Here is a 57,671-nt window from a genome sequence, read left to right on the forward strand (position 1 = left end):
GAATAAATACAAACAAAAAATTGCCTATATCATTTTACGGATACAGACAATTTTATTAAGTGAAAAACTTAAAGCCGCTTTTTAAGGGGTGACTACTTAGTATCGGCAAGTACCACAACAGATAGGGAGTATCGGCCTGGATGGAAAAGAAGAGCTTCCCTTCGTAACGTACACTCAGTAGGTAGGTATAAGCCTTGACAAACTGCAGCTCTTCCGCCAATGTAACAAGCTCCTTTTTGTTGCTCTGAAGGATGTATCTGAAGACGTTCGATAACTCGTCGAGGTAGGTCAAGGTCTGCTCCTGCTCGCCGCTGCGGATCAGAGCGTTCAGTCCGTTCAGCGAATTAAAGAAGAAGTGTGGATTGATCTGCCCCATTAGTGCGTTGTAGGAAGTTTGAAGCTTTTCTGTCTTCAGTTGTTCATACTCTAGTGCAATCTGCTGCTTGCTACTAAGTAGGCGCATCAGGATCACCGAAAGTATAACCGTAAGTAAGACAAACAGATGTTCAGTCACTAGCGGGCGCGGAAAAGGGCGAAGATCCAAGGGCCAAAAGAATGGAATGGAGGCATCCGGAGCCTTATGCATGTCCGGAAAAATGTATTCGGAGGGTACTCCTCCCCGTCTTTCGGGAAAGGGATCTGTTTTCTGTCTGGGATTGGTACGATCTGGCTTCTGCGGAAACTTCGGGTCTTCACTCTGCAGGATATCTTCGGTAACAACCTGTTGAGCCAAGGGATAAAACTGTATCATGGCGAACGCCAATAATATATCGACAGTAATAACAAGCAACATAGCCTTGTATCCTTTCTGTCTGAAGATTCGGTCGCCCAACTTATACAGTTGAATCGTTACGACGAAGAGAATAAGTGCAAAAAGAAAGAACCACGCCAACGAAAAGTAAAGGTAGGCACCTACAAAGTGAGGCGCAAAAGGTATGGTGTCGATCCCCTTGATCAGCTTTTCGTACGTGCGCATAATGAGCGTGAAGTTCACGAAAAGACTTAAAAGGATAGACACAACAAAACCAATCAATATGACTCGTTTTCCCGATAGTAACATCTTTAGTTCAGTTTCTTCATGCAAATATAAATAATCAAACCACTACTGAATCATAGAATCGGTGAAACGGCAGAAATAAACGATGAATCGTTTTATAAACGTAATGGACTCAATGGAGATATCTTCCCATTGAGTCCATTCTATTTATTGTATCAATTAAGTCTACAGTCTATTGATCTTTACCAGAAGTAGAGATAGAAAGACAGTGTGATACCTATGATGATGATGGAGTGGATCACATCCCAGTGATTCCAGCTTGCGCGGGTAGCTGCCCGTTGCTCCGGAGTAGCCGTGCCGAATACGAGGCCTTGTATCTTCTCCGCTGAAGGTGCTTTGGTAAACAAGCTGACTAACACTACAACAAGAATACATGCCAGGAACATCCAGCCACAGAAGAACAGCCAGTTGGTATCATAGAAGACCGTCTTGAATAAGGAGTCGGCGGCATCTGTCACATTGCTATAATACACATTGGCGCCCAAACGAACAAGACCGATGGCCATTCCTGAGATCAGTCCCCACATACCGCCTTGCGCAGAGGTACGTTTCCAGGTAATACCCAGTAAGAAGGCAGCTGCAATACCCGGAGACAATACAGACTGCACGTCCTGCAGGTAAGCATACAACACATCACCAATACTGCGCATAATAGGAATCCATAAGATACCCAGGATCACGATGATTACAGTAGCCATCTGTCCGATGTTTACCAATTTCTTTTCAGGGGTCTCCGGCTTGAACCTCTTGTAGAAGTCAATCGTGAAAAGCATAGCCGAAGAGTTAAACAGAGAAGCCAACGAACTCATCAGAGCAGCCAGAATACCACAAACTACCAGTCCTTTCATTCCGGCAGGGAGCAGCTTGGCAACCAATGTTGGGAAAGCAGCGTCAGCGTTATGCATACCATTAGACAACAAAGGCAGGAAGCCACCGTCGGCTAAGTTTTTCTGATGCAAAGCAAAGGCAATCATTCCCGGGATAAGGAACAAGAATACAGGAAGTAGCTTCAAGTAAGCTCCGAAGATTGTACCACGGCGAGCTTGTTGTTCATTCTTTCCCGACAGCACGCGCTGTACAATATATTGGTCGGTACACCAGTACCAGAAACCGATAATAGACGAACCGATCAGTGCACCCAGCCAAGGGAAGTTCGGATCCCTGTTACTACGAATCAGATTGGTCATAGTGTCGCCATATTCGTTCACTGAAACGCCTCCGCAGATACGGATCATCTCGTCCCAGCCGCCCAGTTCTTTCAAACCAAGAACTAAGATAACAATAGAGCCTAACAACAGAATAGGTGTTTGAAGCACGGAGGTGTAAAGAACAGACTTCATACCTCCCACAATCGTATAGACAGCGGTAAGCAGTACCAAGCCGATAGCCGCAATCCAGAAGAAATCAATTCCCCAAAGTTCCTGAATTCCGAATACCTGCTGGAAGACAAGTCCACCGGCGTATACCGTAACAGCTACCTTGGTTAATACATAACTAACTAATGAGATCACCGAAAGAATAGTTCTGGACTGCGGGTTATAGCGCCGTTCCAGAAACTCCGGCATTGTATACACCATACTTCGGGAATAAAAGGGTACGAATACCCAGCCAAGAATAAGAATCATCCAGCCCTGTATTTCCCAGTGCGCCATAGCCATCCCACTGGAGGCTCCGGCTCCGGCAAGGCCGATAAGGTGTTCCGAACCGATGTTCGAGGCAAAGATCGAGGCTCCGATAGCGATCCACGTCGCATCGCGTCCTCCCAAAAAGTAGTCAGCAGAGTTGTCCTGCTTTTGTTTCAGTACCCATACAATGATACCTATAAGGGCTATAGCAAACAGCCCAATCACGATAAAGTCTAATACTTGCATTTGTAGTGTTTTTACATGTCCTTTGTCTTCACAAAGGTATTTTCTCTATTCTCTTTTTATGTCGTCCGCCTTCAAAAGGGGTTTCAAGAAAGGCGTCGATTGTTTTAGTAGTTTCCTCTTTATTGATAAATCTTCCGGGTAACACCAAGATATTTGCATCATTATGGGCTCGGGACAATTGCGCTATTTCCGCATTCCAGCAGAGAGCTGCCCGTATCTCCTGATGCTTATTTAAGGTGATAGCTATCCCGTTCCCTGTACCGCAAACGGCAATTCCGGGATATACTTCGCCCGCCTCAACAGCCGAGGCCAAGGGGTGGGCAAAGTCGGGATAGTCACAGCTATCAGATGTATTAGTTCCGAAATCTTTATATGCCAGCCCTTTTGAGTCGAGAAGCTTCTTCACATCTTCCTTTAACTCAAAACCTGCATGGTCACTGCATAAACCGATTATCTTCATCAGAGGTTAAGCCAAAAGTTCTTTTACTTGCTTGTAAACATTCTTACCTGTAAAGCCAAGCTTTTCATCCAACACTTTGTAGGGTGCAGAGAATCCGAAGGACTCCAGTCCCCATACTTTTCCGTTGGCACCTACCAAGCCTTGCAGGTTGACAGGCAATCCGGCTGTTAGTCCGAACACCTTGCTTCCCGAAGGGATTACAGATTCCTGGTATGCTACAGGCTGATTGCGGAATAAGCCTTCCGAAGGTACAGATACGATACGAACTTTGACACCATCGGCACGAAGCAATGCAGCACCTTCCACCAAGGTAGACACCTCAGAGCCGGAAGCAACCATTACTACATCAGGATTCGCATCGCCTTCTACGATATACGCACCCTTCTCTGCTTGAAGCGCTTCTTTGTAGCGGCTTTCTTTTGCGGGTAAGTCTACAATATTCTGACGGGAAAGGATTAAAGCTGTCGGGGTAGTTGTATTCTCCATCGCCATCTTCCAGGCTACGGTTGTTTCAACAACATCCGCCGGACGAAGCACCAAGGTAGAGTTGTGTCCTTTATGGTTTTTCAGTTTTTCCATTAAGCGGATCTGAGCTTCTTGCTCTACCGGCTCATGGGTTGGGCCGTCTTCTCCTACACGGAAAGCATCATGCGACCAGATAAATTTCACCGGTTGCTCCATGATTGCAGCCATACGCACGGCCGGTTTCATATAGTCGGAGAATACAAAGAAGGTTCCACAAGCGGCAATGACTCCTCCGTGCAATGACATACCGATACAGATACAAGCCATTGATAGCTCGGCGACACCTGCCTGGAAGAAAGAACCGCTGAAATCGCCTTTGACGAACGCATGTGTTTTCTTCAGGAAACCATCGGTCTTGTCCGAGTTGGAAAGGTCGGCTGAAGCACAAATCATGTTTTCAACCTGAGTAGCCAAAACGCCTAATACCGTAGCTGATGCGGCGCGGGTAGCTTGTCCCGGTTTTTGTTCAATAGACTCCCAGTCAATCACAGGAGCAGCGCCGGAGAACCATTTCTCCATCTTAGCTGCCAGTTCCGGATTAGCTTTACTCCATGCTTCTTTTTCGGCATAGCGCTTGGCTACAATGCCGTCCAATTCCTTCGCGCGCTCAGCATATAGCTTCTCTACTTCCGGGAATATACGGAATGGGTCAGCCGGATCGCCTCCCAAGGTCTTGATGGTTTCTTCAAAGGAAGCACCTGCGGCAGACAATGGCTGTCCGTGGGTAGACACCTTGTTTTCATACGAGCTGTGATCAGCTCCTACAGCACCTTTACCCATAACGGTTGTTCCAATGATAAGAGTAGGCTTGCTTGTTTCGGCTTTCGCTTCCGTCAATGCTTTCCTGATCTCATTCACATCGTTGCCGTTTATTGAAATGACTTTCCATCCCCACGCCTCGTATTTCTTCGCTACGTTTTCGCAGGAAACTTCTTCTACCTTCGTAGAAAGTTGTATGTTATTGGAGTCATAGAACATAACAAGGTTGTCGAGTCCTAAAGAACCGGCGATTCTGCCAGCACCCTGCGAGATCTCTTCCTGGATACCTCCGTCGGAGATATAGGCGTAGATCGTCTGGTTCATTTGGTCGCCCAAACGTGCTTTCAGGAATTTAGCGGCAATAGCTGCTCCTACAGCAAAGGTATGTCCCTGCCCTAACGGACCGGAAGTATTCTCGATGCCGCGCATAATGTCCCTTTCCGGATGTCCGGGCGTAGGGCTTCCCCACTGACGGAATTCGGATAGTTCCTGCATGCTGAACTTCCCCCAAAAGGCCAACGCAGCATAAAGCATCGTAGACATGTGTCCGGGATCAAGGAAGAAGCGATCTCTTCCCTCCCATTTGGGGTTTTTAGGATCGAAAACCAAGAACTCTGAATACAGAACGTTCATAAAGTCGGCACCACCCATTGCACCACCCGGATGACCGGAATTAGCTTTTTCTACCATTGATGCAGCCAAAATGCGGATGTTATCGGCCGCTTTATTCATTAATTTAATGTCGTTCATCTTTATATCTTTTTTAAGTTCCGCTACAAAGTTAATGATTAATGGTTAAAGACAACTCGTTCTCGGTAAATTTGCCCAATTTACTGTACTTTTCATAAAGCGCCAGATACGCCTGATGATTGTCGTGGTTCGGATGGTATTCTTTGGCAAAGCCAAGTCCCATCGCTTTCTGAGCGTCTTCTACTTTACCATACACTCCGGCAGCTACAGCCGCGAACATGGAAGCACCAAAGGCACAAGCCTGTTCGGCTTTGGCTACTTTGATCGGCATACCCAATACGTCGGCCATCGTCTGCATCACAAAAGGAGACTTCAACGAGATACCTCCAATACCAATGACGCTTTCGATCTTGATATTGTTTGACAGGAAGCGATCTACAATCGCTTTCGAGCCAAAGGCTGTTGCCTCAACCAAAGCACGGAAGATCAGCGGAGCAGAACTTCCCAGGTTCAGACCTGTAATCGTACCTTTTACCAGCTGGCTGGCATCGGGCGTGCGGCGGCCGTTCATCCAGTCTACTGCCAGAATGCTGCTCTCTGCCACGGGCACTTTAGCAGCCTCTTCCGAAAGTAAAGGGATAATCTTGTCTGCCGTTTCCTCTATCAGCTTTTGCTTTGTTTCTTCATCTATCAAAGAACTCTTGCTCAGGATATTTTCCAAGGGCCAGGAGAGTACCCGTTTGAACCAGGCGTAGATATCTCCGAAGCCGGATTGTCCGGCCTCCAGTCCTATCATACCGGGGATTACCGAGCCGTCTACTTGTCCGCAGATACCGGGGATTAGTTTGTCTTTCATTTCCTCGTGCGAAGCTACCATAATGTCGCAGGTAGACGTTCCGATTACACGCACGAAAGTACGAGGGGTAATTTCCGCCCCTACGGCTCCCATGTGGCAATCGAAAGCGCCTACGGCTACGGCTACATTAGTGGTCAGCCCCAAGCGTCCGGCCCATTCTTCCGTCAGGTTACCTACCTTGGTGTCGCTAGTATATGTCTTTTCAAACAGATGGCTCCGAAAACCAGCCAGTAGAGGCTCTAATGTGGTAAAGAAGTCTTCGGGAGGAAGTCCGCCCCATTCTTCCAGCCACATGGCCTTGTGTCCAGCTGCGCAACGGCTGCGGTATACCTCTTCCGGTTTCGTTTTGCCGGTAATAAGTGCCGGTAGCCAGTCGCAATGTTCAATCCAGGAATAAGCGGCCTTGCGGATAGACTCATCCTCACGCAATACGTGTGTCATCTTCGCCCATACCCATTCCGAAGAGTAGATACCGCCTTCGTAAGCCGTATAGTCAATGCCCCAGCGGCGTGCCAGTTCATTGATTTCGGCTGCTTCCTTGATGGCTGTGTGGTCTTTCCAGAGAACAAACATCGCGTTCGGATTCTCGGCATACTCGGCCAACAAAGCCAAAGGAGTTCCTTCTTTATCTATCAGTACCGGGGTACTTCCCGTTGTATCAAAAGCCACACCTACTACCTGCTCAGCTGTTCCTGCCGGACATTTAGCCAATGCTTCCTTTACAGTGTACTCCAGTGTTTCAATATAGTCCAGCGGATGCTGGCGATAGCGGTTTTTCTTTTCGTCGCAGTATTTGCCTTCCATCCAACGGGGATAGTATTTAACGGCAGAAGCCATTTCTTTTCCCGTTGAGGCATCGACAACTACGGCGCGACAAGAGTCGCTGCCGTAGTCTAAACCAATTACATAGTTGTTTTTGCTCATGGTCTGTCTTTCATTATTAAGCCTGTAGTGCGCGGTTTAACATATAGTATATATCGTTATACTGAAGTTCTTTCTTGAATCCGTTGATGGTTGTATCCTTGTCGATAGTTACCAGTTCGATACCTGCGATATCGGCATAGTCTTCCATGTATTCATTGGTCAAGGCATACGAGAATGCGGTATGGTGCGTACCTCCTGCCAGAATCCAGGCAGCGGCTCCCACTTCCAAGTTAGGCTGAGGAATCCACAAGGCACTTGCTACCGGAAGCTTAGGCATCGGAGCCGGTTGCTTCACCACATCTACATTGTTTACGATCATACGGAAACGGTTGCCCATATCTACTACCGTAGCAGCTACTCCGGCGCCTTCGTGAGCGGTGAATACCAAACGGGCAGGGTCTGCCTTGCCACCAATTCCCAGCGGATGTACTTCGAGGCGGGGCTTGCTTTCTGCAATCAACGGGCAGATTTCAAGCATGTGTGCCTGTAGGATCGCGCTCTTTTCTCCGTCAAAATGGTAGGTGTAATCTTCCAGGAAGGAGCAACCACCGGGAAGTCCCTGAGACATCACCCAGAAAGTACGGTAAAGGGCAGCCGTTTTCCAGTCGCCTTCCGCTCCAAATCCATAGCCTTCCGCCATCAGACGCTGAGAAGCCAAACCGGGTAATTGGTTCAAGCCGTGAAGCGCATCAAAGTTTGTTGTAAACGCTTTCGCGTTTTTGTCTTTCAGGAAGCGGCGGAGCGCAATCTCTTCGCGGGCTGCTTCACGCACCTGGTTGTGATCTTTGGCACCTTTCTTGCAGTTGTCGGCAAAGGTGTACGCCTTCTCGTATTCGGCAACCATTTCGTCGATATCCTTCTCTGTTACCTTATCCTGATAGGCCACCAGGTCGCCAATCGGGAAGTAGTCTACGTGATAGCCCAAACGTAATTCGGCCTCCACTTTGTCACCATCCGTAACGGCTACATTGTTCATCTGATCGCCCAGGCGAACGATGCGCATATCCTGAGCGTCGGCCCATGCGGCAGCTACACGCATCCATACAGCAATACGTTGCTGTGCTTTTTCGTCCGACCAATGTCCTACTACTACTTTGCGGTTTTTGCGCATCCGGCTCACAATATACCCGAACTCGCGGTCGCCATGCGCACTCTGGTTCAGGTTCATGAAGTCCATGTCGATCTCACTCCATGGAATTTCTTTGTTGAACTGTGTGTGAAAATGCAGCAGGGGTTTCTTATAATCTTTCAGCCCGTGTATCCACATCTTGGCCGGAGAGAAGGTATGCATCCAGGTAATTACACCAATACACTTGGTATCGTTATTAGCCGCACGGAAAATGGCTGCTACTTCCGGATCAGAGTTTGCCGTTCCTTTGTAAACTACCTTCACGGGCAATTTACCGGAATCGTTCAAACCTTTAACAATTTCATTTGAGTGACCGTCTACTTTTACAACGGCATCACCGCCGTACAGAAGCTGAGCCCCTGTTACGAACCATACTTCAAGTTCTTTAAAATTCATGTCAGATTATATAATTAGAGTTATCTATAATTCATTACATCCTTACTGCCCGTAATAGGAGTTCGGGCCGTGCTTACGGTTAAAGTGCTTCGTAATAAGATGCTCATTCATGGTAAGCTGTGGGTTGATACCTAAAGAGATATAAGCCATTTTGGCCACCTGTTCCATCACTACGGCATTATGAACGGCATCTGACGCATCTTTTCCCCAGGAAAACGGACCGTGATTCTCTACCAACACACCCGGAATATGGACAGGATTAAGATTCTTAAAGCGCTCTACAATTACATTTCCGGTCTCTTTCTCGTACTCACCTTCTATCTCTTCTTTCGTCATTGCACGGGTGCAAAGGATAGCGTCACTGAAGTAATCGGCATGTGTCGTACCTATATTAGGAATATCGCAGCCAGCCTGTGCCCAGGCAGTTGCAAAGGTAGAATGCGTATGCACAATGCCACCGATTTCGGGAAACGCCCGGTATAAAACCAAATGCGTAGGCGTGTCGGACGAAGGCTTCAGATTACCTTCTACGATGTTACCCTCCAGGTCGAGTACCACCATGTGTTCTGCTTTCATTGTATCGTAAGAAACACCGGAAGGTTTGATAATAACCAAGCCTTTTTCGCGATCAATTGCACTTACATTTCCCCACGTAAATAGCACCAAGCCATGTTTTACCAGGTCTAAATTCGCTTCAAATACCTTGTCTTTTAATTCGTTAAGCATAGTTTTTGATAATTTCTTTAGTGTATACTATACCTCTTTTTCTAATTTGGTGTAAAAATAACACCTTAACGAATTAAAAATACAAAACGCGCTATGTTATACAACATAACGTACCTTTATTAATACCTAAGGTATTTTTATTCGTTTCACAACTGTAGAATGTTTTTTCCACAAGTGTGAAGCGAATTTTTCACAGCTGTGAAAAGGTTATTTTACAGCTGTGAAAAGCACAAATATATAGGTACAAAACAGTCGTTACTGCTTATCTAAGCAGCAAAAAACAGAGAGGAAAGAAAGTAGGTATTAAAGTGAAAAATAGAAACCGTCTTCCAGCAATTTATCGTACTTCTCTTTATTAAATGTATAATAGAAGGCGCCTCTTTTGGAGCTTTTCTTGTCTTTTTCGTCCAGTTTCTCCAGGATATCCATAGAGTTCAGTTTTTTTCTGAAATTCCGCTTATCCAGAGGTGTCTGGTAGATGGCTTCATACAGGTTCTGTAGCTGAGGCAAGGTGAATTTGTCCGGAAGCAGGTTAAATCCGACCGGACGTGTGGCGGCTTTACGCTTCAGGCGCGCGAGCGTGTCCTTTATCATTAAGGTATGGTCAAAAATCAGATTGGGTAGATCGCTCACCCTTGTCCATTGGGCATTGTATTCCTTTAAAAGGTCTGTGTTAAAATCGTTCAGATTAACCAGTGCATAGTAGGCTACGGAGACAACCCGCTCGCCCAGGTCGCGGGTAACATCTCCGTAGGCTCCTACCTGCTCCATAAACAAGTCATGGATGCCTGTACACTCTGTCAACACGCGGGATGCTGCGTCGTTTATACTTTCACCGGACCTGACAAATCCTCCCATAAGTGACCATTCACCTTTCATAGGTTCAAATTTACGCTTATAGAGTAATACATTCAGTTCCTTATCATTAAATCCTAAAATGATACAATCGACTGCAACAAAGAATTTGACTTCTTTTTGATAAAAAGCGGCTGACATAATATTTCTGACTTTATATTTATACTTTAATAGAGTTTGCGTGCTCCGTCGCTGATAACTACATTATACAACTTAGGTTCGCGTCCGAATTTTTCTTTATAGGCACGGAAGGCTTCCTTTACAAAGTCGTCATACAATTCATCCTTTACCAGATTGATCGTACAGCCGCCAAAGCCACCACCCATTACGCGTGATCCGGTTACACCGCATTTCTTTGCTACATCATTCAGGAAGTCGAGCTCTTCGCAACTTACTTCATATAGCTTGCTCATACCGTGATGTGTGCCGTACATGCGGTCGCCTACGGTCTCGTAATCGCCTTTTTCCAATGCTGCGCAAACATCCATCACACGCTGTACTTCTTCAATTACATACTCGGCGCGCATGTAATCTTCGGCACTTACGTCTGCTTTTACTTCATTCAGCATTTCCATGGTAGCGTCACGCAGGAATTCTACTTCCGGATGATTCCGGCGGATAGCAGCCGCAACGGTTTCGCAAGACTGGCGACGTTTGTTATAAGCCGACGATGCCAATTCATGCTTCACTACCGTATCAAGCAATACCAGCTTATATCCTTTCGGATTAAACGGATAGTATTTATGTTCCAACGAACGGCAATCAAGCAGCATCAAACTTCCTTCTTTCCCGAAGATAGAAGCAAACTGGTCCATAATACCGCAGTTTACGCCTACGTAGTTATGTTCGGTAGCTTGTCCGATCTTTGCCAGTTCAAACTTGTCAATACCCAGGGAAAACAAGTCATTCAGTGCGAAAGCATAGGTACTTTCCAAAGCTGCCGACGACGACATACCGGCTCCCAGAGGAACGTCTCCTGAGAAAGCTGTATCAAAACCGGAGATTTGACCTCCTCTTTTTATGATCTCACGGCATACACCGTATATATATTTAGCCCAACCTTGAGCAGGCAGGTCATTTTCATTCAATCCGAACTCTGCTGTTTCATTCAAATCCAAAGCAACAGCACGTACCTTACCGGTACCATTTAGTTTTATTTCAGCTACCATACCTTTGTCGATAGCGCCAGGGAATACGAATCCGCCGTTATAGTCTGTGTGTTCTCCGATTAAGTTGATACGTCCGGGAGAGGCATATACAGCGCCCGTTTCGCCGTTGAAGTGATTAGTGAAGCCTTTTCTTACTCTTTCTACATCCATGATAATTAGATTTTACATTTGAAACAGAAACAAAATTATAAAAAAAACGAAGACACAGTAGAAATGAACTCATAAAAAGAATTCACTTCTCTGTGTCTTCGTGTTTTATCTTATAAAAAATTAATCAACAGGAATATCCTTGTTTACATTCTTGCTTCCGATTAAAGCATAATACAGCAGGTAAGCCAAGCCTAAGAAGGGCACCCAATAAGAAGTCAGGTAACCGGCAGCATCAGCTACTGCATTCTGAATTAATGGAAGGATACCTCCACCACAAACCATCATCATAAAGATTCCGGAAGCAGCAGCGATATATTTACCCAAACCTTCAACAGCCAGATTGAAGATACCTCCCCACATAATAGAAGTACACAATCCGCACAAGATAAGGAACAATACGTTAATTGGAACCTCGGTCATTGCAACAGAAATAGAAGGAACTGTTTGGATAACAGGAATAGAAACACGTATGGAAGTAGGCAAGAAGATTGCTAAAGTAACCAAGATAATACCAACACCTGACGCAAAGGTAAGCATCGACTTACTGGAAACTCTAGAAGCAACAGAAGCCCCAACGAAACGACCTACAAGCATCAGCAGCCAGTACATACCGGCAACTACACCAGCAGAAGCTGCACCATTAGCAACGCCTGTAGCAGGGTCGGCAATGAACAACATCATTGTTCCCGGGATACCTACTTCAATACCCACATATACACCAATAGCGATAGCTCCCAATACGAAATGACGGAAAGACCAAGCGCTGTATTTAGACTTCTCAAGTGAAGCGTCTGCCTTTGCAGCATGAGGCTCAGGTATAGAAACAAAGTATAATACAATACCTACCAAGGCAAAGATACCCATTGCCATAAACATCACCGGGTAAACGTCTGTAATCTGAGCTTTCGTAGCTTCACCTACCAAGGCACCTACTAAAATCGGCACTAATGTACCCATCAGCGAGTTAAAAGACCCACCAATCTGGATTAACTGGTTACCTTTGTTTCCACCGCCACCTAATGTATTCAACATAGGATTAACAACGGTATTCAACATACACATAGAGAAACCGGCAACGAATGCACCTAACAGATAAACGGCAAAACTTCCAGCCGTACCGGAAAGCACCTGGATACCAACGCCTACGAATCCAACTACAATAGCTATCAAGGCTGTTTTTTTGTAACCAACTCTCTCAAGCAACTTACCGGCTGGTATACCCATCACGGCATAAGCAATAAAATTGGCAAAGTTACCCAACATACCCATGAAGTTGGATACGCCGAATTGGTTTTTCAGAACAACACCCATAGGTGCCGCCAGATTAGTAACAAAGGAAATCATACCGAATAGCAGAATCATCATGATAATCGGCAAAGTGTAATTTTTTTGTTGTGTTGAACTCATAGCTTAAATTCTTTTTTTAGTTATGTATTGTTTATTGTATTATTAAGAATTGATATATCGTTTTACTGTCAAAGCTTTCCCCCGGACGAAGAGTCGTTGTCGGGTATTCCGGCTTGTTCGGGCTATCGGGGAAGTGATGTGTTTCCAGGCAAAGGGCTGCCCTTGCCGGATATCGTTGTCCGTTCTTGCCTACAAAGTTGCCTGTCATCCAGTTGCCTGTATATAGCTGTACGCCCGGTTCCGAAGTATATGTTTCCATCACTATTCCGGTTTTGGGTGAAACACAACGGGCGCAGAATGCCATCTCTCCTTCTTTTTTGTTCAGTACATACGTATGGTCGTAGCCGTTTCCGAACACCAACTGCTCAAAGTCAGCTTCAATGCGCGAACCAACGGCAAAGGGAGTACGGAAGTCCATAGGCGTACCTTCTACCGCTTCCTTCGGTCCGTAAGGAATTGCTGTGTTATCTGTAGGGAGATAGTAATCGGCATTGATGGTAAGCAAATGATCTCCGATTGACGGATCACCTGCTCCGGACAGATTGAAGTATGAATGATTGGTCAGGTTTACAACTGTTGGCTTATCAGTTGTAGCATGATAGCCGATCACTACTTCGTTTTTATCAGACAAATGATAGGTTATTTCAACAGATAAGTTTCCCGGAAAACCTTCCTCACCATCTGCTGAAGTATATGCTAAAGTAACTGTATCTTTATTGATTTCTTTTATATCCCATACTACGGCATTAAAGCCCTTGATACCGCCGTGTAGATTGTTGGGACCATTATTAATTGCCAACTTATCGTACACCACACCGTCTATCTCAAAACGACCTTTGGCGATACGGTTTCCGAAACGTCCGCAAACAGCACCAAAGTAAGGCTCTTCCGACACAAGATACTCATCTATTGAGTTATGTCCTGTAACAACATCTGTCATTTTTCCATTTTTGTCGGGAACCATCAGTGATACGATTTTTGCCCCATAGTTGGTTACAGTCAATTCTGCTCCAATACTATTGGTCAGGATGCAGAGTTTTGTTGTTTTGCCATCAATTAGCTTTTCGAAGTGTTCAGGTGTCAATCCGGAAAGCGTTTTTTCGTTCTTCATGTATATAATTCGTCTAATAATGCGTGTAAAAGTACGTGCTTATTCCCACATACGAGTTTGCAAAAAAGATGTTTTAAAACAGGATGTGGCTTTTTCAAGGGAACTTTTAACAGTTCTGCTTGAAATTGTAAAATTCATTTATTTATGCCAGATATCCCAAGCTGCGAATGCTTGCAGCAAAAGCATTTCCAAGCCGTTTTTCACAATTGCTCCTTTTTCCTTTCCTTTTTTCATAAAAAGGGTTTCATCCGGATTGTATAACAAATCGTATAACAAGTGATTAGGCGTTAGTAAGTCATAAGGAATGTCCGGGCAGTCGTCTATATTCGGAAACATACCTACCGGAGTTGTATTTACAATAACGGTATATTGCTCCATTGTTTTAGGGTTTATCTCGGCATACGTAATACAAAACTCTTTGGGTGTGCGAGATACTAATGTAGAAGCAATACCCAACTGCTTTAATCCGTGGAAGACTGCTTTGGAAGCTCCGCCTGTTCCCAGAATCAAGGCTTTTCGATGTGATTCGTTCAACAAAGGGTCAATCGACTTCTTAAAACCGATAATATCCGAATTGTAACCCTTCAGTTTCAGCTTTCCGAAATGTCCTTTTCCGAATTTAATGACATTAACCGCTCCTATCAAACGGGCATCCTCATCCAGTTCGTCCAGGAGGGGGATTACCTGTGTTTTATAAGGTAAGGTCACGTTTAATCCACACAGATCGGGATTGTCTTTCAATACTTTTCTTAACTCCTTAATGTCTGCAATTTCAAAGTTAACATATTCGGCGTTTATGTTTTCCGCAGCAAACTTTTGGTTGAAAAACGTTTTTGAAAATGAATGGCCCAGCGGATACCCTATTAATCCATACTTTCTCATATTAAAACTATTTATCCTTTTTTACCTGTATATAGCGAACAAATACCGAATGTAAAAGTCCGTACTTTTACATCTATGAAACCCTGCCTTCTGAGTATTCCTACCATTTCCTCTCCCTGAGGAACTACTTTAATGGAGGCTGGCAAGTAATCATAAGCGGCTTTTTCTTTTGAAAACCAACGTCCCACATTCGGTATCACTATTTTTGAATAGATTTTGTAGAGTTGTTTCATGGGAAACTTTTCCGGCGACGACAGTTCCAGTATCATGACATGCCCGTTGGGCTTCAATACCCGGTACATCTCAGATATGCCCTTGTCTATATCCTCAAAGTTACGTATCCCAAAGGCGGCTGTAACAGCGTCAAATCGATTGTTTTCATACGAAAGCGACAGACAGTCCTGCTGCTCATACGATATGTGTCCGGAGTATCCGGCAACTTCTACCTTTTGGCGCCCTATCTCCATCATGCCTTCGGATATATCGATACCAATAACCTGGCTAGGTTTTAATGTTTCATACAAAGAAATAGCCAGGTCACCAGTTCCGGTAGCCACATCCAGAATGGTCTCAGGAGAGAAGGGCTTCAGAAAAGCAATCCCTTTCCGTCGCCACCCCTTGTCAAAACCCAATGAAAGCGTATGGTTCAGCAGATCATATTTACCTGCAATAGCATCAAACATACGTTCTACCTGAGTAGCTTTCTGTTCGCTATCATTATAAGGCAATATATTCTCCGAACCGTACTTCACTTGACTTTTATTTATTGTTTGTTTTCAGATAATCAGAAACATTCTTCTCTATCCGTGAGAGCAACTGAGCTGTATCGCCCTTTACGAATGCTTCACCCGTTATATGCTCAAAAAGCTCAATGTAGCGTTCGCTGATACTTTGTACAATAGCCGGAGTCATCTCCGGAACGGTTTGGCCTGCTTTGCCCTGAAAACCGTTCTCCATCAACCACTCACGCACAAACTCTTTGGAAAGTTGCTTCTGAGGTTCACCTTTCTCAAAGCGTTCCTGATAGCCTTCCGTGTAGAAGTAACGGGAGGAGTCTGGAGTATGTATCTCATCTATCAGGTAGATCTTGCCGTCACGATGTCCAAATTCATACTTGGTGTCTACCAGGATCAGTCCGCGCTGAGCCGCTATCTCCGTCCCTCTCTTGAATAAAGCCAGGGTGTATTTCTCCAACAAAGCATAGTCGGCTTCCGACACAAGCCCCTGCTTCAGTATTTCTTCCTTAGAAATATCCTCATCATGCAAGCCTTGCTCAGCTTTTGTTGTAGGAGTGATGATGGGCTCCGGGAAACGTTCGTTTTCACGCATACCGTCGGGAATCTTCACACCACATATCTCACGAATGCCACTTTTATAAGCTCTCCAGGCGCTCCCGCACAGGTATCCACGTACAATCATTTCTACTGGAAAACCTTGACACTGAACACCTACAGTCACCATCGGATCAGGCGATGCCAACTTCCAATTCGGGCAAATATCTGTTGTAGCATCCAGGAACTTCGCTGCAATCTGGTTCAGCATCTGTCCTTTATAAGGAATACCTTCCGGTAATACCACATCAAATGCCGAAATACGGTCTGTTGCCACCATCACTAACAGTTCGTCATTGATGTTATACACATCACGCACTTTCCCATGATATACACTTTTCTGTCCCGGGAAATTGAAATCTGTTCTCACTAAAGCTTTATTCATAACTCTTTTATTTTATGCAGAACGGAACACGCAGAACGGGGATAATATCAATCCTTCCGTTCTGCATTCTGCGTGTTCCGTTCTGCCTTTTTCTTTGCATCAAATTTGTCATAGGCCTCTACAATACGCTGTACCAGCTTATGGCGAACGATATCTTTCTTATTAAACGTTATCTTTCCGATACCTTTTACTGCCTTTAGGATGTTCATGGCTTGTATCAGGCCGGAAGTAGCCGATGGAGGCAGGTCTATCTGAGTGACATCACCGGTTACGATCATCTTCGCATTCATACCCAGGCGTGTAAGAAACATCTTTATCTGATGCGTTGTGGTATTCTGGGCTTCGTCCAGAATGATAACCGCATCACTTAATGTACGCCCGCGCATATAAGCCAGGGGGGCAATCTGAATGACATTATTTTCCATATATTCCTTCAACTTGACTCCCGGAATCATATCCAGCAAGGCATCATATAAAGGCTGCAAATAAGGATCCAGCTTATCTTTCATCTCTCCGGGAAGGAATCCCAGCTTTTCTCCAGCCTCTACTGCGGGACGGCTCAAGATGATCTTTTTCACCTCTTTATTCTTTAAGGCCCTAACGGCAAGAGCTATCGCCACGAATGTCTTTCCCGATCCGGCCGGACCGATGGCAAATACCAGGTCGTTCTCCTCAAAAGACTTTACCAAAGCTTGTTGATTCTCCGTACGGGCAACAATTGCCTTGCCGTTCATCCCATGTATAATCAGGTTTTCTTGCTTTACAACAGCAGGAGCTTTGCCTTTTATGATGTCAAGGATGATTTCTTCGCTCAGTGAATTATACTCTTCGCAATGCTTCTCAACCTCTCGTATTTTCTTCAGAAACATTTCCGATTCTTCCTCATCACCAATTACTTTCATCACATTTCCCCGGGCCACAATGCGCAGTTTGGGAAATAATGTTTTGATTAATTGCATATGGGCATTGTTCACACCATAAAATATAACCGGGTCTACATTTTCAAGAATATAAATGCGTTCTATCATCCAATTTGTTTCTCTGTTTTATAAATGTTTTGAGAAAACAAAAATACGAATAATCCGTTTGGGTTACTCAATAGCAGCATCTTTTATTTGTAAAAAAAGAATCGCGTGACATATGTCACGCGATCAAACTACATATGTGAAACGATCGAAACACAAATGTGAATCGATCGCGTGACAATTGTCACGCGATTCTATTGAAAGCCTAACTTCTGCAAACCTTGCTGTACATCGGGATGACTCATAAAGAGTTTCCACAAGAGCTGCGAGCGGTAGTTTTCTATCATGACAGCAATAGGCCCCTGATCAATAGCCAGGTAATGGCGTGGATACCAGTTGTCTGTCTCGCTGAAAGCATCATAAAAGCCATAGATACCCCATACCTGATTGCCCATAGCATAGAGGCTCCTCATCACTTTCATTGATTCCTCCGGTGTATACACAATAGAAGACAGGGCTGCAGTAGGCGAAATAACCCCTAGGTCGTTTCGTTCATTAGGTGCATGTGCCGAATATCCTTTTACGGAATAACTGGCGGTAAGCCCCCACATGTCTTCCCCATAGCCTTTATAGCCTTTCGGATTGCGGATACAATACGCTCTGTTTATTAATGTATAGTTCCGCATTTCGTCAAAATAGTTCACATACTGATCAGATAAACCATTGGGGTTTAAGCCAAGAAAGGAGTAATGCGCCCAGAACAAAGGGCCAGCTTCTGTTCCCTGGTAGCGGAATGTCAAAGGGATCCCTTCTACCGTATGAGGAGATAGTATGGCTCCATTTTCAGCCCAGCCCTCATGATAAACCTCTGCCGGGATAGTGTATGTAGGAGAAGCTGCTGCCAATACATACATAATCAGACATTCGTTATATCCTCTTACCGGGAAATTCATCTCCCAGGCATATTCAGGGCTCCAATGCCAGTACAGCACATTCTGCCCATTCTGATACCAACTCCATTCTACTTCCCTCCAGAGCTTGTCTATACGAGCTGCTAAGGCTTTTTCCTCTTCCGAGCCGTTTACATAATATTGATGAACAGCTAGTAAGCCTTGGAAGAGGAAAGCTGTTTCTACCAGGTCTCCCCCATTGTCTTTGGTGCCAAAAGGCTTTACCTTGCCTGTTTCGCCATATAGCCAATGAGGAAACGCTCCGTGGAAACGATCGGCACTTTCAAGAAAGTCCAGAATCCGGCTAAAGCGCATAAACCCTTCACTAGGGGTAATATACCCTCTCTCAATACCTGCTATCAGTGCCATTATCCCAAAGCCGCTTCCTCCTGTAGTTATCACATTTTTATCGTTCTCCGGATAGTAATCATCGGCATGGAAACGCTCGCGCGCCAGTCCGCTGTTAGGCTCTGCTCCTTCCCAGAAATAGTTAAAAGTACGCCGTTGCACACTATCAAGCAAGGCCTGATCAGATAGTTCCTCAACAGGTGCTTTAATATCCGACTCTTCATCTTCAGTCAAACGATTGTTTGCCTTATTAGAGCAAGAGAAGCTTAATGTAACACCTAGTAATAAAACAAAGAAAACAGTTCTATTCATGGGTCGTATATTTGAAATTTCAATTACTTAATCAGCGAAAATCCGGCAGACAGTATATCATGGCTGTTACCACCAACCATCACCTTAAATTCACCTGGTTCCGATACATATTCCAGATCGTAATTATAGAATTTCAGCAGTTCCGGAGTAATCTTAAAACGAACGGTCTTTGACTCTCCTGCCTTCAACTCTATCTTTTCAAAACCTTTCAACTCTTTTACCGGACGGGTGATACTTCCTACCAAATCGCGGATGTATAATTGAACAACCTCCTTCCCTACTGTTTTTCCGGTATTTGTTACCGTTACAGAAGCGATGATTTCACCCTTGCTGTCCATTGAGGAAGCGCTCAGGTTCAGGTCGCTATACCGGAATTGAGTATAACTTAAGCCATATCCGAAAGGATAAAGCGGCTCGTTACTAACATCCAGATAGTTGCTCCTGAACTTCTCAAACCAACGTCCCTCTGCTAATGGGCGACCCGTATTTTTATGATTATAATATAGAGGTATTTGGCCTACGTTCTGTGGGAAAGTCATAGCTAGTTTCCCACTGGGATTGACATCGCCAAACAAGACATCACCTATGGCATGAGCTGCCTCGCTGCCACCAAACCATACATTCAGAATAGCCGGAACATGGGCGTCTTCCCAAGTTAAGGTCAGCGGGCGACCGGCAAATACGACTAAAACAACCGGTTTACCTGTTTTCAGCAAGGCTGCCAGCAATTCTTTCTGTACGTCGAGAATATCCAGGTTTGTACGACTGCTTGCTTCACCACTGAACTCCGAGGTTTCACCTAAGGCAGCCACAATTACATCTGCCTGTCCGGCAATACGTATAGCCTCTTCCTGAAGTTGTTCGTTCGTACGTTCATCACGTCCCAGTTCACGTCCAAACATGGATGCGTTTTTCTCCAAGTCGGCATCAGCCGTCAGGTTACTACCCTTGGCATAAAGCACTTTCACCCCTTTTCCTGCTACAGACTGTATACCTTCTACCAAAGTAGCCGGTTTGGTCAGGTCTACCGCAACACTCCATGTGCCCGGCATATTAGACCGGGTATTGGCCAAGGGGCCTACTACAGCGATTGTTCCTTCTTTTTTAAGAGGCAAGGTGTTGGCTTCATTCTTCAGAAGCACAAAGCTTTCCGACGCCAGTTTACGGGCAAATGCTCTGTGTTCCGGAGTGTAGATATCCGTCTTCACCCTTTTGTCGTCAAAATACTTGTACGGATTTTGAAACAAGCCTAATTTGTACTTTGCTTCCAAGATGCGGCGACAGGCCTGATCAATATCAGCCATTGAGACAACACCCTCTTTTACTGATTTTGCGAGTGTTCCGCCAAAACCTTCGGAAACCATATCCATGTCGACTCCGGCTTTCAATGCACGGGCAGAAACAGCCTGCAAATCACCGATCCCGTGATCTACCATTTCCATAATACCGGTATAATCAGTTACTACAAAGCCTTTGAAACCCCATTGATCGCGAAGTACATCTGTCATCAGCCATTTATTGGCAGTAGCCGGAACGCCATCCACTTCATTGAAGGATGCCATCACGCTACCTATTCCCGCTTCAACTGCTGCTTGATAAGGATACATATACTCATTAAACATCCGAAGACGGCTCATATCCACCGTATTATAATCGCGCCCGGCCTCTCCTGCTCCATATAAAGCGTAATGCTTCACACAAGCCATGATGTGCGTATTGTCAGAATAGCTGTTATCTCCCTGATAACCACGCACCATTGCCTTGGCAAATTCACCTGCCAGGAAAGGATCTTCTCCGGCTCCTTCGGAAACGCGCCCCCAACGGGGGTCGCGTGAGATGTCAACCATAGGACTGAATGTCCAGAAGATACCATCGGCACTCGCTTCTATAGCAGCTATACGAGCCGACTGTTCTATCGCTTTCATGTCCCAACTGGCCGCCAATCCTAAAGGAATGGGAAATACTGTTTCGTAGCCGTGAATCACATCCATCCCGAATATCAGCGGGATCTTCAGGCGGCTCTCTTCAACTGCCAGGCGCTGAACTTCCTTTATCTTGTCCAGCCCTTTGATATTGAATAAACCACCAACCTGTCCTTTTCTTATTTTGTCTGCTATATCACTGCTTTGAGCCTGCCCGGTGGTAATATCACCGGCTCCGGGCAGGTTCAGTTGCCCTATCTTTTCCTCCAACGTCATTTGCTCCATCAGCTCGTCTATGAAACGATCCATCCGGGCATCTTTCGTTTGGGCTTGTATAGTTTCAAATGCCAGCAGACAACATATTCCTAAAAATAGCGTCTTCATAGGCTATCTAATTACCAGCCAGGATTCTGAGTAATTGTTTCAACTTCCAATATCTGTTTATTCGGTATTGGGAACAACTCATGTTTTCCGGCTACGAAGTTCTTGCCTGCTTTTGCCATCGCTTCCGCAGCTTGCCCGGTACGTACCAAATCAGCCCAACGGTCATGCTCGAAAGCCAACTCCAGACGACGTTCGTTCCAGATAGCTTTGCGTATTTCACTCTGGTTTGTTGTCGTAACATTTGGAAGTTTTGCACGATTACGCACTTTATTCAAAGCAGCAAGCGCCTCATTTGTCTTCCCTAATTCGTTGGCTGCTTCAGCCTGGATCAGGTATATCTCGCCTAAGCGAAGCATGCGTATATTCTTGTCGCCATCATCTGAGCCTGCATTAGCACTTGAATAAGCCTTGTAGTTATACATCGGATTTTCTGTTGCACCTACGATTCGACCATCCCACAAAACAGAATTACGGAAGATAATAGTTGCATTCCTACGAATGGTATCCCCTGCCTCGTTAAATGCCGCCAACAGATTGTCAGAAGGTGTATTAAATCCCCATCCCCATCCTGTTTCTCCACGGGCTCCTTGTGTAGCTGAGTATTGTTGTACACCATGAGCGATGGATTCACCTCTGGCTTGTATTTCGAAGATAGACTCTGTACCATTTTCAGCAGACGCACGCCAGATAACGGAGTAATCAGATTCAAGTCCGTATTCTCCAGAACTAATTACAGTTGTAGCATATTCATACGCTTGTTCCCATTTTTCCTGATATAGGTAAACCTTTGAAAGCAAGCTCTGAGCTGCACCTTTTGTTGCACGTCCCAAATCGGCTGAAGCATAGCCACTTTTAACCGGCAAGCCATTGATAGCATCCTGCAAGTCTTTTTCAATATAAGCATAAACCTCTGCTTTGGGAGCTCTTACTGAAGGATCTCCATCCTGAATTGGAATATCACCCCAACCTCTTACCAAATAAAAATAGCATAAACCACGGAGGAACTTGGCTTCTCCTATCAGGCGGTTCTTATATGCCTCATCGGTAAGACCGTAGCTTTCGGTATATTCGATGCTTTGTGTAGCACGCCCGATTGTTTTATACCAACGTTTCCACATAGCCTCTGACGAACCGGATGTACTGGTGAAAGTCAGATCATCATACAAGTTTTTATCCGAGCCGTTATCGCTTGGAGAACTACCTTTGTCGGCATTGTCTGATATAATTTCAGTCATCGCAAGATACGAGAAGGCATAATCCCAATCGGTAAACATACCGTATGTAGCATTTACAAACATTTCCGGAGTATAGACTTCTTCACTGTCTCCGGCCTCTACTTTTTCTTGTGAAGGGACATCCAGAAAATCGCTACACCCTGTAAATGTAATCGCAAGTGCGGATACGATCCCTATATATATTTTTTTCATGACGATACAATATTTAGATTATTAGAATGATAAATTAACTCCGAAAAGGAAATTACGAGTTGTCGGATAAGCTGACAATTCTATACCTGTTGTTCCTTTCGGATCCCCGTTTGAAACGTCCGGATCAGTAGAATAACCTGCTATTTCAGGCGTGAATCCTGAATAACCTGTAAACATGAATGGGTTCTGAGCTGTGAAGTACAGTCTCAGTCTGCTTCCACTAAACACCAGGTCATTAAATGTATAACCTAATGTGATGTTGTTGATACGGAAGTAGGCGCCACTTTCAAGGAAGTAGTTGGATGAGTACGAGTCGCGATTAGCTCCCGGATGGCTGTTAGTTGAACCGGCACCTTTCCATCTGTTTTTATAAGTGTCGTGAGTAATATTTTCTCCGCCATCGATACGTCCGTGTTTCAGGCCGTTATACACTTTGTTGCCTGCTACTCCGTAGCCATCAACACTAAAGTCGAAGTTTTTGTATTCCAAGCCAATATGCACACCATAGTTAGATGTCGGCAAATACGAACCGAAGAATTTCTTGTCGCGGTTATCGATGATGCCGTCATCATTCTGGTCTTTGTAGCGGAGGTAGCCCGGTTTGGGTGTTCCTGCCTTTGCGTTGTTCGGATCATCTATTTCTGCCTGATTTTGCCATACGCCGTCTACTTCATACATCCACCATGCGTAGATAGGTTGTCCTTCCTGCAAGCGTTTGGTGATCTGTCCGTCGTTCAGGCTACCACCTGTTGCTCCGTCATATGTAGGTGTTACGCTTTGTACTTCATTCTTATTATATGAGTAGTTAGCGCCAACTTCATATACCAGTCCGTTTGCCAGTTGGTCTCTCCAGGTCAATCCAAGCTCGATACCGTTATTCTTCACCTTGGCACCATGCGCATAAAAGTTTGCTTCGTACATAGAACTCTGTGTCGGTGTAACGTCTAATATAGCGTTTGTATTTGTTTTGTCGTAATAGTCGATACTACCGGATAAGCGGTCGTTCAGGAATGCAAAGTCAAGACCTAAGCCCCACTCGCGTGTAACCTCCCATGTCAAGTCTACGGCAGGTGTACCAAATGCAGAACCGTACACGAGGCTTTGGTTCGGGCCAAATACATAGTTATAGTTGTAGCTACCCGGATCAGTCAAGATCTGCGACACGTTCAGCGGAACATCCTGGTTCCCCAGTTTACCCCAGGTACCTCTCAATTTGAGGTAACTGATTGAAGTTATATCCTGCATAAAGTCTTCGCGTGAGATCGTCCAGCCTGCACCGAATGAAGGGAAAGTTCCCCAATAGTCACCTGTTGATTTAAACACGCTGCTACCGTCGCGGCGGATCGTAGCCGATACATAGTATTTATGGTCGAAGTTATATTGCAAACGTGCAAAATAAGAGGCCAGTGTACGCGGCGTATAGTAGTAGTGGTTTACTTCCTTTGCATAAGCATCCGAAGCCATACCCAGGTTCCAATATTGCTTTTTAGACGGTACATCGTATGCTTTCAGAATCGATGTATTACCAATACCTGTCTTTTCGCGTGAAAGCCCGGCTACTACTTCTACATTATGTTTTTCGAAGCTCTTCTGGAAAGTCAAGTATCCTTCCCATATCCAGCGATAGGTTTCTACATCGCGGAAACGTAATGAATTATCAGCATAGGTTGTAACTGACGTGTTAGCTGCTTTCAGGCCTTCAAATTCTCCTTCTGTCCGGCGAGGATCGGCATTCAACCAAGCGCCTTTAATATTAGAGAACTGACGATTCTTGCTGAAATATTTCGTAGCACCAAAGCGTGAGTTTGCTTTCAGGAAATCAAAAATCTTAAATTCACCTTCTATACCACCCTGTACTGTAAATGTTTTGTTCCGTTCGTTGGCATTATCTACTGTGTACAAGGGGTTTCCGATTGAATTCAGTTTACCGAAGATATCACCGTCTGCTCCTTCATAGCCTACCACACCAGTTGTTTTATTTACAAACGAAGTACCGTAGCGTCCGTTTGCATATCTGGTAGGAACTAAAGGCGACTGTCTGTAGGCTTCCGTAAAAGCTCCATACGGTTTTACATCTTCGTTTTCAAACGCAATACTCAGATTTTGAGTAAATTTCAAACGATCGTTAAAGAACTTATATACATTGTTATTACGGATCGTAGTACGTTGGTAGTTTTGTCCGTCTAGCAATCCTTCTTCATCATAAAAGTTGTAGCTGAAGAAATAATCAACGGCTTTGCTACCACCTGATAAAGAAACTACATTATTCGTTGTAATACCATTGCTGATCAGTTCGTCGTACCAGTCTGTATTATACGGCTGTTGAGACGCATCCTTCAACAAATAAGCATTGGCGTCTCCACCATCGATAAGCACCTGTTGGTTTTGGTTGAAATACTCAACATATTGTGAAGCATTAGCCATTTTCACTTTGTTGAGTACTGTTTTGATTCCTACATACGATTCTACACCAATACGGGCTTTACCTTCCTGCCCTTTCTTTGTTGTAATCAGGATAACTCCATTTGCAGCTCTTACCCCATAGATAGAAGCAGATGATGCATCCTTCAAGATATCCATCGTTAGGATGTCGGAAGAACTGATGTTTTTGATATCATCAACCGGGAAGCCGTCTACGATATAGAGCGGGTTACGCCCTCCTAAAGCTGTTCCCAAACCACGAACAACCACCGACGGGGTAGAGCCCGGAGCATCCGTATTGATAATATTAATACCGGACACCTTACCCTGTATAGACTGCACGGCATTCAAGGCAGGTTGTTTCAGGATAGTTTCTGCCGATACACTTCCGATAGCACCGGTAAGGTCGGCCTTCTTCGCCGTACCATATCCGATCACCACTGTTTCGCCCAGCACTTGTGAGTCTTCCTCCAGAACAACATTCACAGTCATACTTGCACCTACCGTAACAGTCTGCGGCTTCAATCCCAGATAGGAAAAAACAAGAGCATCTCCTTGCTTGGCGTTTATTGCATACTGCCCGTCGATATCCGTAATAGTACCGGTAGTAGTGCCTTGTATGGTTATGTTTACTCCCGGTAGCGGATCTTTATATTGATCCGTAACGGTTCCCCTCACAACATTCTGAGCATAAGTATTCATTATGCCCATCACAAATGTTAAGAACAATAAAAGGCATATCCTTTTACCACTCCCACGTTTAAGATAAAATTCTCTAATTTTCATGGATTCTACTTTTTTGATTAGACCTTCGTAAATAGATTTTGACAAAAATAAAGACTTCATTCACTTTTTTTAAAAAATGCCTATCACTACGAGTACTTCTCTTCGTTTTTTAACAAATCCAAGACCTCACGATTACCTCTCACCTAAAAGTAATCGCCTTATTTACAGATGTATAAAAAAGAAAGAATTAGAACTGCAGGAAGAATTCATTCAAATGCTGAGAAGCTGAAATGTTTAATTTTTTGCGAAGTCTGGAGCGACTATTTTCAACAGAACGGACAGAAACATTCATCAAAGCAGCGATGTCTTTAGAGTCCAGATTTAATCGCAGGCAGGCACATAGCTTCAGGTCATTGGATGTTAATGATGGATAATCGGCTTTCAAATGTTTAAAAAAGCCGGTGTGTTTTTGTTCAAAATTGATCAGAAACATCTTCCAATCTTCCTCGGTATCAATATTTTCACTCAACAAGGCGTCTACTTTATTAAAAAGGGGAGCCAGGCTTTTGTTGTTTTGTTTTCTGTAAAAATCCTCTAATTCTCCTTTTATTTTCATTAACAATTCATTGCGTCGTATTACAAATGACGTTTGCGTTAATAATTCTGCATTTTTTTCTTCTAATTCGCGCAATAACTCTTCATTTTTGCGCCGGAGGCGTTTGGCTTCGCGGCTTCTGATCTTCATCAGGTGCACATTCCGGTAACGCCTCAGAATCATCATCCAGATAAGCAACAGCGTTAAGGCTGCAAGTAGCAAATAGGCAAGATAGGCCCAAACGGACTGATACCAGGGAGGCTGCACATGGAAGGTGCAACTGACCGGTTCGGAATAGTTACCTAGATTATCAAGTGTCCGGATCTTCAAGGTATATTCACCCTCGGGCAAACGTACGTACGATATCCGGTTTATCTTTTGAGACTCAGACCAATGGGGGTCTACCCCCTCAAGGATATACTGAAAATAATAGCTGGAAGCCAATGTGTTTTTGGCTGAAAACCTTATAGTTACCGAATTATACTTGTAAGGTACCTCTATAGTTTCGGAAAGGTCTTTATACTGAGGTGCTAAACCTACAGCCTCAACCTGAAATGATTTCAGGAAAGGTGGTTCCAGGTGCGTATCCCCAAAAGCATCTTTCTGATTATCATAAAGTAAAAAGCCATTATCCAGGCATACGATATTAATAGAATCATTCGCTATTGAAATATTCTCATAGCTATTAACCAGAGAGAGGTTTTTCGACCCCAGGTCATACGACTCTATAATAGACGCATCATACCCGTCATACGAAAATTTATAGATAGCAGAACGGGTCAGCGCCCAAAAGATACTGCCCTGTATATGAACTACATTTCGTATACCGTGCACCATCCGGAAACAATTATTCAGGTGTTCGTTGGGGATAACAGCATCCGAGATATCGTCATAGTTATAGAAGCAATCGTCGCCAAGCAGTACCACACGGCCTCCTACCTTAAATACCTTCAATTTGTAAGGCAACTGGTCGCCACTATCGCCTCCCAAATAGGTATAGCTTTCTATGCGTTGCATATCATCAGACAAACGGCAACGGAACACTCCTTTATTAAAATGCTCTAGCCAAACATTCTCCAGATGGTCAACCTCCGTATTGATAATCGGCTCATTCAAAGGATTTAAATCATGAACAACTCCTGTTTGCTTATCTACAAGTTTTAATAGATTATATGTAGATAAAAGCAAGACATCTCTTCCTTTTAATCTCGTTTGCACCCCTTTATAAACCCCTGTCGTTAAATTATAAGGCTCTGATATGGAGAGGTTTTTGTGTATCTCGCGAATCCCTCTGTTATGACAGCAATATAGTTTACCATCTGCAATAATGAAAGACCATACCTGCCCTTGCGTACCTTCTACCAGTTTAGCCTCCGACAAGGTTCCCGACTTTTCCAGATCAGCCTTCCGGATATAGTAAACTCCCTGATTGGTTCCCAGAAACAGTTTATCATCCCAGAATATTGCTTCGTAAGCTGAGCCCATATTCCCCTTAGAATCAATATAACAGCTCATCTTTGGCAGATACTGTACAAATGAGATACCCCTGTCGAGTCCTGCCCATATATTGCCTACATGATCTTCAAACAAAGACAATATGGTATTGTTCTGAAGCATATTCTCTGTTGATATGCGGTCTACAACTCGTCCGTTTTCATCTACTTCGTAAATGCCATCAAGGATAGTCCCGAACACATATGTGTCCCGCATCGTACGCATTCCGCAGTTCAGGTCTACAGCCCGCATGATTTCTGACAATTCAGGATTCCACTCCTTAAAACCCTCTCCATCATAGATATAAATACCTTTTCCCGCTGTACCAATCAGGTATTTATCGGTTTGAAACGGCAGAATAATCCGCACGTCGGTATCATTAAAGATGTCGCTACCGGGTATCATTTGCAATTTGTCTTCCTGCAGCCGGTATATCCCATCACCCATCCTTTGTACCCAGTATTCATCTCTTACTTTTGTCAGAAAAAGAATTGGGTATGAGAGTGGTAGCTTACGAACGGTGTCATAATCATAGACAAAAACAGAGCCAAAGGATTGAAAATAAACAAATTCGCCATTCGCCCATATCTTCCAGAAATCGTCATTTTCAAATTCTGATTTATCTATAGTTGCACTCAGAGAAGTGTATTGAAGTTTCCCTGAAAGATCCCTGTCCCAGCGCCCAAACTCCTCATAACTACCTGTAAATAGGGTTCGATTCGACAATACAGCCACCGAGCGGATAGTCGGGCGGTTAGGAATTGTATTCAGCTCCCAGCCAATCCCATCATACTCCAGTAAGCCTACATCATTGGCGAAATACATGATCCCTCTTTCATCCTGCCCTATCGCCCAGTTCTTATTGCTTGCCCCGTACTTTTCTTTCGAAAAATTGATTACATAAGGCTTATTATAAGCATGCATATCAGCCGGAAAAACCAGCCAGCATAGTAGCAACAGTATTTCTGCAATTACATATCTCATTATCGAATTAACAAAGCATAGTTTCATGTCTTGAAGACAAAACTACAAAATCAGACGATATAAAGTGATACTTAACAGATGTTATTTTTTGAATATAATCCCACATATGTAGAACTCATGTTCAACAGTTGTTGAATTCATGTTCTACAATTGTTGAACATAAGTTCTACAACTGTGGGACTTCAAAGTAGAAGAAATTAATTAAAGTAATGACTTACCGATTTGTTGTGAGTGGATAAGGATTGATAAAGAAAATTTTGTAATTTTGGAGGCCGAAATAAGTTTCCTGAATTACAATTATGATAAAAGTCTGTTTTATTGTTTCATCCCTGGTGAATGAAGGACCTGTTAATGTTATGTATAACATCATCAAATACATGGATTTCTCCAGGTTTGAGGTGTCTGTCATAACCTTGATACCCGAAAGGGAAAACAGCCGGATGGTAGAATTCAGGCAATTACCCATTTCCATCCACCAGATTGCTACGGAAAAGATTCCTTCTCTCTTACAGATGTACAGCAGGCTTAAGAAAAAAGTACAGGAAATCAACCCGGATATGATGCATGCACATTGTCCCAGATCCCTGTATTTAACAGTTTTTCTGCCTAAGAAATATAAACGTATTTATACCATCCATATCTACCCGGGCTTGCAGCAGAAAGTGCTATATGGTACCCTGAAAGGAAATATTGTTATCTTGCTAAATCATTTCTTTACCCGCAGGATGGATCTCCCTATCGGATGTGCAGAGAGTATCAGCACCTTGTATAAGAAGAAGAAAGGCTGGGAGATCATGAGTATCCCTAATGGTAGTTCTCTGCCCGTCTGGCAAGAGGATGCTTTACAGAAACAACAACTCCGCGAAAAATTCGGACTGAAAAAGGATGTCCGCTATTTCATATTCATCGGGCGCTTTTCAAAAGAGAAGAACCCGGATCGCTTAGTGGAAGCTTTCCGGATGCTCAACAACAAGAAGATAGGCCTCATTATGCTTGGGAACGGACCGATGTGGGATGAACTGAAGCGTAGCGAGTCTGAACAGATACTCCTGCCCGGTTTTACTACCGAAGTGTACAATTATCTGATAGCATCGGACTACTACATCTCGGCTTCCGAGGTGGAAGGTCTGGCCAATACACTATTGGAGAGTATGACAATCGGCCTGCCGGTTATTCTTTCCGACATACCTTCGCATCAGGAAGTCTTATCTAAAATGGAGAAAAATGTAGGATATATCATTCATCAAGATCAGGTAAGCGATATAGCCGATAAAATAGAAAAAATCATTCATGAAGTAGACAGAATCGAAGCTGCAACAGAGATCAGGAGAGTTTTTCAAACCTATTATACAGCAGAGAAAATGTCGGCTGCATACCAGGCCGCCTATCTTAATTTAGGAGCACACAATAATTCATGCTCCCAGGCGTTTTTATAGTGGTTTATGACGCAAGAATTTATTAACAATACATATTACAAGCTTTTCGTTTTTTCCTTCGTATTCGGGCTTCTGTTGTATGGCACGATAGGATTTGACGGAATGGACGAGCTTTGTGCCTTAGGCCTTGTTGCCTTTTTCTGCTATACCATATCCCAGATGAACGACTGGCCGATGAATAAGGCATTCCTTACTACTTTGGGGGTATTTCTTTTTTATTTTTCTTATTCGTTTTATATCGGAAGTAATGTGAAAAAGGCGATTTTATCAGACTTTATCATTCAGCTGAAGCCCTATGTGGCTTTCTTCCTGGTGTACCAGCTTCGGCCTGTTTTCAGCAAAAACCAGAAAGCGATTCTGCGCATTATCTGTGTTGTTTTCTTGCTTATTATGGTACTTTTAGGGCTTTTATCATTCGCTAAAGAACGGATCATTTTTGATACAATGTACCACGTATCATACTACTATGCTTGCGCCCTAGGCATATCACTGGTTTATTTCTTTTGTGGGGAGAATACTACGAAAGACAAAGTGATATTTATCCTGATGCTATCGGTAGGGCTGTTCTCTACACGCTCTAAGTTCTATGGCATCTATTTGCTGTCAATTGCACTTATATTATTTGCCCCTTATATTAAGAACTTCAGGTTCAACTTCAAAACGATCTTCGTAGGACTGGCTGTTATAGCCGGGGTTGTTATTGTAGGCTGGCAGAAAATAGACCTCTATTTTGCCCTTAGTGGCGAGGCGGAGGAAGTGGAAACAGGCTTATTGGCCCGTTTGATGCTATACCTGACATCGGTTGACGTATTTGTAGACTACTTCCCGTTCGGTTCAGGCTTTGCCAGTTTTGCTTCTTACTCGTCCGGGGTTTACTATTCCGATCTTTATGCTAAATACGGAATAGAGAAAATATATGGTATGAATAGCTCCGATTACAGCTATATTGCAGATACGTATTACCCCTGCCTGGCCCAGTTTGGTATCGCAGGAGTTTTACTTTTTATCTCTTTTTTCGTTTATCTCATCCGGAAATCACATCAGATATTCAGGCAAAGCGATGAAACTAAATACCTGATCATCACCACGATAATCATCTGCTATATACTCATCGAAAGTATTGCAGACGCCACCTTTACAGGACACCGGGGGTTCTTTATCATGACACTCCTGGGGCTTGTATTCTCAGAACAGAAACAGAAACTAGAAACACTTTCAATACATGAATCCGGAAATCTCGATCATAACAGTGACGATGAACCATCTCCCTCTGCTTAAGGAGATGCTATATTCATTGTTTGTCAGTTGCAAGCCTGCTACCAGCTTTGAGTTGATACTGGTTGACAACTGTTCGACAGACGGAACCATTGAATATGTAAGGGAAGCATACCCTTCCGTTCATATCATTGAAAATACGGAAATCAACGGTTTTGCCAAAAACAACAATACGGGAGCCGCTCAGGCAAAAGGGCGTTTTATCTTGATACTGAATCCGGATATAATACTCACTGACGGCGCGATTGACACACTATATCAATACCTTAAGAATAACCCATCGGCCGGCATTGTAGCTCCGAGATTGCTGAACCAGGATGGGAGCATACAACTTTCAGCCCGCCATTTCATGAGTGTTAAGTTCCTGCTTTGCCGTATTTTCACCAATGGGAAAGATGATACCAATAACCCGGTAGTACAGGAGTACCTTATGCCTGATATTTCAGACGATCAACCGTCGGAAGTAGACTGGTGCCTGGGAGCTGCTTTACTCTTTGAAAAGAGCTTCTATCAGCAACTGGGAGGCTTTGACGAGAAGTTCTTCTTGTACGTAGAAGATGCCGACATCTGCCAGCGCTGCTGGTTTGCCGGAAAGAAAGTGATCTACCTTCCTCAATCACAAATGATTCACGCCCATCAGCGAACCAGTGCCCATCTGAGCAAGAAGACTATCATGCACTTAAAAAGTCATTTCTATTTCCTGAGGAAAAACCGTTTCAAGATCGAACGTGTCCCTACAAAATAGGTTTCAGAATGTAGGCGTGTTGGTCAGCCTGACGCTTTGATTCGGGTGGAGGCGTCATGTAATTGGGGCCATATAGCGTAGTAAGGTAAACGTCCGGATTCTGTGGCGCATAAAACAAGGATCCCTCAAACTCCAATTCGATTAATGGATAGATATCATCATACTTGAAAAACCGCTTCCACAAAGTATCAAAGCCATGCCCTATATAACAGTCTGTTCCTAAGCTCCGGTTCCTGTCAATCAGTTTTTTTGCACGTTTCAGATAGCGTTTTTCCAGGAAATGAAAGACGGGATGAAAGAGAGACAGGACTTTCTTATTAAACGAAAGATGCTTGAAATTAACAGCTACAAGGCATTTGCATATAAACATGTTGTAATCCTTGATCCGTTTCTCTTTCTGGAATATCTTTGGATCTGTATGGTAGCGATCAGCCGGGAAAATGTCAAGAAACAGGCCTTTCTCGCTTTCCTCGTCTTCAAAACCGGGTGAGAGAATCAGACTTTTCGTATCTCTGACTTTACAGGGAAGCGGGAGGTATTTGTAGCTGGGGTCCAGCTCCCTTGTTTGAAGAATCATATCTTCCGGAAACTCCTGTGGAGCAACCTCAAGGAAGCGTTCATAATCTTCTCTTAACATGCAGATATCCAAGTCGTCATCCCAAGGGATAAAGCCTTTATGGCGAACAGCTCCCAGCAAAGTTCCCGAGCACATCCAGTAGCCTATCTGATGCTTCCTGCAAACATGGTCGATAATCTTGAACATCCGGAGCAAAACCAGTTGAGCCTGACGCAAAACCGTATCTCCTTCGCTACGATTATCCGGGAATATTTTACTGTAATCTGTCTTCATGTCTTAAACAATTTATAATGTACTACTCCTCTTATCCTGAACGCAAACAAGAGTACCTCTGCCAACACTACCATACCTGCTACTGTATAAAGAGACAGGGATCCGGATAAAAGAAGTATCAATAAGCCCAGCAGATGAACAAAGGATACTGCAACCACTGTCCAGTTGGTATAAGAAGCATAGCCCATCGCTGCCAGGAAGGGGTATCCCAAAAGCATAGAGGGGATTGTAAAGAAGCAAGCACACATCAGTATCCGGAATACCATCAAGGTTTCCTCTTTCGCATCATTACCATAAATAAGCCATATAACCCAGTAAGAGACAAGTAATATGCCTATTAAAAAGACAACATTGGCAGGAGTAATCCGCTTAAAGACCCTCTTAAAGAAAGGAACATCTTTCGTCTTGGCTATATGTGGGAACAGTACTCCGGTAAAGGGAGCTAGTAGCTGATTGTATGCCTGATATAATTTCTCTGCTGCCGAGTAATACCCTACTGCCGTATTGCCGCAAACCAGCCCAAGTATAAAGGTATTTATATTGGTAAACAAGGATACCGACAAGCGGGACAGAAAGTAGGTGAAACTATCCTGAAATACAGTGCGAATTTCTTTAAGAGAAGGGATAAACCACTTCATTTTCTCTTTGAAATAGATAATATAGATACTGATCAGACCTGCGAGTATGTATCCAATAGAATAGAACACAGGAGCTAATACATAGTCTTGCGGCTTACGGATAAAAATAAAGAACGGAATAAGGCTTACGGATTTGGCTACAATATTAAAAATGGTGATGTATTTCATCTTCTCCATCCCTTGGAAATACCACATCGGGAACATTACATTCCCTATAACAATCCCAAAATAAGAGAGATAAAAGACAGCCTCCTCCTTGAAACGATCAAACAATAAGGTCATTAAAAACAACAAACCGAAACTGAGAATCGCCAAAACAATCCGGCAAACAAAGGCTCCATTCAGATATTTATTGATAGCAACCGTATCGTCCCGGTGACTGGAAATGTATTTAGTGGCTGATAAATTAAAACCAAAATCGGTAAAGATTACAAAATATTGAATCAACGTTTGCCCAAAAGCAATCAAACCCCAACGCTCAACGCCTAATACACGGAATAAATAGGGAAAAGTAAGGAGTGGCAAAACATAATTTACACCTTGCAGCAAAACCAATGCCACAAAATTCTGAGTCATTGGTTTCTTTAGCTGATTCGATACATTCATGCCGCTATATTACTTTTTCACGCGTTGAAACTCTCTGATCAAGTCGTTTAGCTGTTCTTTACCGTAAATCCAGCCAACAGTGATAACCAATGTCAGTAAAACAATACCGATAGCTGCATACAGTTTTCGCGGGGCAACCGGACGGGGCATAGTAAAGGCCGGATCAATGATTTTAGCCTTTTCTTTCGACTGTGCAAGTGCCAGTACGGTTTCCTCTCTCTTTTGTAACAATATAAGGTAGATGCCTTGTAGTATTTCTTGCTGACGTTTATAGTTTATATAGACTCTTTCCTGCGCCGGTACTTCACCCATCCGGCTGAAAAGGCTTGCCTCTTTGTCTTTTAATTCTTTAATAACCAGCTGGGCGCTTTGGTATGAGTTATTGATCATCTGGTGAACCCCTTCTCTTAACTTTTCAATCTGAAGGGTAACCGGCCCGATCAAAGGATTATCCATTCCAGAAGAGTTCCTGATCAAGCGCTCTCTCTCCAGCAATGCCTGATTGTACAGTGCCAATGGGTTATTCTCCGACTCTTGTCCGGAAGTGAATAAAGAAGGGATAATCTTGTACTGGTTAGCCGTATCTTTCACAAAGGCATCCATCAGTTTAATCACATGGGATTGTGCCTCGGCTTCTATCAGTTTCATCTGCAAATCCTTCATATACTCAACATAGTACTGAACATCCGACTCTACCATCGTGATACGGTTTTTAGACTTATAGTCTTCAATATCCAGTTCTACTTTTGCCAAGTCGGAGAGTATATTGTTGATTCGCTCGTCTAGAAAGACCATCGATCTGGCTCCTAATTCATTCTTATATTCCTTTGCCCGCTCGTTATACAAGACAATAAGCAGATTAAACATATCCTTGGTCCGCTGTTTCTCATAATCAGAAGCCAGGAATTCGATAACGTTAGATGTTTTAGACAGTTCTTCTATCGTAAATTCTTCTACCAAATCGTCAGCTACGGCATTCAGAGGACGCACCGTAACATTCATTTTGTAGTCCGGATTGGCTCTTCCCATATCGGTATGATCAAAAATGAACTCTCCTTGCTCCATCTTTACAACGGCAGGCAGTTCATTGAACTGGAAACTTCCCTTCCAGTTTTCGGTTTTGATTTTAGCCTTTATATTTACTTTACCGGGGGATACTGATACTGCGAACTTGATTACATAATCCAGATTATACAAGGTAGTAGAATCTGCTGTTACCACCAACGGCTTTTCCTTATACAAACGATAAAAAGAATAAGGCTTTGTATACTCGGCATATAAGCCTAATTTATAAATCATTTCACTCAGGATGCTATTGGAAGTAAACGTAGCGATCTCATCATCGATAACAATACTTCCGGATGACAGGCCACCCAAACCGAAAGACTTCATCAGTCCTGCCGCTTCTCCCAAAGCCAGACTACCGGACGACAGTAGACTGTTTTCATCTTGTATCTGCACACGAGCCATCGTTTCAAACGTTTTCGGGTACAATAGCAGATACAGAATAGCGAGTATGACGGTAAAAATCCCTACCCCTAAAATTAATTTCCAATGAAGTAAATAGTTTACAAGAATCGTTTTCAGACCGATTGTTTCGTCATCCTTTCTTTCCATGCTTTGTTTCATTACATATTTGCTGCTGCTACAACAATAGTTGTTACCAATGATAGAGCACTTATTATTGCAGAGAAAATAGATATACTGAACTGTTGTCCCTGGCTATAGCGGGCATTTCTTTGTTTGGCTACGTTAGGCTCAACGTAAATAACATCATTTTGCCGTAAATAGTAATAAGGAGAGGCAAAGACGGCAGGGTCTGTAAGATCGACGCGCCCATACTCTTTTACTCCGTTATTATCACGTATGATGAGGATATTTTTGCGGTTGGCATTAATGGTTAAATCTCCTGCTTGCCCCAGCGCATCGATCAGTGAAATCTTCTCATTCTTAACAGTCATAGCTCCCGGACGTGAAACCTCTCCCATAAATGTTATCTTATAATTTACGATATAGACAGTTACGATAGGATCTTTCACGTAATGAGATATTTTGCTCTGCAAATTGTTTACCAGTTCTTCTTTGGAAAGCCCTGCCGCCTGCACTTTCCCTATAACTGGAAAGGTGATTGTTCCATCCGAATCCACCAGGTAAGTAGGGGCGTATTCAGAAGGGTTAAGTTCCATATCCCCGGGGGTAAGACGATATGTTGACGGCGGATTGAAAGGAACAACAATCGTAGGATCCCAGGCGGAAACAGTAATTGACAACAAGTCATTCAAGGCAATCCGCGAACTATAGATCTGATCCATCTGTGCAAGTTGTTCCTTCGTCAGAGAATCAAGCCCCTGAAAATAAAGAACATCTTTAGGCGTGGTACAGGAAAATAGCAGGCTAATAAGTAATAAAACTGATAAAAGTTTACTTTTCATAATCTCTATTTCAAAATGCGTGCAAATATACGACTTTTCACGTTAACATAGTAATAAGGGAAAGGCATCCTTCTCCTTATTACATTATATAACGATGCTTACGGAAATATATTGCTGCATTTAACAGCAAAAAAATAGTTTTTCAAAACACACGTATGCAATTAAAAAAACACATGCATGTGTTTTCGGAAAAGCACGCATGCGTTTTGTCAATCGCATGTGTGCGATTTTTCACCTGACGCAACCAACTAATATACAGACAAGTACAAACATCTTGAAATCGACTTGTATTTCTCTTTAATTTGCTTACTTTTTGACAGATAGAACCGATTTAATAATTATCATGTATCTTTGTGCTTCAATCTAACGGATTTAGTATGAAAATAGGGAAATACAACACGTTGAAGATCGTGAAAGATCTGGATTTCGGCGTTTATCTTGATGGAGGAAACGGACAGGAAATACTCTTGCCGGCTCGTTATGTTCCAAAAAATGTAAAGCCGGGAGACGAAGTTGAGGTATTTATTTACCATGATAATGAAGGCCGTTTGATTGCAACTACAGAACGCCCGTTGGCTCTTGTGGGAGAGTTTCGCTTCATGACTGTAAAGTCCGTAAACGATACAGGCGCTTTTCTGGAATGGGGCTTAATGAAAGACCTGCTGGTTCCTTTCCGGGAACAGAAAACACCTATGCAGGAAGGGCGCCGATACCTGGTGTATGTTTACCTGGATCATCTATCTAAAAGAATCGTTGCTTCTTCCAAAATAGACAAATACATTGGAAATACATTCCCTTCATATGAGTTCAATCAGCAAGTAGACCTGCTAATTGCAGACGAAACAGAGATAGGCTTCAGGGTTATCATCAACGATTTACACTGGGGTCTTGTGTATTATAGTGAAGTATTTCGCTCCTTGGAAAAAGGAGAACGGCTAAAAGGATATATAAAAGAAGTCCGCGAGGATGAGAAAATAGATGTAAGCCTCACCCCATTAGGCTATGGAAAAGTAGAAGGTGTAGCCGGAAAAATACTTGAATCATTGCGTATCCACGGAGGATTTTTGCCTCTGCATGACAAAAGCGATCCGGAAGAAATATACGCCCTTTTCCATTGTAGCAAAAAAGCTTTTAAACAAGCAATAGGTACCTTATATAAACAAAAGCTGATAATTATTGAAGAAAAAGGCATACGTATCTCTGATTAATAACAAATAGGACCATTTTATTAATCTTTAGTTTTCCAACAACCCATATATTTGTAATAATTTACAAGTGATATACCTGATAGACTGAAGTTTGGTAAGCCATCAGGTATCATGAGAAATTCTCGAAGGATAGCGCTATGAGGCTAAAGAAAAACAAAATCTTAACTAAAATAGCCACACCTCTGTGTGTAGCTATTATTTTAGTTATTCTACTTCCCGGCTGTATGCACGACAGCTTGGAGGAGTGTCATGGTATACGGGTTTCTTATCGTTATTTCAGGGATGGTGCCGGCAATAATTTGTTGGGAAATTATATTCGTACTACAGAAGTCTTCATTTTTGATTACGACGGCAAACTACTGCCAGACTATCCGATAAACGGCTTACCCTCTGAGCTGGAACTTCCCATAGGTAATTATACCATTGTAGTATGGGGAAACCGCGCCGCAAGCATACCTGGCGGCAACATGAGTAAAAGCGGTATGCTACTTAAAACAAAAGATGGGGAAACCGAAATTAAAAACGCAGGAGACAGACTTTATTATGGCTATCGCAGTTTTAGCGTAGGCGAGAACGGCATGACTCACATAAATGTAGATATGGTACATGCCCATGCCGTAATGAGCCTCACGATCCGATGGAAAAGCAATCCGCCGGAGAACACCGGAGACTTTTATCTCAGCCTGCAAGAAGCTCCTCCCGCTTCATCTTTCCTACCCGGTACAATATCAAAAGGGCTCAAATGGGATGTATATTCCCCTGGAACAGACACATATCCGCAAGCAGATCTTTCTTCGGTATCTTATTTCCCAAAAGCAATTGATAATATGACAGGACCTGTATACAGACAGGACACACATATAAATGTAGATAAAAATGTAAAAGCAACCTTCATAACATTTCGTTACAGCAATACTTCTCCACTCATTTTAAGTCTTTACGGAGGTGGTCGGCTATTAATGAAAGAGATTGCCCTTGAGAGGTTTTTTCGCGAAAGCGGCATCAATCTGGAGAACAATACCCGGCAGGAGTTCGATCTGGATGTATTGATTGATGGAGATAAAGTAGAAGTTTCCCTTGCAGGGGAGAACGATTGGGATGAAGGAGGGGTTGTTTTCTAAATTAACTTTAACTATTAACACTTTAACTATCAGATGAAAATGAAAAAGAACGTTTTTTCACTTTTAAGTATTGCCTTATTGGTATTCTCCTCCTGTACAAGTGACGAGTACCTAACCGGAGGACATATCCTCCAGACAGAAAAAATTACATTCTCATTTCCAGGAGTAGTAGCAGAAGAAAGTGCTGACATTCCTCTCACTCAAAGTCATGAAGTTGTACTGAATAAGCTTGTCATTTACATGTTTGACAATCTGAGCGGGCTATTGGAAAAAATATTTTATGATTCCCACATTTCGTTAGACAACACCCCATCTTCTTGTCAGGTTCAAATAGAACCCGGAAGCATGCATGGAGATAAAACCTTCTATTTTGTAGGAAATAATAATGACGATTCATCCCCTCTCTCTAAAGCGCAGGCAGGTATCAGCCAGTTAGATGGTTTTATTTCTACCTTGAGTAGCAATCTTACAGATCTCAAGCCGCAAGCCTTGTTGCTTTCCGGTAAAATTTCAACTAAAGAAATGAACGCTTTAAACAAACCGGTACAAGTGAACCTAAAATGCCGTATGGCACGCTTTGATGTAGACAAAAGCTCTGTTGATGATTTTAAAATTAAAAAAATAAAAGTAGAAAACGCCCTCAACCGTACTTATATATTTACCGATGCCCCTCATATATGGGCGGAAGGCTTAGAGTACAATACTTATTACCTAGAAAATTTCGAACACTACGGCGCATTTTACCTTTATCCGGCAATACTTGGAGAAGGAAAAACCATCATTTCTTTTGAAGGCACGATTAACGGAAAAGAAAAGAGTTATCGTGTTAATTTCGATAAGGATATTTACATTCAGGGAGACAATTATTATACACTTAAACCCTCAACACTCATAGCCGACAACTCCTCTATGGAAATGTCGATCTCCGAAAGAGGGAATAGACAAAACAGTATTACCGAATGGATATGGATTACACCCTGGAAAATAATAGACTCAAATATAATCCTATAAGAATACCCCGAAGTGGCAAAGGCCTTGTCACTTCGGAGCTTCCTTTATTTCACAAATGAAGCTTTCTTTAAATAAGCGGCACAATCTTTCACTCCTGCAAACTGGGTACGCCCGTCGGGCATCTGTTCCAATTCTACAAAGTAATCTTCGATACCGTTTTTATACATCTGCTTGAAGATATTTTCAAAGTTCAGCATACCACTCTGTCCCAATACGGCCACATCCTTTATATGCAGGGCTTTGATGCGATCCGAATGTTTCTTCAGATACGCTAAAGGATCGTTACCTCCTCGTACCGTCCAGTAAACATCCAACTCAAAACAAACAAGCGACGGATCTGTATTAGCAATGAATATATCCTGAATTTGTTCTCCTTTCGGAGCAAAAGGATTCGCAAACTTTTCCTCCTCGCCCGGTTTAAGCAAACGCTGGAACTCCATATGATGATTGTGATAGCCAAACAACAGGCCGGCATCTTTACATATCTTGCCGGCTTCATTGAAGAACTCACAAACCAACAAGGCTTCCTCATAGGTACGGCACATGGGCATCATGGGCTGAATAAGGAATTTACATCCTAATTTTACATGATCTGCTACCGTTTGTATCCAATATTCTTTTACCTGTGGGAGAATCTCTTTCTTATACTCCATAAGGAAAGGTACACCTTCTATGCTGGGGTTTACATGAGAGCTAACGATCTTCAGACCGGCATCTTCCGCCATTTTCCGGAATTCCATCATCTCTACATCACCAATCTTTCCTTTACCATAACCGGCCAGTTCCAGATTCACATATCCCATATTCTTCAACTCCTTCATGCGCTTGGGAAGATCATCATACAACTCTTTCTGAAGAGAATAGATTTGCAATCCCAACTTCTTCTTACTTGCTGCCGATGAAGCAACGGAAGGAGACGAAGCATGAGCAGCTCCTGTTGTTCCAGCTAATAATCCGCCAGCTGTCAAAAGAGAAGCACTTTTAATAAAATTACGTCTATTTGTCATAGCTGTTGATTATTTATTGAAATAAGGTAATTGATATGGGTTTCTATATTGGTACCAATACAAACGATGATTTGCAGCTTCTTTATCATTTACAAAACTTAAAGTAGCCGGATCCCATCTTACTTCTCTGTTCAGTTCGCGGGCAATATTAGCTAAACAACAGAGCGTATTCGTACTGCAACCTACTTCTACAGGAGCAATCGGATTTTCTCTGGAGCGTACGCAATCGATGAAGTTCTGCATGTGTGGAGCACTTGTCTCGTAGCTTCCGGCCATACCACCTTTCGCTTCAGTTTTTTTCTTATTCTTATTTTTCTTAGCTTCTTCTTCCTGTTTTTTCTTGTATTCTTCGTACATTTTCATATATTCTTCATGGGTAAGCGGCCTATTACCTGCTACTTCTGCCGGCACTTTAGAAGGATCAGAACATGCCAGATAACCACGGGCTACTTCAATCCAACCTTTATCTCCGATAAATTTAATGCCTTGTGCACCATCATTACCTTCCAGGAAGGGCTGTTCAGTCATCACGATACCATTAGCATACTTCATTGTTGCATACTCTGCACCGTTTACTCCTTTAGGATAGAACAATACAGGACCTGAACCATCCATACCTATAGCAGCTTGGGCAATATCAAACATGTGCGCACCCCAGTCGGCTGTATAACCGTTTCCGGTTTCCTGATACCATCTCCACGCACCCCATAGTTGTTCGTTTTGCTCCGGATTAAGAGATATTGGAGGACATAAGTCGGGATGATAATGTACCTTCGGATCATTCAATGGCCCCATCCACTGGTTGAAATTCAGATTAGCCGGGATTGGCATTTCCGGTAAATCTAATGGTTTTGGAGGTTCGCCAACCCTTGCATATATTTTTTCTACATGTCCGATAGCCCCACTTTGCACCAGTTCAATGGCCTTCTGGAACTCAGCACTTGAACGTTGCTGGCTTCCTACTTGTAATACGCGTTTGTTGTCACGAACCGCTTTTACCATTGCAAGACCTTCGGCTATTGTGAAAGCCAATGGTTTCTGACAATATACATCCTTTCCTGCCTGGCAGGCATGGATGGTATTCAGTGCGTGCCAATGGTCGGGCGTAGCAACTTCTATAGCATCTATATCTTTGCGTTCCAACATTTCTTCGTAGAACTCGTACTTGTCACAACGGGTTGCCATGCCTTTGGCAGTTTGCCATGCTTCAATCCTGCGTTTAAAGCGTTCTGTCTTCATGATATCTACATCACTGCAAGCTGCTACCTGCACACCCGGACATGCAGCAAAACCTGCAAAGTCAGACAATGCCTGCTGGCCTAATCCGATAAAACCAAGCACCACACGATCACTCGGAGCTATTCTCACTCCGTCCATCATCCAGCTTGGAAGAATTGTTAAACTTGCTAAACCTAATGCTGAGAGGCCTAAGAATTCCCGACGGTTCATTCCTTTTGGGGTTTCGTTTTTCATGGTAATTAATGCTTTTTAAAAATTTATAATTAGCGGCTTTTTGTTGCTCCAAAGATAGAAAAATAAAGAATATAAAAAATAAATGACTCAAATAGACGCTGCGTTAAAATCTGTCAAAGAAATAAAACTTCCAACTATTATGACTTTATTTGTGCTTTATACATTATCAATATCCCATTATGAAGAGAAGACTTTTTGCCTTATTATTGTTATTTCCATTTCTCGTCAGTTGTATCCAGGATGAACCATTATCACCTTATGCAGATATAGAAACATTCTCCTTGCCAAATGATGTTACTCTCAGCGATGCAACGTTCAATCAGACAAACATCTCTATTCATGTGAAGAAAAGCGCCAACTTAACGGCTCTTATACCAACTGTTACTATTTCAGAAGGTGCAACTATTACACCTGATCCATCAATAGCCCAGGACTTCAACAAAGAAGTAAAATATGTTGTAACAGCAGCTGATGGCAAGCACCAGAGAGAGTACACAATACAAACTATAACCACATCGGCTTACAGTTATAGTTTTGAAAACTGGGAAAAACTAGACCCTAATGCAATCTATGAAACTCCGGTAGAATATGATAGTGAGGGAAAACGAACCACCCTCTGGGACTCAAGCAACAAAGGTATCAACATCTACAAACAGAATGAATATAAAAGGCCGGAAGAGTTTCCTATTCACAAAACAAGCAATATGGTAACTCATGGAAAATATTCAGCGGAAATGTTAACGATGGTGGGGCCCGGAGATATTTTAGGGATGATTAATATTCCTATTGTTGCCGGCTCTCTGTTTATGGGAGTGATGGATCCGCTTTATGCATTAAAAGATCCTCTGTTATCCACTCGCTTCGGATTACCGTTCTATGACAAACCTCTCCGTATGACCGGTAAATACATGTATAGAGCCGGAACAGAAAATTATATTGATCCGAATGGTAAAGTTTTACCTAATGTAAAAGACTCATGCGCCATATATGGCGTGTTCTTCCGGGTGGATAATGCTTCCATGATGCTGGACGGCACAAACATACGGATACATCCCAACATTGTTGCCATGGGTATGATGTCACCGGAAGAACGTGCAGGAAGTAAAGGAGAAGGAATGGTTCCGTTTGATATTACTTTCGAGTACAAAAAAGACCATATCGTTGACTTCGAGAGATACCAATACAAACTCGCCCTTATCTTCAGTTCCAGTTTCTATGGAGACCGTTACGAAGGAACCCCCGGTAGTCACCTGATTATAGATGAGGTAGCAGTTATTATTGACGAAGAATAAGAACAAGAACAAGTATGAAAACACACTATATCAAAGCAGTAATCGCTCTTTTAGCAGTTATCTTCTTTTGCGAAACAAGTTGGTCGCAGGATTACAGTTCCCGCAAATGGGAGTATAAGTTTTTTGCCGGTTATAACTTAGGAGGAAGTACCCCTCTGCCATTACCGGCTGAAATACGAAAAATAAACTCCTGGAGTCCGGGTTTTACCGGTTCGCTGGCCTTTCACGCAACTCGCTGGCTGACTCCGGAATGGGGAATAACCTCCGGACTGGCTATCGACCTGAAAGGAATGATAATCAAAGCCGATGTTAAATACATGATGACCAATCTGGTAGTGGGTGAAGGTGACAATACCGGTACGTTTAGTGGAATGTTCACCGGAGAAAACAAAACAAAAGTAAGGAACGGCTATCTCGTTCTCCCCCTTTTAGCTACATGGCGTCCTGTGGATAAGTGGACGTTCCGCTTAGGTGGGTATTTTGCCTCTCAACAAGATGCTAAATTTGAAGGTTCAGCTTCCAATGGCTACATACGTACCGGAGGACCTGCCGGAGATCGGATCAATATCGAAACAGCCACCTTTGACTTTTCCGAAAATATACGAAGCGTTGATGCCGGCTTAATGGCCTCAACTGACTGGTTTTTTACCGACAAAATGGCTATTACCGGACAATTATCATGGGGGCTTGTACCACTCTTCCCGTCTAATTTCAACGGTATCCCTTACAAGATGTACAATGTGTACTTCCTGACAGGGATTGCATACCGGCTATAGTCTCTCTTTATAATTACTGGTGCTCCGGCCTTAATAAGTCGTTTACTGTTTTTACTGGATTGAAGGTTTCTATGGGAACTTCCACAAAGACAGTATTCCAATTACTCATGGCTCCGTTCCATAAACCGGGTAATTCCAAAGCCTTCAGTTCTTTTCCGTCTTTACTTTTGATGGATATGAAACCGGTATTTTTGTCTACGAAATCCGGTAGGTCAAACTTATTCCCCTTATAATCCTTAATGGCGCAAACCAAGTCTACAGGGTTGAAGTGAGTTCCTTTTTCAAATAATTCCCTTTTTTCGGGCTCGTTCAGGTTTATTTGTGAACTTTCCAGTATTTGCAGAGAAATAGTGCCGTCTGCATTCACCGCCAGGAAAGGGCCTCCTCCCGGCTCGCCTACATTCTTCACCATACCGCACACACGTAATGGACGGTTCAGTTTTTCCTTCAGGTAAAGAACCAGTTCGGCATCTTCCAGGTATTTAATTTCTGTATTTCGGGTACAGAGTTCGTTCTGCAGGAAATGAATCATTTCTTCTATCTGCTTGTGGGTGTATTTTCCTCCGTCAATCAGCTTCAAATAGTCTGTTATTTTCTTTTGATACGACACAAGTATTCCTGCCAGTATCTTCTTATAAATCACGGTTGAATACTTAAAACTGTCGGGTACAACGTTGTCTACATTTTTAATGAATACCACATTGGCATCCAGGTCATTCAGGTTCTGAATCAAGGCGCCATGTCCTCCGGGACGGAACAGCAATTTATCCTCTTTGTCACGGAACAGTTCATTGTTCATGTCAACCGCTACCGTATTGGTAGAAGGTTTTTGCCGACTGAAAGAAATCTGGTATTCTACAGAGAATTTATCCTCATAAAAATGCTTCTTTTCGGCTACTTGCTGTTCAAACAAATGCAAATGTTCAGGAGAAACCGTAAAGTGCAGATTCACCTCTCCCAATGTGTTTTTAGCATACATCGCTCCTTCGGCCAAGTGCTCTTCCATGGCAGTCCGTACGCATTGGGGATAGGTATGGAAAAGCAATAAACCCTTCGGCAACTGCCCATAATTCAGTCCCGGCTCATTCAGCAAAGCCGATACGATTGCTTTATATTCGCCGGCTGCCATCATTTCCGGCATATCTTTTTCGTAGTGAACCCGGCAGAATACATTCAGTTTATCAAAGAAGGCAAACTTCTCTATTTCTTGAAAAAATGTTTGCTCAAACTCGGTAGTCGGTACATCATAAGGAGCTTCCAGAAAGGCATAAAGATCCTTGAACATACGGCTGGCAGCACCTGAAGCAGGAACAAACTTCACGATTTTCTTTCCGCTTCCCAAATACTCTTCCCAAGCGTTGATATACGTGATTTGCGTCTCTTGCGGGATAGTCATAATACCTTTTTCCACGGAAGCAGAAGCCGTTATTTCCAAAAAAGGAAAACCTTGCCTGAATGCCATAAGCTGTTCTTCTATCTGCGCTTCGGCAATACCTTTCGCTTTGATCTGATCTAAGTCTCTTGCATTTAACATAGTATGGAGCTTTTTGTTATTATCATATTCGCCTTATCCTTTTTCACAATTCGTATGTTTATGGCAAATGTATAAAAATAGAGCCGAATCCTGAACATATTAAAATAAAAAAAGGTACTTTTACAACATCTTCAAGAGATAGTCGTAATAAGAAGTAGGTTATTAAGTTTAGAGTGTTATGACTGAATTATCATTTTTTACACCTGAAGAGAAAGTTTTATTTCGCTCAAGATATAAAGAGTTATTAGGTTGTCTTTATCAGTTCCTTGAAAAAGAGGATATTCACAAGATGCGTGAACTGATGCAACAGGTAGTTGTCCAGGATTGTTACGGAAGAGACAAAAACGGTATCAACGGACTGCTGCGTAATATTGAAACGGCATTGATTGCTGCTTCGGAAATTGGTTTGCGCAGAGCGCCGGTTATCGCCCTCCTCCTCTATCGCCCTGTGTTTAAAAAGATCGTAAAACTGGAAGAGGTTGAAAAGCAATTCGACAAGGATGTAGCCCTGATTATCTCAAGACTGCTCAAAACATCAGATCTGTATGCCCGCAACACAGCCGTCAATTCGGAGAACTTCCATCGTCTCTTATTCTCATTTGCCGAAGACGTACGGGTTATTCTATTAATGATAGCCGACAGACTTTACATGATGCGTATCGGCAAGCAGCTCACTAGTGACAATGATCGCATACGCCTGGCTACGGAGGTGTCTTACCTATATGCTCCATTGGCGCATCGTCTGGGCTTTTATAAGATCAAAGGCGAACTGGAAGATTTGTCATTAAAATACCTCGATCCGAAACAGTTTGCCTTTATCAAGAAAAAGCTGAATGAAACCAAGCGTTCCCGTGATGCTTATATTGCCGAATTTATCGCTCCGGTTCAAAAGAAGCTGGAAGAGGTCGGTTTCAACTTTGACATTAAAGGAAGAACTAAATCGATACATTCCATCAACAATAAGCTGAAGAAGCAAAAGATTGACTTTGAAGATGTATACGACTTGTTTGCTATCCGCATCATACTGGATATGCCCAACGCCACAAAGGAAAAGGAACGGGCAGACTGCTGGCAGGTCTACTCCATCGTAACCGCCATGTACCAGCCCAATCCCAAGCGGATGAAAGACTGGATATCCATCCCCAAGAACAATGGTTATGAGAGTCTACATGCCACCGTATTGGGCCCGCAAAACCGATGGGTGGAAGTGCAGATACGTACCCGGCGGATGGATGAAATTGCCGAGAGCGGACTGGCTGCCCACTGGAAGTACAAAGGGGTAAAGGAAGAGATGGGACTGGACGAGTTTCTGACGAATGTCCGGATGGCATTGGAATCAACAGACCTAGACCCGATGGATCTGATGAAGAACTTTAAAATGGATCTTTACAAGGACGAGATCTATGTCTTCACACCCAAAGGGGAATTACTGAAGCTACCGGTTGGGGCTACGGTGCTCGACTTTGCCTTTGCCATTCATACCGATCTGGGTAGCAAATGTGTATCCGGAAAGGTGAACGACAAAAATGTGCCGATCCGTCAGGTACTCCATAATGGAGATACGGTATCGGTAGTTACCTCTCCTGCCCAATCACCCAAGAGAGACTGGCTTTCGTTTGCCGCCACGTCTAAAGCCCGCATAAAGATCAAACAAGCCTTGCGCGAAGAAGCTGCCAAGAGTGCCGACTTCGCCAAAGAAATGTTGCAGCGCCGCTTCAAAAATCGCAAGATAGAGATGGATGAAGGGGTATTCCTGCGTTACATCAAAAAGAAAGGCTACAAAACAGTTACCGATTTCTACCTTGACCTTGCCGAAGAGCATCTGGATCCCAATTCGGTTATTGAAGAATACCTGGACACCGAACAAAAGGAAAAAGAGCTAACGGTGCATCACACGGAAATACGTAGCGCCGAAGAGTTTGTTACGACCACCGAAATGGAGGAAATATCCCGCAAACAGGATGTGCTGGTAATCGATAAAGACCTGACCGGGATAGAATACAAACTGGCTAAGTGCTGCAACCCCATCTTCGGGGATGAGATTTTCGGTTTTGTGTCCACAAACGGTATCAAGATACATCGTAAAAGTTGCCCGAATGAACAGCAAATGCGTGAACGTTTCGGATATCGGATGATTGATGCCCGCTGGAGCGGCAAAGAAGGTGCAGGCGACATTGTCAACCTCCGCATAATAGGCCGGGATGACATCACAATCGTAACAAACATCACGTCTGTAATTAGTAAAGAGGCAGGTGTAACACTCCGCTCGCTGAATATCGATACCGTAGATGCCTTCTTCAGAGGACACTTCTCTGTCCTCGTAAAAAGCACCAACGCCCTGGCTCAGCTGGTAGGAAAAATCAAAGCCGTAAAAGGAGTTAAAACAGTAGAACGGTTGAATCAATGATTAATCGTTAATCAGCCCCATTTCTTTTGCGCGTTGCATCATAAAGGCTTTGGCTGCTTCATATTCGTTGGGGATTTTGCCATCCAGAATCGCATTCTTTATGGCCTCTTTAAGGGCACCTACCGGAGGGGAAGGAGGCAATCCGAACGTTTGCATGATCTCCTCTCCCGAGACAGGCGGCTGAAAGTTACGCACCCGGTCTTTCTCTTCAATAAAAGCCAGTTTGTCCCGCACCAGGCGGAAGTTATTCAGGAAGCGTCGTACCTTATCGGGGTTCTTGCTTGTTATATCGGCCTCGCATAGTAGCATCAGGTCGTCAATGTCATCTCCGGCATCAAACAACAAGCGGCGGACAGCCGAATCGGTCACATCTTCGTCCACCAGGTTGATGGGCCGCATATGCAGATTTACCATCTTCTGCACATACTTCATTTTCTCATTCATAGGGAGCTTCATCCGCCGGAAAATACCCGGAAGCATCTTCTCTCCTACGTAGTTGTGATTGTGGAAAGTCCACCCCAGGCGATTATCCCAGCGCTTGGTAGCCGGCTTGCCTATATCGTGCAACAGCGCACTCCAGCGCAGCCACAGATTGTCGGTATGCCTGCTCAGGCGGTCAAGCACCATCAGCGTATGGGTCAGATTATCCTTATGGCCGATACCTTCCTTTGTCTCCGCTCCTTTCAAAGCACTCAACTCCGGAAAAATGATCGCCAAGAGTCCCGACTTGTCCAATAACTCAAATCCGATGGAGGGTTTAGGAGAAAGGATTATTTTATTCAGCTCGTCGGCTACGCGTTCTTTCGATATAATATGTATGCGTTCTTTATTACGCTCTATGGCATCAAAGGTATCCGGATCGATAAAGAAGCCCAGTTGGCTGGCAAAGCGAATGGCTCGCATCATCCTCAGCGGATCATCGCTGAAGGTAATATCCGGGTCAAGCGGTGTACGGATCGTTAGGTTTTCCATATCCTGAAGCCCATCAAACGGATCTACCAATTCTCCAAAGCGGTCTTTATTGAGACAGAAAGCCAAGGCATTAATGGTGAAATCGCGCCGGTTTTGGTCATCTTCAAGCGTACCATCTTCCACGATAGGTTTGCGGCTATCTGCCCGGTATGATTCCCGGCGGGCGCCTACAAATTCTATTTCCAGGTCGGCATTCTTAACCTGCGCCGTTCCGAAATTCTTGAAAACAGATACGGAGGTTGATCTACCCAACTTCTTGGCTACAGCCTTAGCCAATTCGATCCCGCTACCTACTGCCACAATATCTATATCCTTCGACTCACGCCCTAAATAGATATCCCGTACATAACCGCCGATAACATACGCATCGAGCTTCAACTCTTCTGCTGCTTCCGATATAGCCTGAAAGGGTTTTGATGAAATATGTTTTAGTATTTCCTTTTTGTCCAGATCAATATACATTGACTTCTTACTTATCAATTCACAGGCACAAAGTTAGTTTTTTCTGCTGTAAAAGAAAGAAAGTGTACAAATAAATAGGATTTAGGTAGCATGCAACTGCCATCTTTCTGCCAATGTTTTTGTTGGCCGATAGCCATCAACCAATTGGCTGATAATTGTCAGTCAGTTGGCCGACGGCCGTCAGCCAATTAACCGATAATTATCGGCCAACAATTTTCAGCTATGTTTTTCTAAAAGGATAGGGAGATATTTCGGAAAACTACTTACTGTATGTTAGCTGGCGCCGGAGTTTCATCGGCGTAGTATCAAATTGCTCTTTACAGAAGCGTGTGAAATGTCCGGCAAACTTAAAGCCATGCTCCTTCCGTATATCTTCAAGAGACTTCTCGGCATCAGCTAGACTGAAACGAACATGCTTTGCTTTTTGATTTAATAACCACTGATAAGGCGACTGGTTAAACTCTTCCTTAAACTTCCGGCTAAAAGATCTTTTCTCGCTGCCAAGTATATCAGACAATTCGTCTATCTTACTTATTTGTCGGTAATTCCGCAATACCTGATTACGGAAGCTTGATGTTTTACCAATCACCGGATGCAGGAGAGATACCAACTCTTCTACCGAGAATAAGGCCTGAAGAAGGATTTGTAGTTCTTTATGTTTGATTTCATTCAGGATTGGTTTTTCTACCAGTTGAAGGATATAACACAACAAATGGTCGAAGAATTTACCCATGGGCTCACGGAAAGACAAGGGGGCAAAGCTATGTGAGACGCGGTCTGTCAGCTTCAGCAACTTCTGCACGTACTCGTTGTCGTCTATATCGAAGAGGTTTTCAAAACTGAACTCTACCACCCGGCACTGCGTCAAAACCCTGCATTTAAAATCTGCCGAAATAGGAACCAGCACAAATTCAGACTCACAAATGTTCTGGTTTATAAATTCATTACAATTAATGTTGGCTTTACCCTCCAAAAAGAATAACAAATGGTTATAATCCTTACTGAGAGCCGACCATAAAGTGTCTTCTTTCAAGATATGATATTTAAATCCAATTTGATACACAGGCGAATATAATCGTAATGACAATGGTTCTTTTATGGCAAATCTATAATTCATATTGAATAGTCCCACACAAATGTATGGAAGATTGAAAGCTGAAAATAATTCAGCTTTCAATCTCTGTTTTCATTATTTGACAAATACTTTTTCTACCAGATACTCATCACCAACTTTTGCTTTTACGATGTAAGTAGAATACTCATCAGCAGGAATGCGGTAATAAGTTTGCTTAGAGTTACTGTTATAAACCAATGCACCGGCTACATTATACACTTGCAAGCTACTGATAGCCGAAGGAGCCTGTACGTAGATGTACCCATTCTGTGCAGACACCTTCAAACCGTCTGCCGACACATCTTCATTACCAACTCCGATACCCGTATAAGTTGCACTCAGGCTAAAGCGGTCATTCAGTTCAATCACCTTATCGCTAGCCGACGCCTTCGTTACCGTGAAAGTATACGATGGATTCGCCTTGATATCAACCTGTTTATTATTCAGCGCATGGTCAATCAGATACACATTATACCCAAAGGTTTCCATACCAGAGAAATAAAACGTAACCTGCCCCGCATCCTTCACCCGAAGCCCCAACTTAGTAGCTGTGCTCTGGAAGTCATTACTTGAATTGATAGCCAAAGCTTCCCTGGTAGGAGCAAGAGAATACACCTCCACTGGTATTTCATCATAGAAGATTTTAAACATATCTTCTTTGGCATTGAAGGCAGGTACTGTGCTTTCATTGTAATGTAACACGGCATAACTGGTATTACCATTCTGACTTGCCTTTATACGAAGTACATTTGTCTCTGCAGCATCACCCCGCAAGGTGTAAGGAGTTTCTCCGTTAGTAGTTGTCCAGTCCGGCGACATATACACACTGTTGATCTTTGTTGTAGTACCGCTTTTCTTTTGCACAAAGAATGACTGTAACGGAGGTATTAAGCCTGGCATGCTGGAATAGTTAGCCAATGGCTCATTTGTTTTTATTATATACCTGTGATCAGGATCACCTACAGTACCAATCTGTTCAAAGCTACTACTGAACTTTCCGTCCCAGATGCCATAAAAAGTCGGAGATAATGAACTGGTGTTATTATTCAAGAAGGTTACAACATCCAGATAAGCCATGTACGGATTCACTATCTGAACCAAGTCACTACCTGCAACGTCATTCAAGACATCCATCAAGAACGTACGGGTACCATTCAATGCCTGTGTTTTATCTACAATGAATTTGCTACCGTTGCCGTTTCTGGGCGTATTATATGTTTTGTTTGGAGTTGTATGCGTTGTTACATATTGCGTAGCTGTTTGCGGAAACTTGAATGTTTTATCCTTATTGTTGCTGGTTGATGTTACCTTCAGATTGAAAGCCTTTCCTAGCTGCAATGATTCATCCAGGTCACCGAAAGTAGCAGTAAAGCTGTTCGTTGCTGCCGTAGTTCCGGAAGGATGATCATACTGGAACAGGTTCATATACACATCTCCCCATTGAGGAGTAGTACCAGCCGTGTTCTTATAATGATAATCTCCCGAATACATCGACTTTAACGGAGCCGACCACATCACAAACCTGTCTTTCTCAGAAGAAGTCAGTTTGAGTTCTACAGAAGCATTCTCATATGACAGGTAATGGATACCGGCTATCATGGCACGGTCTTCCATCGTAATATCGTAACATGCCGCCTCTTTAGTTAGGATTGGATATTTAGCCAGTCCTGAAGGGATGATTACATTTACGCAAGCAGAAGGAATATAAGATACAGGGTACTGCTGGCCGGTAGACATAGACACTTCAACCCAGTTGCCCGGATTATGCCAATCCGTATCCACGGCTCCTGTCCATTTCATACTGAAAGCCGTTATCACGTCAGCTACCTTAAACTCTACTTTCTTTCTTGGGAAGTAATCAGATAATGCCTGATGACCTGGCACATTATTAAAAATAGGTTTAACATAGTATGACACCTGCGGCGTATTTTTACTAGCCGTAAATTGTACTTCTGTTGCCCCGTCAATTATGACATTGTTACTCCCGAAATACTGGAATGTCGTACCCGCAGGTTTCGCTAATGCCTTAAGGGTGTATGGCTGTCCGTCACAAAGAAGCGTATTAGGCGACTCCAGTTCAACTGTATACACGTACACATCACCCGTTAGCGTAGTTGACAAATGAGTAATGGAGTATGTAAAATGACTCAATCCCCCCATTCCTGAAGTAGTTACCCGAAGCCTATTGTTCACTATCGCATGAACTGCATCGCCGGAAACCTTTGTTATTGTGAATTGATCCAATGTAGGTATACTTGGCTCAAAAACAGTAAGTATATCATTACCCAAAATATCTAACAGCGATGTTTCGTGTGTCAACAATGTGTAATAATCATCCTTCAAGTAAAATGCAGACAAAATATCTTCATTCGTATTCCAATCACAGTCTTTAAAACTGGATTGTTCTGTTCTCCAAACATCACCTTTCAAACCTTCAAAACTATCATCAGCTACTCGAATTAGGAATGTTTTTGAAACATCAGAAGTGTTTTTTAACGGAATACGAATTGTTGTACTTTCACCAGGATAGAGAGGTCTACCTAGGATAATACTACCATATATGTTACTTGCTGAAGCTGTTTCACCTTCATATGCTTTGATAGGAGTATTCGCATTCATGGCTGCTTCTCCTGCATTGGAAAGTATAAATTCAATATAATTATTACCATTGAATTTCGGGTTCTTAATAATAGCATCCGGTGTCTTAACCAAAGGCTTATAAATAGATTTTCCGTCTTTATCAAAGATAGAATAGTACGGAACCTGTCCGATATTCATATTATAGATCGGGGTTTCATATTCATCATTCGCATCCTGATAGAAGGCTGCGCCGGGCGATAATGGATGTGGTGGGAATGATAATGGAACCTGCAAGTTTTCGTCAATCTTCATTGGTGAGTACATAAATTGATTCCAAACCGTACGAGCCGGAGCTAAATCAACGTTTGCCCCCTGAACTGCATACAGGAAATCGCGGGTTGAATTACTCTCTGCTCCGGAAACCAACATATCTACAGAATAGTCCCCATCCAAGTCTACAATAACAGGGTATTCAAATCCTGTATTTGATTCGACATTCTTCTCAAATAAAGTTACCCCTGTGTCATCATTTAAAGACACAAACGGCTGGATTGGTCTTATGATACGTAATCTTTTTTCATCCCTGTAACAAATTTCATTTATCCCGTCATTATCAAAGTCAAATAGAGAGATACCTGTATTTACAGACACATCAGAATGCTCCATCATAAAGGAAACTTTTAAACGGTCGAATACGGATATACCTGGCGTATTATCCCAAGTAAATGAGATAAGTGAACCTTTTGCCCTGTTAGCGTCTGTCGGACCTCCTGTTCTTGGATAAGAAGTGGCCATTTTATCTGCCACGTTAGGATGTATAGGATAACTTGTCCATGAATTACCATATAAATAACAATAAAACATCGGGCCTAACATGGATATTTCCGGTAGTTTTTTCCCATTTTGCTCTCTTCCATCAACATCCGCAATATACATATAAGAATAGGTTCCGCTCGTCCCATAGTTTGATAACGGAATATTCAGAATAGCTTTTAATGTTACTTCCGAACTGGCAGGAGCGCTCTTGTTCAAGTGGGCATTCCAGGCGACAATTCTTAGTTTGTTAGCAGAACCATGTTTATGTTCCCCATCCACATTTGTCCTTGTGTCTGAAGCAAAATTTGACTCTACATAATAGGAAGCAACAATTTCGGGTATACCATCTCCATCAATATCGGCAATAGCCGTTCTGGCATCTGTAAAAGCACGTACAGCTCCCGTACCGGTTAATGTACCGTTACCAGCCAACCATGCTTTTTCGGTAGCCGGAAGTTTATCCATTATATTAAGAACACTATATGTTCCCGTAGATAAATTAAGATTGTAATAAACCTTTGCACCAGCACAAATTTCATATTTTCCATCTCTATCAATATCGTACACGGATGCGAAACCAATTTTCGAGTTACCTTTATCATCTCTATTCCACGACTCTCTTCCTTTAAAATCACGTCCAACATAAGCTGATCCTGCAGTTGCCGGTTCTTCATTTAAGGTTTCATATGTAAGCAATAAGGCACCTGTTTCCGCATCAAATATTTTATTGTAGGCTAATATTTCAGCTTTGCCATCCCCATCGAAATCAACAATTTGAATTACCGGAGTTGAAAGATCAGTACTACTTGTATTATTCGTAGAATAGCTAGGATTAGATGTCCATTTCGGATTGGGGGCCATACTCCAAGTACCATTATTTTCAGATATTACATAGGAAAATAATCTTTTACTGGTAGATGTAGACGATGTAGCCCCTACTGCCAGTATTACTTCAACTTTTCCATCTCTGTCAGAGTCTACCAAAGCCATACATCCCGGACTACCATGATAACCGTCACCATATGGTGCAAAACTCGGAACATTACTACCTGTATATGTCAATAATCTTTCCCCTGTTTGTCCGTTAAAGATATGTATAGCATTTACAGTTACTGCATAATTAATATTACCACTATTTGTGTTTTGACCTAATGCTACAATTTCAGGTCTTCCATCACCATTCAAATCTCCAACCAGAGGAACATGATAATCATACACCTGACCAAGGTGGTCTGTATTTGATAAAGTAATATTATCATAAGCATCGCCGGTTATAAGGTCATTATTAAATGCCCCGGTTATAAATTTATATCGCGGATTAAAATCAACCTGCTTCATATCTATTTTACACTGTACATCTAAGGCTCCTTCGTATCCGGGCAAATCACCGATATTTGTAATATTCAAATCAATAATCCTTATACGTACCGTGGCAGTTTCTTCATGTGAACGATTACCATCGGTTCCGGAAACTTTGAAAGTAAAAGTACTTTCCTGGCTGTAATCTCCTCCAGGAGTAAATGTGATAGTATTACCTGTAAGAGGAGCTATGCTACCATTGGATAATACACCATTGCTAGGACTTATAATTTCAAAAGTTGTATTATTTGCATTAAGGCCGGCTGGATAGTTTAGGACATAATTACTTAACTTAAATATAGTATCTAATGGTACATTAATAGCAGGTGCTTTATTCCCGGAGTTATAATACACCCGTATATCACCATCCATTACCTTAAAACCATTCACATCTATTGAACCTATCGATCTGTTTTGTGGTCTAACATTTCCTAATTGGTCATTTGTCAGGTTTGCAAATCCTTCTGTATCCCATACTTTCGAGCCTACAACATCTATGTTTTCACCTTTGCCTATAATAGGGTGATTTGATGTACTCAAACTTGTTATTGCATGATGCTGACTTCCTGCAGCAAGCTCAGTTGAAAGATTAGTATGGAAATAAAGAGTAAAATCAGAGATAGCACTTCCACTGCTAACCCCAGTAGCATAAAAAGAAGTACCTATGATATTATTGGTACAATAACTTGCCATGCTATTAGCAGAATTAAACGTTGAATTACCTGCAAAAATATTATTTACAAAAAGTCCTCTAGCATAAGTGTTTGCAATATAAGCAGCACCTGAATTATAAACTGTATTGTTTACAAAAGCAACATATCCACGAGACAAACGATTATTATCATTAGTAATGGTATTATAAGTTATTTCAACAACTTCGCTTGCTGTATTCCCTGAAAACGTATTATTATATATTCTCGCATTCCCATTTCTTACATTCAATATGTTTCCTCCTGATCCTGCTCCTCTGTTATTATCAATAATACTACTATTATAAATGTTTATCTCAGATATAAAAACATGATAACCCGATGAACTGGCTGACAGATAAAACATATCACGAGCAGTTGCAGATATAATATTGCATCTTTTTATAGTTACATTATCAAACGTCACTACGTTGCCATTATCTACAACACTTACAACCCTGTAACTATTACTCCTATCTCCTACAAATCCGTCAAAAATAATATTCCGGAAAGTGATATTACAGCCTTTATCTGTAGTCGAAGATTTGAAAATACCGATAGCATTAGTTGAAGATTTAAGTGCCGTGATAAATGTGACATCACCAGTAGTACCTGGCGTTTTATCAAAGACAAATAAGACGCCCCCTTGTCCACTTG

The 57,671-nt window shown here is 42.8% G+C and carries 39 protein-coding genes (1 of these 39 running past the window's edge); 9 read left to right on the forward strand and 30 right to left on the reverse strand.

All coding sequences use genetic code 11. From position 1 onward, the window contains the following. Positions 1-55 precede the first annotated feature (55 nt). The 20 genes from M2470_RS13800 to M2470_RS13895 form a co-directional block, all read right to left on the reverse strand. Positions 56-1,060: a histidine kinase gene (locus tag M2470_RS13800; protein WP_280745586.1), complete on the reverse strand. Its 1,005-nt coding sequence runs from the start codon at positions 1,058-1,060 to the stop codon at positions 56-58. Positions 1,061-1,239: 179 nt separating this feature from the next. Continuing rightward, entirely contained in the window at positions 1,240-2,928 is a 1,689-nt protein-coding gene (locus M2470_RS13805; RefSeq protein WP_280745587.1) for a sodium:solute symporter, read from the reverse strand. 28 nt (positions 2,929-2,956) lie between these two features. Beyond that, positions 2,957-3,388: a ribose 5-phosphate isomerase B gene (rpiB, locus tag M2470_RS13810; protein WP_280745588.1), complete on the reverse strand. Its 432-nt coding sequence runs from the start codon at positions 3,386-3,388 to the stop codon at positions 2,957-2,959. A 6-nt stretch (positions 3,389-3,394) separates the two neighbouring features. Continuing rightward, positions 3,395-5,422: a transketolase gene (locus M2470_RS13815; protein ID WP_280745589.1), complete on the reverse strand. Its 2,028-nt coding sequence runs from the start codon at positions 5,420-5,422 to the stop codon at positions 3,395-3,397. 31 nt (positions 5,423-5,453) lie between these two features. Further along, positions 5,454-7,142 carry a ribulokinase gene (locus M2470_RS13820; protein ID WP_280745590.1) on the reverse strand — a complete coding sequence of 563 codons (1,689 nt, stop codon included), beginning with the start codon at positions 7,140-7,142 and terminating at the stop codon, positions 5,454-5,456. 16 nt (positions 7,143-7,158) lie between these two features. Continuing rightward, positions 7,159-8,667 (reverse strand): L-arabinose isomerase, encoded by a 1,509-nt coding sequence (araA, locus tag M2470_RS13825; protein ID WP_280745591.1) that lies wholly within the window; start codon positions 8,665-8,667, stop codon positions 7,159-7,161. A gap of 42 nt (positions 8,668-8,709) precedes the next feature. Beyond that, a complete protein-coding gene (locus tag M2470_RS13830) occupies positions 8,710-9,393 on the reverse strand; it encodes an L-ribulose-5-phosphate 4-epimerase (protein WP_280745592.1) in 684 nt (227 codons plus the stop codon). A gap of 303 nt (positions 9,394-9,696) precedes the next feature. Further along, on the reverse strand, positions 9,697-10,389 hold the full coding sequence (locus M2470_RS13835) for an NUDIX domain-containing protein (protein WP_280745593.1): 693 nt from the start codon (positions 10,387-10,389) through the stop codon (positions 9,697-9,699). A 26-nt stretch (positions 10,390-10,415) separates the two neighbouring features. Beyond that, positions 10,416-11,567 (reverse strand): galactokinase, encoded by a 1,152-nt coding sequence (galK, locus tag M2470_RS13840; protein WP_280745594.1) that lies wholly within the window; start codon positions 11,565-11,567, stop codon positions 10,416-10,418. Positions 11,568-11,687: 120 nt separating this feature from the next. Continuing rightward, positions 11,688-12,974 carry an MFS transporter gene (locus M2470_RS13845; protein ID WP_280745595.1) on the reverse strand — a complete coding sequence of 429 codons (1,287 nt, stop codon included), beginning with the start codon at positions 12,972-12,974 and terminating at the stop codon, positions 11,688-11,690. 31 nt (positions 12,975-13,005) lie between these two features. Continuing rightward, on the reverse strand, positions 13,006-14,085 hold the full coding sequence (locus M2470_RS13850) for an aldose epimerase family protein (RefSeq protein WP_280745596.1): 1,080 nt from the start codon (positions 14,083-14,085) through the stop codon (positions 13,006-13,008). A gap of 138 nt (positions 14,086-14,223) precedes the next feature. Beyond that, entirely contained in the window at positions 14,224-14,967 is a 744-nt protein-coding gene (locus M2470_RS13855) for a shikimate dehydrogenase (RefSeq protein WP_280745597.1), read from the reverse strand. Between the two features lie 11 nt (positions 14,968-14,978). Further along, positions 14,979-15,719, reverse strand: coding sequence for a bifunctional demethylmenaquinone methyltransferase/2-methoxy-6-polyprenyl-1,4-benzoquinol methylase UbiE (gene ubiE, locus M2470_RS13860; RefSeq protein ID WP_280745598.1), 741 nt, complete (start codon positions 15,717-15,719; stop codon positions 14,979-14,981). A 7-nt stretch (positions 15,720-15,726) separates the two neighbouring features. Next, entirely contained in the window at positions 15,727-16,683 is a 957-nt protein-coding gene (locus tag M2470_RS13865; RefSeq protein ID WP_280745599.1) for a phosphoribosylaminoimidazolesuccinocarboxamide synthase, read from the reverse strand. 47 nt (positions 16,684-16,730) lie between these two features. Further along, positions 16,731-17,711: a PhoH family protein gene (locus M2470_RS13870; RefSeq protein ID WP_280745600.1), complete on the reverse strand. Its 981-nt coding sequence runs from the start codon at positions 17,709-17,711 to the stop codon at positions 16,731-16,733. A 191-nt stretch (positions 17,712-17,902) separates the two neighbouring features. Continuing rightward, complete coding sequence (locus M2470_RS13875) at positions 17,903-19,258, reverse strand: glucoamylase family protein (RefSeq protein WP_280745601.1); 1,356 nt, start codon at positions 19,256-19,258, stop codon at positions 17,903-17,905. Between the two features lie 23 nt (positions 19,259-19,281). Then, positions 19,282-21,564, reverse strand: coding sequence for a beta-glucosidase BglX (gene bglX, locus M2470_RS13880; RefSeq protein ID WP_280745602.1), 2,283 nt, complete (start codon positions 21,562-21,564; stop codon positions 19,282-19,284). 11 nt (positions 21,565-21,575) lie between these two features. Further along, positions 21,576-22,991: a RagB/SusD family nutrient uptake outer membrane protein gene (locus M2470_RS13885; protein WP_280745603.1), complete on the reverse strand. Its 1,416-nt coding sequence runs from the start codon at positions 22,989-22,991 to the stop codon at positions 21,576-21,578. 21 nt (positions 22,992-23,012) lie between these two features. Continuing rightward, a complete protein-coding gene (locus M2470_RS13890; RefSeq protein ID WP_280745604.1) occupies positions 23,013-26,198 on the reverse strand; it encodes a SusC/RagA family TonB-linked outer membrane protein in 3,186 nt (1,061 codons plus the stop codon). Between the two features lie 187 nt (positions 26,199-26,385). Beyond that, entirely contained in the window at positions 26,386-29,211 is a 2,826-nt protein-coding gene (locus M2470_RS13895; protein WP_280745605.1) for a triple tyrosine motif-containing protein, read from the reverse strand. Positions 29,212-29,510: 299 nt separating this feature from the next. Between M2470_RS13895 and M2470_RS13900 the strand changes: the two genes are divergently transcribed. The 3 genes from M2470_RS13900 to M2470_RS13910 are packed head-to-tail and all read left to right on the forward strand — an operon-like array spanning position 29,511 to position 32,667. Beyond that, complete coding sequence (locus M2470_RS13900; protein ID WP_280745606.1) at positions 29,511-30,647, forward strand: glycosyltransferase; 1,137 nt, start codon at positions 29,511-29,513, stop codon at positions 30,645-30,647. A gap of 6 nt (positions 30,648-30,653) precedes the next feature. After that, positions 30,654-31,925 carry an O-antigen ligase domain-containing protein gene (locus M2470_RS13905; protein WP_280745607.1) on the forward strand — a complete coding sequence of 424 codons (1,272 nt, stop codon included), beginning with the start codon at positions 30,654-30,656 and terminating at the stop codon, positions 31,923-31,925. Further along, positions 31,870-32,667, forward strand: a complete 798-nt coding sequence (locus M2470_RS13910; RefSeq protein WP_280745608.1) for a glycosyltransferase family 2 protein — start codon at positions 31,870-31,872, stop codon at positions 32,665-32,667. The genes M2470_RS13905 and M2470_RS13910 overlap by 56 nt, the downstream gene beginning before the upstream one ends. Here the strand turns inward: M2470_RS13910 and M2470_RS13915 are convergent. From M2470_RS13915 to M2470_RS13930, 4 genes are read right to left on the reverse strand one after another with little or no spacing between them, the layout of a single operon-like run. After that, positions 32,657-33,517, reverse strand: a complete 861-nt coding sequence (locus M2470_RS13915; protein ID WP_280745609.1) for a LicD family protein — start codon at positions 33,515-33,517, stop codon at positions 32,657-32,659. The genes M2470_RS13910 and M2470_RS13915 overlap by 11 nt on opposite strands. Continuing rightward, positions 33,514-34,761 (reverse strand): flippase, encoded by a 1,248-nt coding sequence (locus M2470_RS13920; RefSeq protein ID WP_280745610.1) that lies wholly within the window; start codon positions 34,759-34,761, stop codon positions 33,514-33,516. Before M2470_RS13920 ends, M2470_RS13915 begins: the two co-directional genes overlap by 4 nt. Before the next feature lie 9 nt (positions 34,762-34,770). After that, positions 34,771-36,378, reverse strand: coding sequence for a Wzz/FepE/Etk N-terminal domain-containing protein (locus tag M2470_RS13925; protein ID WP_280745611.1), 1,608 nt, complete (start codon positions 36,376-36,378; stop codon positions 34,771-34,773). A gap of 11 nt (positions 36,379-36,389) precedes the next feature. Then, entirely contained in the window at positions 36,390-37,193 is an 804-nt protein-coding gene (locus M2470_RS13930; RefSeq protein WP_280745612.1) for a polysaccharide biosynthesis/export family protein, read from the reverse strand. Positions 37,194-37,570: 377 nt separating this feature from the next. Between M2470_RS13930 and M2470_RS13935 the strand changes: the two genes are divergently transcribed. The 3 genes from M2470_RS13935 (at position 37,571) to M2470_RS13945 (ending at position 40,533) form a co-directional block, all read left to right on the forward strand. Beyond that, positions 37,571-38,401, forward strand: a complete 831-nt coding sequence (locus M2470_RS13935; protein ID WP_280745613.1) for a S1-like domain-containing RNA-binding protein — start codon at positions 37,571-37,573, stop codon at positions 38,399-38,401. Between the two features lie 137 nt (positions 38,402-38,538). Continuing rightward, entirely contained in the window at positions 38,539-39,522 is a 984-nt protein-coding gene (locus tag M2470_RS13940; protein ID WP_280745614.1) for a FimB/Mfa2 family fimbrial subunit, read from the forward strand. Between the two features lie 39 nt (positions 39,523-39,561). Continuing rightward, the gene (locus tag M2470_RS13945) at positions 39,562-40,533 is read left to right on the forward strand and encodes a hypothetical protein (RefSeq protein WP_280745615.1); all 972 of its coding nucleotides are present in this window, start codon (positions 39,562-39,564) and stop codon (positions 40,531-40,533) included. 44 nt (positions 40,534-40,577) lie between these two features. Here the strand turns inward: M2470_RS13945 and M2470_RS13950 are convergent, their stop codons facing one another. Continuing rightward, the gene (locus M2470_RS13950; RefSeq protein ID WP_280745616.1) at positions 40,578-41,540 is read right to left on the reverse strand and encodes a sugar phosphate isomerase/epimerase; all 963 of its coding nucleotides are present in this window, start codon (positions 41,538-41,540) and stop codon (positions 40,578-40,580) included. Positions 41,541-41,549: 9 nt separating this feature from the next. After that, the gene (locus M2470_RS13955) at positions 41,550-43,013 is read right to left on the reverse strand and encodes a Gfo/Idh/MocA family oxidoreductase (protein WP_280745617.1); all 1,464 of its coding nucleotides are present in this window, start codon (positions 43,011-43,013) and stop codon (positions 41,550-41,552) included. Positions 43,014-43,192: 179 nt separating this feature from the next. On the opposite strand from M2470_RS13955, the gene M2470_RS13960 reads away from it, so the two are divergent. Continuing rightward, positions 43,193-44,305 (forward strand): PCMD domain-containing protein, encoded by a 1,113-nt coding sequence (locus M2470_RS13960; RefSeq protein WP_280745618.1) that lies wholly within the window; start codon positions 43,193-43,195, stop codon positions 44,303-44,305. A gap of 14 nt (positions 44,306-44,319) precedes the next feature. Further along, positions 44,320-45,081, forward strand: a complete 762-nt coding sequence (locus M2470_RS13965; protein WP_280745619.1) for a porin family protein — start codon at positions 44,320-44,322, stop codon at positions 45,079-45,081. Positions 45,082-45,094: 13 nt separating this feature from the next. On the opposite strand, the gene M2470_RS13970 is transcribed toward M2470_RS13965, so the two are convergent. Next, a complete protein-coding gene (locus M2470_RS13970; protein ID WP_280745620.1) occupies positions 45,095-46,615 on the reverse strand; it encodes a DUF4301 family protein in 1,521 nt (506 codons plus the stop codon). A 178-nt stretch (positions 46,616-46,793) separates the two neighbouring features. Between M2470_RS13970 and M2470_RS13975 the strand changes: the two genes are divergently transcribed. Continuing rightward, entirely contained in the window at positions 46,794-49,022 is a 2,229-nt protein-coding gene (locus M2470_RS13975) for a TGS domain-containing protein (RefSeq protein WP_280745621.1), read from the forward strand. Here M2470_RS13975 and M2470_RS13980 read toward each other — a convergent pair whose 3' ends face one another. The 3 genes from M2470_RS13980 to M2470_RS13990 all read right to left on the reverse strand — a co-directional run. After that, positions 49,023-50,456 carry an HD domain-containing protein gene (locus tag M2470_RS13980; protein ID WP_280745622.1) on the reverse strand — a complete coding sequence of 478 codons (1,434 nt, stop codon included), beginning with the start codon at positions 50,454-50,456 and terminating at the stop codon, positions 49,023-49,025. It lies immediately after the preceding gene. Between the two features lie 259 nt (positions 50,457-50,715). Further along, positions 50,716-51,489, reverse strand: coding sequence for an AraC family transcriptional regulator (locus tag M2470_RS13985; protein ID WP_280745623.1), 774 nt, complete (start codon positions 51,487-51,489; stop codon positions 50,716-50,718). A 156-nt stretch (positions 51,490-51,645) separates the two neighbouring features. Then, positions 51,646-57,671, reverse strand: partial view of a hypothetical protein gene (locus M2470_RS13990; RefSeq protein ID WP_280745624.1) — the 3' portion only. The gene runs 247 nt beyond the window's last position; only the last 6,026 of its 6,273 coding nucleotides appear in the window; its start codon lies beyond the right edge, outside the window — the gene reads right to left on this strand; its stop codon occupies positions 51,646-51,648.

This window comes from Parabacteroides sp. PH5-46 (genome assembly GCF_029892785.1).
GTDB lineage: Bacteria > Bacteroidota > Bacteroidia > Bacteroidales > Tannerellaceae > DFXE01.

What these genes read in the sequence shown, in the direction of transcription:
- M2470_RS13900 (WP_280745606.1), top strand. Translation starts at nt 29,511, where the DNA reads ATGATAAAAGTCTGTTTTATTGTTTCATCCCTGGTGAATGAAGGACCT.
- M2470_RS13970 (WP_280745620.1), bottom strand. Translation starts at nt 46,615, where the DNA reads ATGTTAAATGCAAGAGACTTAGATCAGATCAAAGCGAAAGGTATTGCC.
- M2470_RS13815 (WP_280745589.1), bottom strand. Translation starts at nt 5,422, where the DNA reads ATGAACGACATTAAATTAATGAATAAAGCGGCCGATAACATCCGCATT.
- M2470_RS13850 (WP_280745596.1), bottom strand. Translation starts at nt 14,085, where the DNA reads ATGAAGAACGAAAAAACGCTTTCCGGATTGACACCTGAACACTTCGAA.
- M2470_RS13920 (WP_280745610.1), bottom strand. Translation starts at nt 34,761, where the DNA reads ATGAATGTATCGAATCAGCTAAAGAAACCAATGACTCAGAATTTTGTG.
- M2470_RS13965 (WP_280745619.1), top strand. Translation starts at nt 44,320, where the DNA reads ATGAAAACACACTATATCAAAGCAGTAATCGCTCTTTTAGCAGTTATC.
- M2470_RS13930 (WP_280745612.1), bottom strand. Translation starts at nt 37,193, where the DNA reads ATGAAAAGTAAACTTTTATCAGTTTTATTACTTATTAGCCTGCTATTT.
- M2470_RS13910 (WP_280745608.1), top strand. Translation starts at nt 31,870, where the DNA reads ATGAATCCGGAAATCTCGATCATAACAGTGACGATGAACCATCTCCCT.
- M2470_RS13935 (WP_280745613.1), top strand. Translation starts at nt 37,571, where the DNA reads ATGAAAATAGGGAAATACAACACGTTGAAGATCGTGAAAGATCTGGAT.
- M2470_RS13875 (WP_280745601.1), bottom strand. Translation starts at nt 19,258, where the DNA reads ATGAATAGAACTGTTTTCTTTGTTTTATTACTAGGTGTTACATTAAGC.
- M2470_RS13885 (WP_280745603.1), bottom strand. Translation starts at nt 22,991, where the DNA reads ATGAAAAAAATATATATAGGGATCGTATCCGCACTTGCGATTACATTT.
- M2470_RS13925 (WP_280745611.1), bottom strand. Translation starts at nt 36,378, where the DNA reads ATGGAAAGAAAGGATGACGAAACAATCGGTCTGAAAACGATTCTTGTA.
- M2470_RS13820 (WP_280745590.1), bottom strand. Translation starts at nt 7,142, where the DNA reads ATGAGCAAAAACAACTATGTAATTGGTTTAGACTACGGCAGCGACTCT.
- M2470_RS13835 (WP_280745593.1), bottom strand. Translation starts at nt 10,389, where the DNA reads ATGTCAGCCGCTTTTTATCAAAAAGAAGTCAAATTCTTTGTTGCAGTC.
- M2470_RS13950 (WP_280745616.1), bottom strand. Translation starts at nt 41,540, where the DNA reads ATGACAAATAGACGTAATTTTATTAAAAGTGCTTCTCTTTTGACAGCT.
- rpiB (WP_280745588.1), bottom strand. Translation starts at nt 3,388, where the DNA reads ATGAAGATAATCGGTTTATGCAGTGACCATGCAGGTTTTGAGTTAAAG.
- M2470_RS13905 (WP_280745607.1), top strand. Translation starts at nt 30,654, where the DNA reads ATGACGCAAGAATTTATTAACAATACATATTACAAGCTTTTCGTTTTT.
- M2470_RS13975 (WP_280745621.1), top strand. Translation starts at nt 46,794, where the DNA reads ATGACTGAATTATCATTTTTTACACCTGAAGAGAAAGTTTTATTTCGC.
- M2470_RS13915 (WP_280745609.1), bottom strand. Translation starts at nt 33,517, where the DNA reads ATGAAGACAGATTACAGTAAAATATTCCCGGATAATCGTAGCGAAGGA.
- M2470_RS13845 (WP_280745595.1), bottom strand. Translation starts at nt 12,974, where the DNA reads ATGAGTTCAACACAACAAAAAAATTACACTTTGCCGATTATCATGATG.
- M2470_RS13945 (WP_280745615.1), top strand. Translation starts at nt 39,562, where the DNA reads ATGAAAAAGAACGTTTTTTCACTTTTAAGTATTGCCTTATTGGTATTC.
- M2470_RS13960 (WP_280745618.1), top strand. Translation starts at nt 43,193, where the DNA reads ATGAAGAGAAGACTTTTTGCCTTATTATTGTTATTTCCATTTCTCGTC.
- galK (WP_280745594.1), bottom strand. Translation starts at nt 11,567, where the DNA reads ATGGATGTAGAAAGAGTAAGAAAAGGCTTCACTAATCACTTCAACGGC.
- M2470_RS13805 (WP_280745587.1), bottom strand. Translation starts at nt 2,928, where the DNA reads ATGCAAGTATTAGACTTTATCGTGATTGGGCTGTTTGCTATAGCCCTT.
- M2470_RS13955 (WP_280745617.1), bottom strand. Translation starts at nt 43,013, where the DNA reads ATGAAAAACGAAACCCCAAAAGGAATGAACCGTCGGGAATTCTTAGGC.
- araA (WP_280745591.1), bottom strand. Translation starts at nt 8,667, where the DNA reads ATGAATTTTAAAGAACTTGAAGTATGGTTCGTAACAGGGGCTCAGCTT.
- M2470_RS13980 (WP_280745622.1), bottom strand. Translation starts at nt 50,456, where the DNA reads ATGTATATTGATCTGGACAAAAAGGAAATACTAAAACATATTTCATCA.
- M2470_RS13865 (WP_280745599.1), bottom strand. Translation starts at nt 16,683, where the DNA reads ATGAATAAAGCTTTAGTGAGAACAGATTTCAATTTCCCGGGACAGAAA.
- bglX (WP_280745602.1), bottom strand. Translation starts at nt 21,564, where the DNA reads ATGAAGACGCTATTTTTAGGAATATGTTGTCTGCTGGCATTTGAAACT.
- M2470_RS13800 (WP_280745586.1), bottom strand. Translation starts at nt 1,060, where the DNA reads ATGTTACTATCGGGAAAACGAGTCATATTGATTGGTTTTGTTGTGTCT.
- M2470_RS13830 (WP_280745592.1), bottom strand. Translation starts at nt 9,393, where the DNA reads ATGCTTAACGAATTAAAAGACAAGGTATTTGAAGCGAATTTAGACCTG.
- M2470_RS13855 (WP_280745597.1), bottom strand. Translation starts at nt 14,967, where the DNA reads ATGAGAAAGTATGGATTAATAGGGTATCCGCTGGGCCATTCATTTTCA.
- M2470_RS13940 (WP_280745614.1), top strand. Translation starts at nt 38,539, where the DNA reads ATGAGGCTAAAGAAAAACAAAATCTTAACTAAAATAGCCACACCTCTG.
- M2470_RS13870 (WP_280745600.1), bottom strand. Translation starts at nt 17,711, where the DNA reads ATGATAGAACGCATTTATATTCTTGAAAATGTAGACCCGGTTATATTT.
- M2470_RS13890 (WP_280745604.1), bottom strand. Translation starts at nt 26,198, where the DNA reads ATGAAAATTAGAGAATTTTATCTTAAACGTGGGAGTGGTAAAAGGATA.
- M2470_RS13895 (WP_280745605.1), bottom strand. Translation starts at nt 29,211, where the DNA reads ATGAGATATGTAATTGCAGAAATACTGTTGCTACTATGCTGGCTGGTT.